The sequence below is a fragment of the Uruburuella suis genome (assembly GCF_004341385.1).
Taxonomy (GTDB): Bacteria; Pseudomonadota; Gammaproteobacteria; order Burkholderiales; family Neisseriaceae; genus Neisseria; species Neisseria suis.
The window spans coordinates 1-57,671 of the sequence record NZ_SLXE01000017.1 but is presented as its reverse complement, the minus strand read 5'-3'; the positions used below and the strand labels follow the sequence as shown (position 1 = coordinate 57,671).

Sequence of the window (57,671 nt, the reverse complement as noted above, 5' to 3'; positions counted from 1 at the left end):
ATGTTGCATCAATCGCTCCTTTCTTTGTTGTTCATTACTTATTGGAATATGCAGTATGGCGCTTTATGACGGATATTACAAGGGCTTGCTTAGAATAATTGTTTATTTTTATATGTTTATTTACATATATAGCCGTTTGTCGGGGATTTTGCCCGATTAAGCAGCGGGGGTGTTTTATGCGTTTCAGACGGCCTGAGTGCGGCTTGCGGTGAGGATTACGTAATATTTACCGGCTTGGCCGATAGTCAACGCAGTCAATACAATATAGTTTGCCATGGTGGTGGCCGCTGCGGAGAGCAATTTTTGATGCGGAGAAATGGTGGGGCTTGGGTTGCTTTTTTGTCTGAGCTGCATAATGTTTGATGATATTCAAACACCGTTGATTCAAACGCATCTTTATGATAAGGGCAGACAACAGGCCGTCTGAAAGCTTTGCGGCTTTTCAAACGGCCTATTGTGACCGCTTTATGACACCGCCCAAACCCGCTACAATACGCTACATTTTCTTTTCCGTTTGCCCCCTATGATGAAAAAACCCGCCTTCCGCTCTTTGCTTGTCGGCCTGCTGCTGATTGCGCTGGCCGGCAGCTTTTGGTACAGCCCTGCCTGGTTGCAGCTGTGTTATGGTTTGGCGTTGTTTTTGTTTGGCATGCAATGCATCGAAGAGGGGCTGCACAATGCCGCCGGCGGCACATTGGAGCGCTTGATGGCCAGCAGCACGGCCACACCTGCGCGCGGGCTGATGTTCGGTATGGGCGCAACGTTTGTTTTGCAGTCGAGCACTTTGGTGTCGCTTTTAACCATTGCTTTTTTAAGCACCGGCTTAATCGGGCTGGCGGGCGGCATTGCGGTGATTTTGGGCACCAATCTGGGCGCCACCGGCGGCATTTGGCTGCTGGCGCTGGCCGGCCAAAGCGTGAGCCTGAGCCCGGCAGCGGTGCCGATGCTGGTGTTCGGCATTTTGGCGGGCTTTTTAAAAGGACGGTTTGCCGCGTTTGGGCGCGTGTTGGTGGGCATTGCGCTGATTTTTATCGGCATTGATGCAATTAAAGACGGCTTTCAAAGCGTGGGCGGCAATCTGGATTTTGCCAGCATCCGCTCGGGCGGGGCGATGGAAGTGGCGATTTTCAGCGGCATCGGCCTTTTGCTCACGGTGGTGCTGCAATCCACCCATGCCACGCTGATTCTCACGTTGGCGGCTTTGGCCGGCGGCCAAATCAGCGTGACTCAGGGCTTTGCCATTGCGCTGGGCTCCAATGTGGGCTCGAGCATTTCCACCGCGTTTGTGGGTTTTTTAGGCAGCGAGCGCAGCGGTCAGCGGCTGGCGCTGGCGCATTTGCTGTTTAACGTGGTGACGGCGGTGTTGTGTTTGCTGCTGTGGCTGCCGCTCACTTGGCTCGTGGCGCAGGCGGCCGGCTGGCTCGGCTTCAATTCGCTGCTGCAACTGGCTTTATTTCACACCTTGTTTAACTTGGTGGGGCTGGCCGTTTTTTGGAAGCTGCAAGCGCGGCTGGCCGAAAGTTTGCAGCGCTGGCTGCCCGATAAAGCCGCAGATGAAGTGCTGATTCCGGAAGAAATGCCGGAAAAAACCATGCGCCGCAAACAGGCGCGCTATCTTTCCGACAATATGCTGCGCGCCGGCGACACCGCTTTGCGCGCCGTGTTTCAAGAGGTGCGCCATTTGGGTGCGCTGAGCTTGGAGGTGATTTGCCACGTGTTGTTTATTCCGGCGGAAATGCTTTATCAGGAAGAAGAGCCTTTGCTGGAGCCGCCTGAGCCGCCTTTGCAGCTCGATGCGCAAGCGCTTTATGAAAACTACATCAAAGCCCCTTACAGCGAGTTGCTTGAGTTCACCAGCAAAATGGACATCGACGACGAAGCGCAGCAACAGCAATTATTGCAGGCGCACATCGCCGCCATGCAGCTGGTGGAAATTGTGAAAGACAGCAAACATTTGCAGAAAAATATGCAGCACTATCTGCAAAAGCCCGACAGCCGCGCCTATCCGCATTATTTGCGCCTGCGTGCACATCTGTTTAAAACCATGTGCCTGTTTCGCCGGGCGGCCGCCGCTCCGGCAGGCAGCGAGGCCTGGAAAGAGGGCAGCGAAGCGCTCGACCGCCATGTGGCCACCTTGGAGAGCTCGTTTCGCAGCCGCGTGTTCGACAAGCTGCGCCAAGACGAATTGGGCAGCTGGCACACCAGCTCATTGATGAACGACACCAATTACGCCAAACGCATCGGCAGCGGTTTTCAGGAAATTCTGCGGGTGGCGGGTGCTGTCGGCGGTGTGGAAATTTTGCCGGCCGAAGAAGAGGAAATGCCGGCGCAGGAAGAGGCGTAAATCGGCTGCCATTCGGGTTGTTTGAGGCTATGTGGAAAACATCAAAAAGGCCGTCTGAACGTTCAGACGGCCTTTTTGATGCCTTGTTGCAAACACTTAATTGCTCAATATATCCACGCCTTTGGGTGGTGTAAATTGAAACACACTGCGCGCTAGGGTCTGTTCACAATTCATCCGTGCGTAAGATTTTGAGCGCAAAAGCGCGCTTGCAAGGCGAAAAGCACAGCAAGGTTGGACACCTTGCGAGCATTTTCAACGCGGCAGGCGCGTTTTTGAGCCAAAAGATTGCCACGAGATGAATTGTGAACAGACCCTAAATCGGGCTTGGTGTTTAAATTGCTGAAGCTGATGCCGGTTTCGTTGCCGAAGCTGTTTTTGAGCTGCATGGCGGCCGGTGCATCGCCTTTGACGTCGATTCGGATATATTGATAGCGCGTAAGTCGGATTCGAGAATCCGACTTACAGGCTGCCTGTTTGTATATTATTTTTTTTGAATGGGTGTCATATCAAACCTGAAAATAACCTAACAGCGCCGCCTTGCTGTGCTGTTTGCGGTTTGCCGCCTTGCTATCTTACCTTTTTAGGTTTGGTTTCAGACGGCATCAGCCACGCTGATGCGTGGGCGCAGACCGGCCTGAGGTTTGTCGTACGCAACCGCAATGTTAATCGGTGCCGCGGGCGCGCTGCTCGTGAAATTGCGCGCGCCAGTTTTCAAATTGCCCCTGCTCAATGGCTTCGCGCATTTCCGCCATGATCACTTGATAATAATGCAGATTGTGTATGGTGTTGAGCTGTGCGCCCAAAATCTCGCCGGCGCGGTGCAGATGGTGCAGATAGGCGCGGCTGAAGTTTTGGCAGGCATAGCAGCTGCAGCTTTCATCAATCGGGCGGGTGTCGAGCTTGTGTTTGGCGTTTTTGATTTTCAAATCGCCAAAACGGGTGAAAAGCCAGCCGTTGCGGGCATTGCGGGTGGGCATCACGCAATCGAACATATCCACGCCGTGCGCCACGCCGTAAACCAAATCTTCGGGCGTGCCCACGCCCATCAGGTAATGCGGTTTGTGCTCGGGCAGCATCGGGCCGACGGTGCGGAGCATGCGGTACATTTCCGGCTTGGGCTCGCCCACGGATAAGCCGCCGATGGCGAGGCCGGGAAAGTCGAATTGCTCCAAGCCTTTAAGCGATTCTTCGCGCAAATCTTCATACATCGCGCCTTGCACAATGCCGAAGAGGGCATTGGGGTTGTTCAGGCGCTCGAATTCGGCTTTGGAGCGCTCGGCCCAGCGCAGGCTCATTTGCAACGATTTGCGCGCCTGCTCGTGTGCCGCTTCGCCGGGCGTGCATTCATCCAGCTGCATGGCGATATCGGAATTGAGCACGGTTTGAATCTGCATGGAAATTTCGGGCGATAAAAACAATTTGTCGCCGTTTATCGGGCTTTTGAAGGTGCAGCCCTCTTCGGTGAGCTTGCGCATGTCGGAGAGTGAAAACACTTGAAAGCCGCCTGAGTCGGTGAGAATCGGTTTGTCCCAGCCGATAAAATCGTGCAGGCCGCCGAATTGGCTGATCACTTCCAGCCCGGGGCGCAGCCACAGATGATAAGTGTTGCCCAAAATGATTTGCGCGTTGATGTCGTGCAGGTTTTGCGGCGTCATCGCTTTTACCGAGCCGTAGGTGCCCACCGGCATAAACACCGGTGTTTCGATTTTACCGTGGTTGAGCTCGAGGGTGCCGCGGCGGGCGTGGCCGTCTTTTTTGTGAAGGGTGAATTTCAGCATGGTTGAAGATGGGTTTGTAATAGAATGGGCGGATTATAGCGGATTTATGGTTTTTATGCTGTTCAGACGGCCTGCACACGCACGGCGGATAGGCTTGCCAAACGAAACGGAAATCAGCTAAAATAGCGCCTTTGCCGCAGCTTTATGTTGGCCGCGTGCAGGCGCGTAGCTCAGTTGGTTAGAGCACCACCTTGACATGGTGGGGGTCGTTGGTTCGAATCCGATCGCGCCTACCAATCTGTCACCACAAAAGCCGCTTGGGTTTTTGTCGGTTTTTTTGTGTTTATCAAACAGGCCGTCTGAAAAAGGCGGCGTGTTTGCACTATAATTTTTGGAGTATTGCATGTTGAACATCACTTTGCCCGACGGCTCGCGCCGCCAATTTGAAGCCCCCGTATCGGTTTACGATGTGGCCGCTTCAATCGGCACGGGGCTGGCCAAGGCCGCTCTGGCGGGCAAGGTCGACGGCAAATTGGTGGATACTTCATTTGTGATTGAGCACGATGCCGATTTGGCCATCGTCACCGGAAAGGATGCCGAGGGCATCGACATCATCCGCCATTCCACCGCTCATTTAATGGCTTATGCGGTGAAAGAATTGTTCCCTGAAGCGCAAGTGACCATCGGCCCCACCATCGAAGAGGGCTTTTATTACGACTTTGCCTACAAGCGCCCGTTTACGCCGGAAGATTTGACCGCTATCGAAGCCAAAATGGCCGAATTGGTGAAGCAAGATATCCCGGTCGAGCGCTATGAATTGCCGCGCGATGAAGCCGTGGCTTATTTTAAAGGCATCGGCGAGGCTTATAAGGCCGAAATCATCGAAAGCATTCCGCAAGGCGAGGTGTTGTCGCTTTACCGCGAGGGCAGCTTCACCGATTTGTGCCGCGGCCCGCATGTGCCCAGCACCGGCAAGCTCAAGGTATTTAAGTTGATGAAAGTGGCCGGCGCTTATTGGCGCGGCGACAGCAACAACGAAATGCTGCAACGCATTTACGGCACCGCTTGGGCCACGAAAGACGAATTGAAAGATTACCTTTTCCGTTTGGAAGAGGCCGAAAAACGCGATCACCGCAGGCTTGGCAAACAGCTGGATTTGTTCCACCTGCAAGACGAAGCACCGGGCATGGTGTTTTGGCACCCCAAAGGCTGGGCGCTGTGGCAAACCATCGAGCAGCATATGCGCAAAGAGCTCGATGCGGCCGGCTATCAGGAAATCAAAACCCCGCTGATTATGGATAAAGGCTTGTGGGAAAAATCCGGCCACTGGGAAAACTATCAGGAAAATATGTTTATCACCCAGTCGGAAAAGCGCGATTATGCCGTGAAGCCGATGAATTGCCCGGGCCATGTGCAGGTGTTCAACCAAGGCTTGCGCTCTTACCGCGATCTGCCGATGCGCTTGGCCGAATTCGGTTCCTGCCACCGCAACGAGCCCTCAGGTGCTTTGCACGGGCTGATGCGCGTGCGCGGCTTTGTGCAGGATGATGCGCATATTTTCTGTACCGAAGAGCAAATCGTGGCTGAATCCAAAGCCTTCAACGAATTGGTGATGAAGGTATACAAACAATTCGACTTCCATGATGTGGCGATTAAATTGTCGCTGCGCCCGGAAAAGCGTGCAGGCTCCGACGAAACCTGGGATAAAGCCGAGCAAGGTCTGCGCGATGCACTCACCGCCTGCGGCTTGCAATGGGAAGAGTTGCTGGGCGAGGGCGCTTTTTACGGCCCCAAAATCGAATACCACATCAAAGACGCCATCGGGCGCTCATGGCAGTGCGGCACTTTGCAGCTCGATTTTGTGCTGCCCGAGCGCCTGGATGCGGAATATGTTACCGAAGACAACGGCCGCGCCCGCCCGGTGATGCTGCACCGCGCCATTTTGGGCTCGCTCGAGCGCTTTATCGGCATTTTGATTGAAAACCACGCCGGTTCTTTCCCCTTGTGGCTGGCACCGGTGCAAATGGTGGTGATGAACATCACCGAGCATCAAGCCGATTATTGCCGCGAAGTGGCCGAGCGTCTGCGCGCTGAAGGCTTCCGTGTGGCACTGGATTTGCGTAATGAGAAAATCGGCTATAAAATCCGCGACAACAGCCAGCAGCGCTTTCCCTATCAAATCGTGGTGGGCAACAGCGAAAAAGAAAACAGGCAAGTGGCCGTACGCCGCAAAGCAGAAGACTTGGGCTCGCTCAAACTGGATGATTTCATCGCCCGTTTGAAGCAGGAAATCGCCCTCTCTCTGGTACATTAAACTTTTATAAGGAGCATCATCATCGCACAAGAACGCGAAGCACGAATCAACGGCGAAATCACCGTTAAAGAAGTGCGCTTAATCAGTATTACGGGCGAGCAGCTCGGCGTGGTAACCGTACGCGAAGCTTTGGCCATGGCCGAAGAGCAAGATGTGGATTTGGTGGAGATTTCCCCCACTGCCAAGCCGCCGGTTTGCAAGCTGATGGATTTTGGCAAATACAAATATGAGCAGGCCAAAAAGCGCGACGAAGCCAAGAAAAAGCAAAAGCAGGTGCAAATCAAGGAAATCAAATTCCGTCCGGGCACCGATGAGGGCGATTACAACATTAAGATGCGAAACATCACCCGTTTTCTGGAAGATGGCGACAAGGTGAAAGTTACCCTGCGTTTCCGCGGCCGCGAAATGGCGCATCAGCAATTGGGTGCGCAACTGCTGGAGCGCGTGAAAGAAGAATTGGCCGAAATCGGCACCGTTGAGCAGTTTCCGAAAATGGAAGGCCGCCAAATGGTGATGATGATTGCGCCGAAGAAAAAATAAGTTTATAATGCTTGGCTTGCTCCGATTTGCCGCGCGGAGCAGCTTTTTTTGAGCGGCAAAAAATCGTGGTGTTCGGGCTTCAAGTGCTTTAAAGCTTTGTTTTAAAGCCCCCTTGCACCTAATCTAATAAATGATATGGAGTATCCCATGCCGAAAATGAAAACCAAGTCGGGCGCGAAAAAGCGCTTCAAAGTACTGGGTAACGGTGGTGTGAAACGCGCTCATGCGTTCAAGCGTCATATTTTGACCAAAAAAACCACTAAAAACAAACGTCAATTGCGCGGCACCTCGATGGTGAACGAGCGCGATATGGCTTCGATTTCTAAAATGTTACCCTACGCTTAAGGAGCTAAACTATGCCACGCGTAAAACGCGGTGTTACCGCCCGTGCCCGTCATAAAAAAGTATTAGCGTTAGCCAAAGGCTATCGCGGTCGTCGCAAAAACGTCTATCGTGTTGCCAAGCAGGCGGTGATGAAAGCCGGTCAATATGCTTACCGCGACCGCCGCCAACGCAAACGCCAATTCCGCCAGCTGTGGATTGTGCGTATCAACGCCGGCGCCCGTGAAAACGGTTTGTCTTACAGCAAGTTCATGAACGGCCTGAAAAAAGCTGCCATCGAAATCGACCGCAAAGTATTGGCTGATTTGGCTGTGTTTGAAAAAGCCGCTTTCGCCCAATTGGTTGAAAAAGCCAAAGCCGCTTTGGCTTGATGCTGAGCTGAGCTATATTTGAAAAGGAAACTTCGGTTTCCTTTTTTTATTTCAGGCCGTCTGAAAGCGCTGCCTATTTTTTCTTTAAATTGCTGTTTTTTTGAATGTAATTGCGCTAAAATAATGCACTTTCAAACACAGCAAGAGCCATCAAAGGCTGTCTGAATGCGTTTCAGACGGCCTCCTTATTTTAATGATGGCGCGCTTGCGGCAACCCGAATCCGGTTGCCAAACCCACCCACAGGCAAGAAACAAATCACCATGGAAAATGCAAACCGTATTGTTGCCGAAGGCATCGCCGCCATCGAAGCCGCAACAGACTCCAATGCGCTCGAATTGGTCAAAGCCCGTTATCTGGGCAAGGCCGGCGAATTGAACGCCTTGTTGAAAACCCTCGGTCAAATGTCGCCCGAAGAGCGCAAAACCATAGGCGCGCACATCAATGAGTGCAAAAATCAATTTCAGACGGCCTATAACGTCAAACGCGATGCGCTCAATGCAGCCAAGCTGCAAGCGCAGCTGGCTGCCGAGGCGCTGGATGTGACCCTGCCCGGGCGCGGCCAAACTGAGGGCGGCCTGCACCCGGTGACGCTCACCTTGCAGCGCGTGGTGGAGTTGTTTCACGGTATCGGTTTTGAAGTGGCCGACGGCCCCGAAATCGAAGACGATTTCCATAATTTCCAGGCGCTCAATATTCCGCAAAACCACCCCGCGCGCGCCATGCAGGATACGTTTTATGTGGAAAACGGCGATGTTTTGCGCACGCACACTTCGCCGATTCAAATCCGCTATATGCTGGACAAAAAAAATCCGCCCATCCGCATCATCGCGCCCGGTCGGGTTTACCGCGTCGATTCCGACGCCACCCATTCGCCGATGTTTCACCAAGCCGAAGGCCTGTGGGTGGAAGAAGGCGTGAGCATGGCCGATTTGAAAGCGGTGTTTACCGATTTTATCCGCCGCTTTTTCGAGCGCGATGACTTGCAGGTGCGTTTCCGCCCCTCGTTTTTCCCGTTTACCGAGCCTTCCGCCGAAATCGACATCATGGGCGACAACGGCAAATGGCTGGAAGTGGGCGGCTGCGGCATGGTGCACCCCAATGTGCTGCAAAATGTGAATATCGACCCTGAAAAATACACCGGCTTCGCTTTCGGCATCGGGCTGGACCGCTTTGCCATGCTGCGCTACGGCGTAAACGATTTGCGCCTGTTTTTTGATAATGATTTGAATTTTTTGAAACAATTCAAATAAATTAAGTTGGATTTTTGCTGAAAATCGGGTCTTTTAAAAGAATGAAGGATTTTGATGATGCAAGTTTTGAATCTGCAACCTTTAATCAATGCGACTACACGTTTGCAGGAAGGTTGGCTGCGTTACCTGCAAGACATCAGCGACACGCAAATCCGTGACGGTTTGATTCAGCGTTTTGAATTCACTTATGAAATCAGCCATAAAATGCTGAAGCGCTATCTGGAACAGGTTTCGGCCAATCCTGCTGAATTTGACCAAATGAGTTTTCAGGATTTAATCCGCACCGCCAACGAACAAGGCTTGCTGCAAGGCGATTGGACAGATTGGAAACAATACCGCGATATGCGCAGCCGCACCAGCCACACCTATGACGAAGCGGTTGCATTGGCTGTGGTGCAGGGCATTGAAAAATTTTTAGCCGAAGCTGTATTTTTGTAAAATAAATTGCAGCAAAAATGCAGGCTGCCTGTGCATCAAAATAATGAAAGCAAACCGCCGTTTCAGACGGCCTCAATAAACAAAACAAGAGAATATCATGCAATTTTCTTATGATTGGCTCAAAACCCAAGCCAACCCCAATCTTTCCGCCGATGAAATGGCGCATCTGCTCACCATGTCGGGCTTGGAAGTGGAAGAAGTGGAAACTGCCGCGCCGGCCTTTAGCGGCGTGGTGGTGGCCGAAGTGAAATCGGTGGAAAAACACCCCGATGCCGACCGCTTGAGCATTACCCAAGTGGATGCGGGCACAGGTGAATTAATTCAAATTGTGTGCGGTGCGCCGAATGTGGCCGCCGGCATCAAAGTGCCGTGTGCTTTGCCGGGCGCGGTGTTGCCGGGCAACTTCAAAATCAAGCCCACCAAAATGCGCGGGCAAACCTCTAACGGCATGTTGTGTTCCACCAACGAATTGGACTTGCCTGATGACGGTGTGGACGGTCTGCACATTCTGCCGGCCGATGCGCCGGTGGGGCAGGATATCCGCGATTATCTGGCGCTCGATGATGTGTTGATGACGCTCAAAATCACGCCCAACCGCGCCGATTGCCTGAGCATCAAAGGCCTGGCGCGTGAAGTGGCGGCGCTCACGCAATGTGAAAACCGGCCGCTGGCGCTTCAGACGGCCTCTGTGCAAAGTGGCAAAACCCAAGCGGTGCGTATTGATGCGCCGCAAGATTGCGGCCGCTTTATCAGCCGCGTGATTGAAAATGTGAACGCGCAAGCAGCTACGCCCGATTGGCTGAAGCAGCGTTTGGCGCGCAGCGGCATCCGCTCGATTTCGGCGTTGGTCGACATCGGCAACTATGTGATGCTGGAGCTGGGCCAGCCCATGCATGTGTTTGATGCCGACAAACTGCACGGCAGCATCATTGTGCGCCGCGCTGAAAACGGCGAAACCTTGGCCTGCCTGAATGAAAAAACCGTGACCCTGGCCGACAACACCTTGGTGATTGCCGATGAGCAGGGCGCGTTGAGCATGGCCGGCCTGATGGGCGGCGAAGCGAGCGCGGTTTCAGACGGCACCCGCAATATCGTGCTGGAAGCGGCCTGGTTTGCGCCGGCTATTATCGCCGGCAAATCGCGCCAATACGGTTTCGGTTCCGATTCGGCTTTCCGTTTCGAGCGCGGCGTGGATTGGGCTTTGCAGGCCGATGCAATCGAGCGTGCCACAGAATTGGTGTTGCAAATCTGCGGCGGCGAAGCGGGGGCGTTAACCGAAGCGCTCGGCCAATTGCCGGCCGCCAATCGCGTTGAAGTGCGCTTGAGCCGTGTGGAAACCTTATTGGGTGTGCATATCGAAGCGGCGCAAGTGGAAGCAATTTTGCGCCACTTGGGCTTAAACCCGAAAGCCACTGCAGAAGGATTCAGCGTGAGCGCGCCGAGCTTTCGCTTCGATATCGAAATCGAAGCCGATGTGATTGAAGAAATCGGCCGCGTGTATGGCTACGACAATATTCCCGACGAGCGCACTTCAGGCCGTCTGAAAATGCTGCCGCTGCCGGAAACCAAGCAATCGCGTTTTGATGTTTACCGCCAAATGGCCGCGCGCGGCTATCAAGAAGTGGTGAGCTACGCTTTTGTGAATGAAGAGTGGGAGCAGGATTTTGCAGCCAATGCCGATCCGGTTCGTCTGCAAAACCCGCTGGCGGCGCAATATGCGGTGATGCGTTCCACTTTAATCGGCGGTTTGGTGGAGATTTTGCAAAACAACCTCAACCGCAAACAAAGCCGCGTGCGTGTGTTTGAAATTGCACGCGTGTTCAGCAAAGCTTCAGACGGCCGTTTTGTGCAAAACGAGCGTGTCGGCGGCTTGCTGTATGGCTCTGCGCTGCCCGAGCAATGGGGCGAGAAAAGCCGCAGTGTGGATTTTTACGATGCCAAAGCCGATGTAGAAGCCTTGCTGGCCGGCAAAACGGTGCAGTTTGTCAAAGCGGCTCATCCGGCGCTGCATCCGGGGCGCACCGCCGAAATTGTACTCGATGGCCAAACCATCGGCTTTATCGGCGAATTGCACCCGCAATGGCTGCAAAAATACGATTTGCCGCAAGCGGCGCTGGTGTTTGAAGTGGATATGGCAGCCGTGGCCGCGAAAGAGAAAGCGGCTTACCGGCCGGTGTCGAAATTCCAGCCCGTCCGCCGCGATCTGGCTTTTGTGATGCCCGAAGAGATAAGCCACGACAGCCTGCTCTCTGCTTTGCACAGCGCGGCAGGCAAGCTGGTGCAGGAAATCAGCGTGTTTGACGTGTATCGCGGCGCCGGCCTGCCCGAGGGCATGAAAAGCCTGGCGGTAAAAATCATGTTGCAAGACACGGAGGCCACGCTCACCGATGAAACGGTAGAGCCTTTAATCGGCCGTCTGATTCAGGCCGCAGCCGATGTAGGCGCGCAACTGCGTGGATAAAAAAGTGAAATAAAACCGGATATTCACTTGAATTCTAAACGAAAATTAGTGATAATCCGCCCTTGTCGAAAAATGAAAGTAATAAAATGACTTTAACTAAAGCTGAATTGGCCGATATTTTGGTGGAAAAAGTAAGCAACGTCACCAAAAACGAAGCCAAAGAAATCGTTGAGCTGTTTTTTGAAGAAATCCGCACCACCTTGGAGCGCGGCGAAGAAATCAAAATTTCAGGCTTCGGCAATTTTCAATTGCGCGACAAACCGCAACGCCCGGGCCGCAACCCGAAAACCGGCGAGGAAGTGCCCATTTCCGCCCGCCGTGTGGTAACATTCCACGCAAGCCAAAAATTAAAAGGCATGGTGGAGCATTATTATGACAAGCAACGCGCCTGATTTACCGCATATCCCCGCCCAACGCTATTTCAGCCTCAATGAATTGTGCGCACTGGTGGAAATCAGCCCTGAGCAATTTGCCCAGTGGCAGCATGCCCACGGCGTGGTGGTGGGTTATGGCGGCGATCACTATACCCGGCAGGATGTGATGAAATTACGCCGTCTGAAAGACACGTTTGCGCCTTTTGTGGACGAATTTACCCGCAATGCGCTCGATGGCGAGGGCAATCCGGCCATCCGTGCAGATGAAATGCGGACGGAGCTGCAAAAAATATTGGCGGATATCGAAAAAGCACTTGCCAACTGATTTTAGCGCCGCTATAATCTTTTTTTTCTTTGAGTCGGAGTGTGGCGCAGTCTGGTAGCGCACTTGCATGGGGTGCAAGGGGTCGAAGGTTCGAATCCTTTCACTCCGACCAAAAAAATACCACGAAAACAGCTGCTTATGGCAGCTGTTTTTTTATTGTCTGGGTGTTTGTGGCTCAGGCTTTGTCGCTTTTGCCGGGTTGTTTTCGGCGGCGGGCTTTTTGTGCGGGCTTATGCCAAGCCTAAAAAATAACTTGGCGGTGTTGGCTCGCCTTGCTATCTTGTTTCTTTAGGCTTGGTATTGTTTTTGCGATTTATAATGAATGTTTGGTAAATCATGTAAAGCGCGTTAAAATATCAAAAATAATGATGCTGCTTGTATGGGTTTGCTCGGGCAGACAATATTTACTTGTTAAATAAAAGTGTATTCATGCAGAGGCGTCTTTCTGCACTGGTTGCGTTATCGTTAACAAGGCATTTTCCGTTTCAATCATCGGCCGATCAAATGTGATGCATAATTTAAGCTTTTCTTTCAATATCGCGGCATGGCATGCGGTGAGCAGCCGCATGGCTGCGCCCGCGCAATGGCAGGCTTGGGCGGCGGATGCGGATGCGGCCGTTGAAATGCCGGATTATAAGCCGGCATTGGCTTTTTTGCCGGCTATGCAGCGCCGCCGTTTGGGTGATTCGGCGCGGCGGGTGTTGGATGCGGCTTGGGATTTGGCGTCGGATTATCCGGATGCGCCTTTGGTTTATGTATCGCACGATGGTGAAATCAACCGCAGCTTTGAATTGTGGTTGGGCTTGCTGCGCGATAATGAAGTGTCGCCGACTTCGTTCGGCTTGTCGGTGCACAATGCGCTGGCGGGGCAGTGGTCGATGTTGCGCGGCGATATGGGCGAAAACACGGCGCTGGCGGTGCGGGGCGATAGTTTGGAGAGCGGCTTGGCCGAGGCTTATGCGCTGCTTCATGATGGGGCAGAGCAGGTGCTGCTGGTGCTGGCGGATGAGCCCTTGAGCGCGGCTTATGATGTGGCTGCGCACCGTGCGCCGTGGCCTTATGCCTTGGCGATGGTGTTGACACACGGCACAGATTACCGCTTGTCGTTGATGCCGTCTGAAAACGCGGCAGATAATCAAGGTGATTATTGGGGTGCGTTGGCATGGATACGTTTTATGCTTTCAGACGGCCTAGAACATATGCAATATAACGGCGCCCGCCGCTGGCTGTGGCAGAAAAGCGCATGAAGCGGCTGGATTATTTGCGCCGCCTGCTGGCCACGGCTTTCGGATTTGTGCTCTTCGGCGTGGCAGGCGTGTTGTTTAAGCTGGCGCTGCTGCCCTACACCTTAAACAGCACGCGCGGCGATGTGGCGCGGCAGTTGAAAGCCAGAAAATTGGTGGGCGGCGTTTGGCTTTTTTTTGTGCGCTATTTGCAATGGGCCGGTGTGTTGAGCGTGCGCTTTAACGGGCTGGAAAAGCTCGGCCGGCCGGGGCAGTTGGTGCTGGCAAACCATCCTTCGCTTTTGGATGTGGTGTTGTTGCTCAGCCATGCCCCCATGCTCAACTGCATTGTGAAAAAAGATTTGCTCGGCAATCCGGCCATGAAAAGCCCGATTTTGGCCACTGGTTTTATCCCCAACGATGAATCGGTGGAGATGATGGAGGAAGTGGATGCCGTGCTCAAAGGCGGCCAAAGCCTGCTGATTTTCCCCGAGGGCACACGCACGGGCTGGGACGGACAGGTGAAGCTGCATCGCGGCGCGGTGTCGATCGGCTTGCGCAGCGCGGCGGTGATTACGCCGGTGGTGATTAAAATGACGCCGCCTAATTTTAAAAAAGGCCAGCCGTGGTATCGCATTCCGCCGCAGAAAATCCATTATGAAATCACGGTGGGCGAAGATATCGATCCGCAAAGCTGGCTTGCCGAAAAACCGTTGCCGATTGCGGCGCGGCGTTTGAACGAATATCTGCAAAACTATTTTATCAAACATTCTTTGTAGGTTTGAAACCCCGCCTGTGAGGGCGGATAATTGATGAAAGGCGCTGTGCCTTTTTTATTCAGGCTGAAGCACAAGCTGCACCGATGCGGCGCGCTGTGCTGAAACACACGGGAAAAAACATGAATTTAGAAAGCCAAATCAAACAATTAATCATCGACAGCTTGGGGCTGGAAGACATCACCGAAGCCGATATCGACACCGACGCGCCGCTGTTTGGCGATGAGGGCTTGGGGCTGGATTCGGTCGATGCGCTCGAATTGGGGCTGGCGGTGCAAAAAGCTTTCGGCTTCCAGATGGACGGCGAAAAAGAAAACCTGCGCGAGCATTTTGCCAGCGTGCAGACTTTGGCCGATTTTATCCGCAGCAAGCAGGCATAAGGAGCGCATGATGACTGAAAGCGAAATCCGCCAGATTCTCACCGATGCGCTGGTGAACCTGTTTGAAATCGAGCCTGAGCGCATTGCACCGGACACGAATCTTTATGAAGATTTGGAAATCGACAGCATCGATGCCATCGATTTGATCGACTACATCAAGCGCCAAACCGGCCGCAAGCTTTTGGCCGATGATTTCCGCAGCGTGCGCACGGTGGAAGATGTGGTGCAGGCGGTGTTGCGCAAAGACGCAGCGCAATAATGTGAACGCTGCTGCCAAAATCGCCTTGGGCGCAGTGAGCGCGGCCTATCCGTTGTTGTGGTATTTCGGCCGCAACAACGGCGCTTTTTTTTGGCTGGCCGCTTTAATGTGCGGCCTGTGGCTGCTGCGTGCGCTCACACAGCGCGAGCGCGGCCAGCGTGTGGTGGCGCTGATATTGGCGGCTTTTTTTGCCGCTGTGTTGCTGCTGCGGCTGCCGCAGAGCATGTATTGGTATCCCGTGTGGGTGAGCCTGCTGATGCTGGCGCTGTTTGGCGGCAGCCTGTTTGCCAAGCAAAGCCTGATTGAGCGGCTCGCCCGCCTGCAAACGCCCGATTTGCCGCCTGAAGGCGTGCGCTACACCCGCCGCATCACCCAAATCTGGTGTGTGTTTTTTGTGCTCAACGGCAGCATGGCGGCGGCTTTGGTGCTGATGCGACAATACGATTGGTGGGCTTTATATACCGGGATTGTGTCGTATGTGTTGATGGGGCTGCTGTTGGGCGGGGAATGGGTTTACCGCAAAGCGGTGTTGAAGTTGTGAGGCCGTCTGAAGGTTTATCTTCCGTGCCGTCTGTTTTGGGTGCTATGTGTTGTGTTTAAGGCATCTGATTGTTTTATAAAATATTTGTTTGGAAATCCCAGCGCTGAGCCATGCAGAAACTGAGCCGAATTTTATCTCCCGATTTTAATCCGCGCGACTTAATCGCCGTTGCGCCCGAGTGGCGGCGCGCCGATTTCAACCGCGCGGTGTTTTATCTTTCAGGCCGTCTGAAAGCGCAGGGCGTGCAAGCTGCTGCGCTGTGGTTTGACGATGCGGCGCTGTTTGCCTGCGCGATATTGGCGGCGTGGCATGCGGGCGCGCGGGTGGTGTTGCCGCCGAATCTGGCGGCGGAAAATATCGGCTGGGCGGATGATGAGGCGGATATTTGGCTCACCGATGTGCCGCAGCATGCGGCTTTTTCAGGCGGCCTGAATGTGCTGGATGTGGCGGCTTGCTTGGAAAACATGCCGTCTGAATACGAGCCGAACACGCAGGATTGGCAGCTGGACGAAAAAGCACAAGCGCGGCTGAAAACTTCCGGCTCCAGCGGCGCGGCGCAGGTGGTGGTGAAAACGCTGGCGCAAATGCAGGCTGAGGCGCAAGCCTTGACGGCGCTGCTGCCTTTTGCCCAAAGCGGTGCGGTGGCGCTGGGCAGCGTGAGCCCGCAGCATCTATACGGCTTCACTTTCCGCTTTGCCGTGCCGCTTTCGGCCGGCTGGCCGCTGGCGCGCGCGCAATATGTGTATCCTGAAACGCTGCTGGCGGCCACGGCGGCGCATGAGAGCGTGGTGTGGATCACCAGCCCGGCGCTTTTGGGGCGCATGGGTGAAGCGCGCAACTGGGCGGCGGTGCGGCCGAAGCTGCGGGGCATTCTGTCTGCCGGCGGCGCATTGCCGGCGGCCACGTCGGATTTGTTGGCGCTGCATGCCGTGATGCCGTTTGAAATCTATGGCAGCACCGAAACCGGCGTGATGGCTTCGCGGCAGGGCAGCGGTGTTTGGCAGCCTTTGCCGAATGTGCAAATCGGGCAGAACGAAGCCGGCGCATTGTGGGCAGAATCGCCCTGGAGCGGCGGCCGCCAGCAAACTGCCGATATTGTCGAGCCGCAAGCGCGCGGCTTTGCGCTGCTCGGGCGCAGCGACCGCATTATCAAATTTGAAGACAAACGCGTGTCGCTGGTGCAAATCGAGCATGATTTGCTCGCGCACGAATGGGTGGCCGATGCTTATTGCGGCCTGCACCCGCAACACAAACGGCTGGCGGCATGGATTGCGCTCAATGCAGACGGCATCCGTGCCTTGCGCGAACAAGGCCGCGCCGCTGTGATGGCGGTGTTGAAAAAACACACTGCCGCCACGCAAGACACCATCGCTTTGCCGCGCTATTGGCGTTTTGCCGCCGAATTGCCGCGCAATGCGCAAGCCAAAATCGCCGCCGTAGATTTTCAGACGGCCTTCAGCGAAGCGCAAACTGCGCCCGAATGGCCGCTTGAAATGGAAAATCCCGCTGAAAACGAATGGCAGATCAGCAGCCGCGTGCCGCTGGATTTGGTTTATTTCGGCGGCCATTTTGCCCAATTTCCGCTCGTGCCCGGCGTGGTGGAGCTGCAATGGGTGCGCGATTTGACGGCGCGTTTCGATTGGGGGCGGCAAAGCATCGTGCGGGTGGAAAACCTGAAATACCAGCAATTTCTGCGCCCCAACGATGAAGCCCGCGTGCATTTGAAATACGATGCCGATAAAAACAAACTCACCTTTAGGCTGGAAAACACTGATGCCGTGTGCGCTTCGGGGCGGCTGGTGTTTGGCGGGTTTCAATAGGCCGTCTGAAAGTTGGAAGGGAAAATAAAATGAACAAGGTTCAAAAACAAGGCGTGTGGCTGCTTTTGTGGTCGGGCGCAGCCTTGCAACGCATCTTGAGCAGCAATAGGCAATCCGCAGTTTGAAAGTGGTGGAACAATGAACATTTTGGCGCTGATTCCGCACTACAAACACCCCGCCACCGTCGGCCAAGTGGCCGAAGCCATGCGCGGTTTCGGTTTGGATGTGCTGATTGTGGATGACGGCTCGGGCGATGATTGCCGGCAGGTTTTAGACAAACTGGCGCTTTCAGACGGCATCGAAGTGCTCTATCGCTTTGAAAACGGCGGCAAAGGCGCGGCGGTGAAAAGCGGTTTGAACTATGCCGAAGCGCGCGGCTATACGCATGTTTTGCAGGTGGATGCCGATGCGCAACACCATCTGCCCGACACCGCCAAACTTATCGAAGCCGCCGCTGCGCAGCCCGAAGCGGTGGTGTGCGGCTGGCCGCAATACGGCAGCGATGCGCCCAAAGCGCGCCTTTACGGGCGAAAAATCACCGATTTTTGGAATATGGTCAACACCGGCTCCACCGACATCAAAGACGGCATGTGCGGCTTCCGTCTTTACCCCTTGGCCGCCGCGCTTGCGGTGGTGCGCGAAGAAAACGTGGGCGAGCGCATGGATTTCGACACCGAAATCCTCGTGCGCCTGCATTGGCGCGCCTTGCCGCTGGTGTGGATTAAAACGCCGGTGCGCTATGCTTCAGACGGCATTTCGCATTTTGATGCTTGGGGCGATAATGTGCGCATCAGCAAAATGCATGCGCGGTTGTTTTTTGAAATGTTGGCGCGGCGGTTGAGCGGGCGCTTGGGCAAGCGCTGATTGGGTAGGTTTTGGCAGGCCGTCTGAATGCTGCCAACGATTAGCTGTTAAATGATACCAAAAGGAGAGCCGCGATGAAAAAAGCCATTTGTTTGACTTTGTGGAAAAGCATGATGTTGCTGTGTGTGGCCGCTTATCTGCCCACGGCAGCGGCGGCCAAGCTTCGTCCGGAGGTGGTTTTTTCGGCCGATCAGTTGCTGGAAGCGCTGCGGGGTCGGCAAATCAACTATCTCCACATCTTTAGTTCGGGCAACGAGGCGGTTGCTTTTGCCAACGGCTATATCAATGCCGTGGCCACTGTCGAGGCACGAGCGGGCAGGTGGTGCGGCATGATGACCATCAAGCCGCATGAAGTGGTGTCGCGGGTGGGGGATTTTATTGTGGCTTCGGGCGCCGATGCCAAAAATCAGGCCGCAGATGTTGCTGTGGCTCAGGCTTTGCAGCAGTTGCGTCCTTGCACACAGCCGGCCAAAAAAAGGAAAAGGCAATAAATGGGCGGTTTACTCAAAGGCAAGCCGGTGAGGCCGTCTGAAACACAAGCTTGTTTGCAAGCCCGGCGGGTGGTTGTGAATAAATTTATGCTTGCTGCGTTTCTTTTACCGTTTACCCTTAGCGCCTGTGGAAAAATCCGTGCCGACACCAATGATGCCGCGAAAGTCCACGCCCGTCAGGCCGCTATGCTGTTTTTCAACGCTTGCGTTGCCACCGGAGCGGATGAGGCCAAGTTGGCTGCGTTGGCGGCAAAAGAAAAAATGCTTGAATTAAACAGCGAACAAAAGCAGCCGTTTCATTTCGAGCCTGAAGCCAAGCGGGTTTGGGGTGTGCACAGCGAGGCGGGCGGGCGCTTTTTTCTGGTGTCGGGCAAATCGTATTGCTCGGTGAAAGCCAAACAAGCAGATGCCGAAGAGATTGAAGCAGAGATGGCGGAAATGGCCGCGAAGGTGGCGGAAAATTTGAATTTGGCGCACCGCATCATGAGTGAAGAGCAGCTTGCGCCCACCATCAGGCAAGTGGTGCATACGATAGCGGAGCAAGACGGGCAAAAAGGCATTCTCTTTTCGGTTTACACCCATACCGATGCAAAAGCAGGCGCGCAAGCCGCCTTGAATTTTCACTATTTCAATGAAGCAGGCACACAAGGCCGTCTGAAACCATGACCGCAAAATCCAATCACTGGGCGGCGCAGCAAGAGCGCGGCAACCGTTTGCTGCTCGGCCTCACCACGCTGATGGTGCGCCATTTGCCGGCTTTTTTGATGAATCCGTGCATTTGGTTTGTAGTGTTTTATTTTTACCTCACCGCGCCGGCACCGCGCCGGCACATTGCCCGCTATCAGGCGCGGCTGGCGGCAGCCTATCCTGATGCACCGCTGCCGCGCCGCTGGCCGGTGCTCAAGCAGTTTACGGCTTTCGGGCGGGCGGTGTGCGATCGCTTTGCCGTGTGGCAGCGCAAAATCCGCTATGAAAATCTGGTGCTGCACGACCCGGATAATGTGTATGCCGATATGGACAGCCCCGACGGGCGCGGGCAGATTTTTGTGTGCTCGCATGTGGGCAATGTGGAAATCTGCCGCGCGCTGGTGTCGCACCATCAAGGCTTCAAGCTGAACGTGCTGGTGCACAGCCGCCATGCCCAAGCTTTTAACGAAGCGCTGATCAAGGCCGGTGCCGACCGCATCCAGCTGATTCAAGTTAGCGATTTGGATGCCGCGCTGATGATGGAATTAAACGCGCGCATCGAAGCGGGCGAATGGCTGGCCATCGCCGCCGACCGCGTGCCCGTGCGCGGCGAGAAAACGGTGGAAGTGGATTTTTTAGGCGCCAAAGCGCAGCTGCCGCAAGGCGCATGGCTTTTGGCCGGCCTGCTGAAAACGCAAGTGCACACGCTTTTTTGTGTTCAGCACCAAGGCCGCTATCATTTGAAATTGCGCCGCTTTTTAAACAGCACCGATTGGAAGCGCGGCGAGCGTCAAGCCGCCGTGGCCGCCGCCGCTCAGGCTTATGCCGACCGCCTGACCGAAGAATGCGCCGCCGCCCCGCTGCAATGGTTTAATTTTTACGATTTTTGGAACGATTATGGCTAAACATGTTTACTGCCGCCACCGCACCGAAATAGAAGTGCCGTTTTTTGATGTGGACGCCATGCACATTGTGTGGCACGGCCATTATGTGAAATACCTTGAAGTGGCGCGCTGCGCATTTTTGACCGAAATCGGCTACGATTACAACGAGATGGGCAGGCAGGGCTTTAGCTGGCCGGTGGTGCAGCTCAATTTGAAATATGTGAAGCCCGCCCGCTTCGGCCAAAAAATCTATGTGGACCTGGCGCTGGTGGAAATCGAAAGCTGCCTGCGCATCGACTACACCATTTCAGATGCCCAAAGCGGCGCCAAGCTCACCAAAGCGAGCACCACCCAAGTGGCCGTGGCGCTGGAGAGCGGCGAGATGCAGTTTCAAACGCCGGCAAGCTGGCTGGCAGCGGTGGCCAAACATAAAAGCTTTCAGACGGCCTGATGGGAGTTGATGTGGGCGGATAAATACAAACCTGTGGTTTGCGGCCCTCGCCCCGTATCCAGCACGGGGCAGACGCTTGCACGGTTATAAATTCCGTCGACAAATGCCGATAGGCCGGTATATCGCCGATTTTGTGTGCGAAGAGCGCCGTTTGATTGTAGAGGCCGATGGCGGGCAACATGCTGAGCAATGCGCATACGATGCCGGTCGCAGCCGCGATCTGCAACAAAGCGGTTATACGGTATTGCGTTTTTGGAATCATGAAATTTTGCAGGAAACAGAAGCCGTGCTTGCCCGAATTCTGCTTACGCCGGACAGCCTGCCTGTGGTGAGAGGGCGTTGAATCGGGTTGCACTTAGCCACATGAGGTAAGATCCGAAAAGCCGCAAGGCTTGCTGTGCACCATATAAACCGCACCTGATAGATACCATCCAACATGGAAACAAATACATGAAAAAATATTTAATCGGCATGGCGCTGATTCTATTCAGCCCCTTTATCCAAGCATTCGACACCGCCGAATTGGCACAAATGCTGCAACAGCCGCAAAATGTGCAGGGCGCGTTTGCGCAGCAGCGCTATCTCAAATCATTAAACCAGCCGATGAACACCGGCGGGCGCTTTGTGTTGCTGCCGAAAAAAGGCTTGCTGTGGCAGATGCAAAAGCCGTTTGACAATCGCCTGCGCGTGCGTGCCGACGGCATTATGCAGTGGAACGGCAAGGCGTGGGTGAGTGCCGGCGGTGGCAGCCGCAGCGGGCAGGCGCAGCAAATCAAGCTTTTTCTGGATTTGCTCGGCGGCAACACGGCGGGGCTGGAGAAGCAGTTTGATTTGCAGCTGAGCGGCAATGCGAAAAAATGGACGCTGCGACTCAACCCGAAAACCGCTTTGATGAAGCAGATTTTCACCCGCATCGACATCAGCGGCGATGCCGTGGTGCGCAAAATCGAATTGAACGAAACCCAAGGTGAGCGCACGGTGATGACATTTAGCGGCGTGGCGGTGAATCAGCCGCTGGATGCGTTTGCGCGATTGGCTTTGCAGTAGCCGCAACCTTTGCAAAACGCCCCTGCCGTCGCTCCTGCGCATGCCGAGCAGGTAGCCGCCAGCAACACGAAAAAAATCAAACATTTGATTTTATAGGTAATTTATTATTTTCAGAAATCTGAACAAACCTAGGCACCCGCCTGCGCGAGTGCGACAGATATAGTGGAATGCAAGAAAAAGTGATACAAAACCACGCACTATCACGGGGTAGGTTGGGTTGATAAACCCAAGGTTTCAGACGGCCTGTGGGCTTGTTGGGTTTTCTACCCAACCTACCCGTTGTGTCACTTTTTTATGCATTCCACTATATTTGGTTTTGCAAAGGCCTCAGGCCGTCTGAAAAAAAAGCACTGTGCCGGATATTGCGCTTTGTCGATGCAGCAGAAACCCATGAAACCGATAGGCCGTCTGAAAACATTTGAAACCATCATGAGCCACAAACTCCGCTTTTTTTACACGCTTTTTATCGCCATTACCGCCGTGTTTTTGATCTACACGCTGGCTGCGCGCGCGTGGCTGCAAACCGATCTTACCGCGCTTTTGCCTGCCGAGCAGTCGGCCGATGCGGTGTGGCAGGCGGCGGATAAGGCGGCCGAAGCGCAGCTCAATGGCCAAGTGGTGTTGCTGGCGGGCAGCGATGATGCACAGCAAGCTTTTCAGACGGCCGCCGAGGTTGCCAAGCTGTGGCGCAGTAGTGGCGTGTTTGCAGAAGTGGACAGCGAAATCGCGCCCGATTTGGCGCAGCTGCGGCCAGCGGTGCAGCGCTTGGGCTTGGCGGTGTTGCCGCAGCGGCAGCGCGAATGGCTGCAAAGCGATCCGCAAGCCTATTTCCGGCAGCGGGCGGAAGATGCGCTCAACCCCTTTGCCGCGCCTTCGCCTTTGCCGCTAGACCAAGATTGGTTGGGCTTCGGCCGCTTCACGCTGGCGCAGGCGCAGCCCTTGAGCAAGCTGCAATGGCATGCCGAGAGCGGCATGTTGTTCACCGAAGATGAAAGCGGCAAAACCTGGGTGTGGTTGCGCGCGCGTTTGCCTGAGCAAAGCGGCGTGGCCAACGGCAGTGAGGATTTATTGCCACTGCTGGCGCAAAGTCGCTCGCTGGCGGAGCAGCAGGGCGTGCAAACTTTAAGCGCCGGCGGGGCGCTCTTTGCCGCGGCGGCCAAGGCCGATGCCGAGCGCGAAAGCCGCTTGATGAGCGCGGCGGGGCTGTTGCTCACGTTTTCGCTGCTGCTGTGGGTGTTTCGCAGCGGCCGTGTGTTTTGGCTGGCGCTGCCGCTGGCGGCGGGCTTGCTCACGGGGCTGGCGGCTTCGCTGCTGCTGTTTGGGCAAGTGCATGTGCTCACCTTGGTGATCAGCACGAGCCTGCTGGGCATGTTGGTGGATTTTCCATTGCATTGGCTGGCGCCATCGGTGTTTCCGAGGCCGTCTGAAAGCCGCGCGGCTGCCCATCCGGCATCACGGCTTTCAGACGGCTTGAGCTGGCAGGCCGGCGCGGCCATGCGCCATGCGCGGCCGGTGTTTCTCACCAGCTTGGCGATTACGGTGCTCGGCTATGCGCTGTTGTGGTTTACGCCGCTGCCGGTGTTGCGCCAAACGGCGGTGTTTTCCGGCTTTGCGCTTTTGGGCGCATTCGGGGCAACGGTGTGGTGGCTGCCGCCTTTGTTTGCACGTTATCAGCCCAAGGCCGTGCCGTTTGCCGCTTGGGTGCAGCGGCTTTATCCGCTCACCGGCCGTCTGAAACAGCGCTTGCGCCGCAAAGGCTGGCTGGCTTTGGCCGCTTTGCTGCTGTTGGCGGGCTTGTGGCGCAGCAGCTGGCACGACGATATCCGCCAATGGGTGTCGATGCCGCCCGAATTGCTGGCACAGGCGCAGCAGATAGGTGCACTCAGCGGCCAGGATTTCAGCGGTCAATATCTGCTGATTGAGGCACCGGATGAAGATATGTTGTTGCAACGCAGCGCCGATGTGCGCCGCGCCTTGCAGCCTTTGCTTGATGCGCAGCAATTGGGCGCGGTGCAGTCGCTCGACCAATGGATTATGCCGGTGGCCGGGCAGCAGGCCTTGCAGCGCCGTTTGAGCGAATTGGCGGCGCTGCCGCAAACGTGGGCGGCAATGCGCGAAATCGGCGTGCCGCGCCAAACCATGCGCCAGGCTTTGCGCGAAGCCGCCGCCGCACCGCCGCTCACGCTCTCGCAAAGCCTGCAAACGCCCTTGGCCGAAGCTTGGCGGCCGCTTTATTTGGGCGAAGCGGCACCGGGGCGCTTTGCAGCGGTGGCGCGTTTGCAGGCAATGGAAAATGCAGCAGCAGTGCAGGCGGCGGTGCGCCATCTTGAGGGCGTGCGCTGGGTGGACAAGCGCGCGCACCTAAACGAATTGTTTCACCACACCCGCAACCAAGCCGCTTGGCTGAAGCTGGCTTCTTATGCTCTGGCGTGGCTGTTGCTGTGGAAAATATTCGGCGCGCGCCGCGGCGCGTTGATTTTGGCGGTGCCGCTGGCTTCCGCGCTCGGCGTGGTGGCGCTTTTGGGCTGGCTGGGCGTGCCGGTGAGCCTGTTTGCCATGTTTGGCTTACTGCTGGTGTCGGCCATCGGCGTGGACTATGCCGTGTATGCCTATGCCGCGCATGAAAGCGCACCCGCGCGGCTGGGCGGCATGTTGCTGGCCGCGCTCACCACCGGCATTTCATTCGGCCTGCTTGCGTTGAGCAGCACACCGGCGGTGGCCGCTTTCGGCACCACCGTGGCGCTGGGCGTGGTGTTGAACCTGCTGTTTGCGGCTTGGCTGCTGCGGGAATAAACAGCCTCTAATTTTAAAATCAGAAAGCGATAAATAAGATGAACACAAATTGTGATGTGGCCATTATCGGCGGCGGCCCTGCCGGGGCGGTGGCGGCGGCTTTGTTGAATAAACAGGGTTTGCGCGTGGTGGTGTTGGAAAAGCAGCATTTTCCGCGTTTTGTGATTGGCGAGAGCCTGTTGCCGCATTGTATGGAATTTATCGAGGCGGCGGGCTTCGGCGATGCGGTGCGCGCCGAGCCGAGCTTTCAATTGAAAAACGGCGCGGCCTTTACTTGGGGCAGCCGCTACACTTATTTCGATTTCACCGATAAATTTTCAAGCGGGCCCGGCACCACGTTTCAAGTGCGCCGTGCGCTGTTTGACAAAATTCTGATTGACGAAGCCGCCGCCCAAGGGGTGGATGTGCGCTTCGGCCACGGCGTGGCGGCGTTTGACAACAGCGGCGCTGAGGCCCGCTTGCGCATCGAAGCCGATGACGGTGCTTATGAATTGAGCGCGGGCTTTGTGCTCGATGCCAGCGGCTACGGCCGCGTGCTGCCGCGCCTGCTCGATTTGGAAACACCCTCCGAATTGCCGCCGCGCCTGGCGCATTTCACCCATATTGTCGACAACATCAGCAGCCCCAAATTCGATCGCGACAAAATTCTGATCACCACCCACCCGCAGCACCGCGATGTGTGGCTGTGGACGATTCCGTTTGGCGACAATCATTGCTCCATCGGCGTGGTGGGCACGCCCGACAAATTGGCGGGCGATTCGGAAACGGTGTTGAAAAAATTTGCACTCGAATGCCCGATGCTGGCCGAAGTGCTTGCCGATGCGGTGTGGGAAAACGAATTTCCCTTCCGCAGCATCCAGGGTTATTCGGCCAATGTGAAAAGCCTGCACGGCCGCCATTTTGCCTTGCTCGGCAATGCGGCCGAGTTTCTCGACCCCGTGTTTTCATCGGGCGTGACCATTGCCATGCATTCGGCCAAGCTGGCCGCCGATTTGCTGGTGAAACAGTTTAACGGCGAAGCGGCCGATTGGCAGCGTGAATTTGCCGAGCCGCTGATGGTGGGCGTGAACACTTTCCGCACTTATGTAAACGGCTGGTATGACGGACGCTTTCAAGATGTGATTTATGCCGACAACCGCAATGCCGACATCAGCCGCATGCTCAGCTCGATTTTGGCAGGCTACGCGTGGGACACGGAAAATCCTTATGTGGAAAAATCCGAGCGCCGCTTGAATGCGCTGGCCGAATTGGTGGGCGAAGCCCGATTGTGATGCGATGCCGTCTGAAAGCCATACCATGAATTTTATAAAGCTTTTTTTTGCCGCTTTATGCGCCGCTTGGCTACTTGCCGCCTGCGCTGTTTCAGACGGCCTGCCCAAGCCGCAAACCCTGCCGGCTTTGGCCGCCGGCGACACACGCTGGTTTAAGCTTGAAGCGCAGGATGAAGCCGGCAATATTGAGCAGGCCAGCCTGCTGGCGGTGCAGCGCGACGGCGAGAACCTGCGCTTTGTGCAAACCGATGCGCTGGGTGCGCCGCTGTCGCGCCAAACCGTGGGCGGCAAGGGCTGGGCAAACGATGGTTTTGTCGCGCCCAATGCCGGTTCGCGCCGCCTGTTTGCCGCACTGTTGCCCTTGCTGGACGAGGGCGCGGCGGTTTATCCGCAGCAGCGGCAGGAAAAGCAGGGCGCGGCCACGGTGTATTTTGAAAATACGCGCGAATTGTGGCGCAGCGAAGTTTCAGACGGCCTTTATATCATTGTTTTTCCCGATGGCCGGCGCTGGTTGCTAACACCCCTGAACAACGAATAAACAAAGCCCATTATGATGAATACACCTGTTTACCTCACCGCCCCCGCCATCACCAGCGCGCTGGGCAGCGGCCTGCAAACCCATGTCGATGCGCTGCTCAATCCGCCTGCCGCCTCGCCGCTGAGCGAATCCGGCCAATGGGTGCGCGGCAAAACTTATGCTTTCGGCGCGGTGAATGAAAGCTTGCGGCCTTTCCCCGCCACGCTTTCAGACGGCCACAAAAGCCGCAACAATCAATTGCTGTGGCACGCGCTCGCGCAAATCGAGGGCGATATCGAAGCGGCCAAACAGCGCTTCGGCGCGGGCAGAATCGCCGTGGTGATGGGCACGTCCACCAGCGGCGTGGATGAAAATATTCCCTTATTTCAGCAGGTGGCCGATGGCGGCGCGTGGCGCGATGTGCCGTTTAACCAGCAGCAGCAAATTTTGTCTGCGCCTGCCGATTTTGTGGCGGCGGTGTATGGTTTGCAAAACCTGTGCTACGGCGTGTCCACCGCCTGTACATCGGGTGCAAAAGCCTTAATCAGCGCGGCAAGATTATTGAGGGCGGGGCTGTGTGATGCCGTGGTGTGCGGCGGCGTGGACACCTTATCACCGCTCACCATCAACGGCTTTAATTCGCTGGGCGTGCTTTCAGACGGCATGGCCAACCCCTTTTCCGCCCAACGCAACGGCATCAACATCGGCGAAGCCGCCGCCGCCTTTGTGATGACGCGCGAAGCCGGTTTCGGCGAGAGCCTGCCGCTGCTGGGCTATGGCGCCGGCAGCGACGCCTATCATATGTCTTCCCCGCGCCCCGACGGCCAAGGCGCCGCGCAAGCCTTTCAAGCCGCCTTAATCCACGCCGCGCTGCCGCCCGAAGCCGTCGGCTGGATCAACCTGCACGGCACCGGCACGCAACACAACGACAGCATGGAAAGCCTGGCCGTGGCTGCAATATTCGGCTGCCAAACGCCGTGCACCTCCACCAAACCGCTCACCGGCCACACGCTCGGCGCAGCCGGCGCGATTGAAGCCGCGTTTTTATGGGGCATGGTCAGCCGCCGCTGCAACCCGCAAGGCAGGCTGCCTGCGCAAATCTGGAATGGTGAACGCGATGCCGCCTTGCCGGAAATCGCGCTTACTGATGCGGGCAGCGTATGGCAAAGTGGGCAAAGAATCGGCGCCAGCGCATCGTTTGCGTTTGGCGGCAACAATGCGGTGGTGGTGATAGGCGAGGCCGTCTGAAAGCTGAGTGGCTTGATAGTTGATGTTGATTACCTATTAAAATGAAAACGGCTGAAACAGGTCGTCTGAAAACCAAACTTAAAGAATAACCATGCCCGAAAAGCTGATTTGCCCCATCACCCATATAGCCCCCTTGCTGCCGCACAGCGGCCATATGGTGTTGCTCGACTGCATCACCGAATATGGCGATGATTATCTGCACGCCACGGCACATGTGGGTGAAAAACACATTTTGCTGCAAGCGGGCAGCCTGCCGGCGCTGGCGGGCATGGAAATTATGGCGCAAGGCATTGCCGCGCTGGCCGGCTGCCATGCGCACAATCGCGGCGAGCCGGTGCGGCTGGGCTTTTTGCTGGGCACGCGCAAGTTGAATCTTTTTGCCGACACCATTGCCGTGGGCACGCAATTGTCGATTCAGGTGCATGCTTCCACGCAAGACAGCACGGGCTTCGGCGTGTTTGACTGCGCGCTGCGTTGGACGGATGCGCCGGCTTCGGCGAGGGCACAGCTGCCTTCAGACGGCCTGTTGGTGCAGGCGGCCTTGAATGTGTTCAGCCCGAAAGAGGGGATGGCAGTTTGAAACGGCGGTTTAATGTGGCTTGAAGCCGTCTGAAGCCCAATCTGAACACAAGTTTACCAAACAAGCGCAGTTGCGATGCTATCGTGAAATGCATAAAAAAGTGATACGGCGGGTAGCTTGGGTTGCAAACCCAAGCAATCCACAAGCCGTCTGAAACGTTGGGTTTATCAACCCAACCTACGTGCTTGCTGCTTTCAGACGGCCTGTTGCAGGCGGCCTTGAATGTGTTTAGCGGGTAGGTTGGGTTGCAAACTCAACAAATCCACAAGCCGTCTGAAACTGAATGTGTTCAGCCCGAAAGAAGGAATGGCGGTTTGAAACGGCGGTTTAATGTGTTTTTAAACTGCGGCTTGGTTTGATGCAGTTTGAGGCCGTCTGAAATCTTTCAGACGGCCTTGATAAATTTTGTTAAAATTTCACTTTAAGCTTTACAAAGGCCATGCAGCGGCGCGGCATAACCATGCTAGGGTCTGTTCACATTTCATCCGTGCGTAAGATTTTGAGCGCAAAAGCGCGTTTGCAAGGCGAAAAGCGCAGTAAGGTTGGATACCTTGCGAGCATTTTCAACGCGGCAGGCGCGTTTTTGTGCCAAAAGATTGCCACGAGATGAGTGGTGAACAGACCCTAAAAATACTTTCAGGAAAACGATGAACAAAACCATTTTAATCACCGGTGCAAACCGCGGCATCGGTAAGGCGGTGGCGCTGGGTTTGGCGGCAGACGGCTATGATATTGCGGTGCATTGCCGCAGCCGGCGCGATGAAGCCGAAGCGGTGGCCGCAGAAATCTGCGCACAGGGCAGGCAGGCGCGGGTGTTGCAGTTTGATGTGGGCGACAGGGCGGCCTGCCGCGAAATATTAAGCGCCGATGTGGAAGCGCACGGCGCTTATTACGGCGTGGTGCTCAATGCCGGGCTCACGCGCGACAATGCTTTTCCCGCGCTGGAAGATGAAGATTGGGATAATGTGTTGCGCACCAATCTTGATGGTTTCTACAACGTGCTGCATCCGGTAATCATGCCGATGATACGCCGCCGACAGCCCGGGCGCATTGTGTGCATGGCTTCGGTGTCGGGCTTGATCGGCAACCGCGGCCAGGTAAACTACAGCGCTTCCAAAGCCGGCCTGATCGGCGCGGCCAAAGCCTTGGCACTGGAATTGGCCAAGCGCAAAATCACGGTAAACTGTGTGGCGCCGGGCTTGATCGACACCGCCATTTTGGATGAGCACACGCCCGTGGCCGAAATTTTAAAAATGATACCGGCGCAGCGCATGGGCAGCCCCGAAGAAGTGGCGCATGCGGTGCGCTTTTTGATGGATGAAAAAGCCGCCTACATCACGCGGCAGGTGATTGCGGTGAACGGGGGATTATGTTGAACAGAGTTGTGGTCAGCGGCATCGGCGGCATTTCTGCTTTCGGCCGCGATTGGGCAAGCATTCAAGCGGCTTTCAAACAAGGCCGCAATGCCGTGCAAAATATGGGCTGGCAGGGGCAATATCCCGATTTGGAAGCGCAATTGGGCGCGCCCATCGAAGGCTATGCGCCGCCCGCACATTGGACGCGCAAACAGCTGCGCAGCATGGGGCGCGTGTCTTATTTGTGTGTGGATGCGGCCGAGCAGGCGCTGGCCGATGCCGGCTTGCTCGGCGATGAGCGCATCAAAGACGGGCGCATGGGCGTGGCCTGCGGCTCTTCCACCGGCAGCACGCAAGACATCCGCGATGTGGGTGAATTGCTGATTACCGGTAAATCGCAAAATTTCAGCGCCAACACCTATGTGCGCATGATGCCGCACACCACCGCCGCCAATATCGGCATTTTCTTCGGCCTCACCGGCCGCATCATCCCCACCTCCAGCGCCTGCTCATCGGGCAGCCAAGGCATAGGCTATGCTTATGAAGCCATCAAATACGGCATGATAGAAACAATGCTGGCCGGTGGCGGCGAAGAATTCTGCCCTTCTGAAGTGTATGTGTTCGACTCGCTCTATGCCGCCAGCCGCCGCAACAACGAGCCGGCGCAAACCCCGCGTCCTTACGATGCGGGGCGCGATGGCTTGGTGATTGGCGAGGGCGCGGGCATATTGGTGCTCGAATCGCTGGCGCATGCGCAGGCGCGCGGCGCGAAAATTTATGCCGAAATCGTGGGCTACGGTGCCAACAGCGACGGCAGCCACGTTACCCGGCCGCAAAAAGCCACCATGCAGCGCTGCATGGCGCTGGCTTTGGAAGACGCAGGGCTTGAGCCCGCGCAAATCGGCTATGTCAACGGCCACGGCACCGCCACCGAGCAGGGCGATATCGCTGAAACGCAAGCCACCGAAGCCTTGTTTGGCAGCCGCATGCCTATCAGCTCGCAAAAAAGCTACCTCGGCCACACCTTAGGCGCATGCGGCGCGCTCGAATCGTGGTTTTCGATTGAAATGATGAACAGCGGCTGGTTTGCGCCCACCCTCAATCTGGATCATATCGACCCGCGCTGCGGTCGGCTCGATTATATCCGCGGCCAAGGGCGAGAAATCGACACCGATTATGTGATGAACAATAATTTCGCCTTCGGCGGCGTGAACACTTCGCTGGTGTTTAAGCGCTGGCGCGGCGAATGAGTGAAAGTGCAAAACAAAGCCAAGGCCGTCTGAAAAGTTTTCATACCAATTCAAAAAAGTAAGCTAACAAGGCGGCGAGCCGAAGACAGTACACCTAGTACGGCTAGGCGAGCTAACGAAGTTAGGTTATTTTTTTGGATTGGTATCAGACGGCCTTGGCTTTGATGCGGTTGTGGGTCGGATACCTGTATCCGACATCACACCGGCCTTGATGCTTGTTCTGCGAACAAGTGTCGGATTCGAGAATCCGACCTACGCACTATAGAGGAATGTATAAAAAAGTGATACGGCGGGTAGGTTGGGTTGCAAACCCAACAAATAGACAAGCTGTCTGAAACGCTGGGTTTATCAACCCAACCTACGCGATTTCAGAATGCAGTTTCATGTAATACCAATCCAAAAAAATAACCTAACTTCGTTATCTCGCCTAGCCGTACTATCTGTACTGTCTGCGGCTCGTCGTCTTGTTAGCTTACTTTTTTGAATTGGTATAACTTTTTCTTGCATTTCACTATAATTGCGGGCGTTTGAGCTTCAGACGGCCACAACAACGGTCAAAGAAAAACGGGAATCTTCAGATTCCCGTTTTTGATAATGACGCGGTGTTTACCAATAGCCCAGCACTTTCCACCAAGCTGCGCCGATGGTGGAGAAAATCACCAATTCGATCACACTCATGATAAAGCCGGCTTTCCACCATTCGTTCATGCTCACATAGCCCGAGCCGTAAATCACCGGCGAAGAGCCCGAAGCATAGTGGGTGAGGCTCATCATAATGCTGGTGGCGGCGGCCATCATCAGCGCATAAAGCAGCGGCGGTGCGCCCAAGGCGAGGCCGGCGGCGTAGAAAGCGCCAAACATTGCGGTAACGTGGGCGGTGCCGCTGGCAAACATATAGTGCGAATAAAGATAAGCCAACAGCAATAAGGCGCAACCAAACACCCAGCTCAAACCCAAGCCGGAAATGCTGCTTTCGAGCACGCCGGAAAACCAGGCAATCAGGCCGAGCTTGTTGAGGAAAGTGGCCATCATCACCAGCGCGGCAAACCAAGTGATGGTATCCCACGCGCTTTTCTCTTTCAACACGTCATCCCAAGTGAGCACGCCGGTGAGCAGGAGCAGCGAGAGGCCGATAAAGGCGGTGGTGGTCGCGTCAACAGCGGCGGCGGGGCCGAATATCATCGCCGGAATGCCGGCCCACAGCAGCAGCAGCAAGCCGAAAATCGCCAGCATAATCCATTCGCCGCGGCTCATCGGGCCCATTTCTTTCAGGCGCTCTTTGGCAAAACCGGTGGCATTGGGGGTGTGTTTGATTTCAGGCGGATACAGGTAATAAAGAATAATCGGCATCAGCACCAGCGCCACCAGCGCCGGCAGCAGCATGGCCGTGGCCCACATGCCCCATGAAATGGAGATTTGTGCGCCGGTGGCTTTGCTGATCAAGTCCACCACCAAGGGGTTGGGCGCGGTGGCGGTGATAAACATCGAGCAGCAGATGATGTTGGCGTGGTAGTTGACCAGCGCCAAATATTTGCCGATTTTGCCCTCGGTGCCTTTTTCCGGGTCAGAATCAAAGCTGCCGGCAATCGCACGCATCACCGGGTGCACGATGGCGCCGCCGCGGGCGGTGTTGCTCGGGGTAACGGGGGCGAGCAGCAAGTCGGAAATCGCCAGGCTGTAGCCGATGCCCAATGTGCGTTTGCCCCACACGGCGATAAACATATAGCCAAAGCGCACGCCCAAGCCGGTTTTGAGCAGGCCGCGCGAAATCATAATCGCCACGCCGATCATCCAAATCAGCGGGCTGTTGAAGCTGCTCAAAGCATCTTTGGCCGCTTGCGCGGGGCTGTCGCTGGTCACGCCGGTAACGGCCACCAACGTAATGGCCAACATGGCCACCGCGCCGATGGGCATGGCTTTGCCGATAATGGCAGCCACCACGCCGACAAATAAGGCCAAAAGGTGCCAGGCATCACTGGTCACACCTTCCGGCACGGGAATGGCGTACCAAATCAGCAGCGCCAATATCACCGCCACTGCGGTAGGAATCGGTTTGAAACCCATAAAATTTCTCCGGGGTAAGAATAATCAAATGAATCAGTTAAACCTGCTGCCGAGGGCAGCAGGCGTGTGTGCCGTTCAGACTCCGGTTTGCGGCGGCAGGCCGTATTCTTCGGGGAAAGTGCGCAAAGAGCTTTTCAGCACCGTTACCGCGCCGTCGATTAAGCCGCAGCGGCCGCTGCCGGGCAGGATTTGGCAGAGGTTTTCCAGCGCACGCAAATCATCGCCGGTGGCAATGCCGGTGTCTACCCGATCAATCAGACGCGCCAGTTGGAAAGTGCCGCTTTTGCAGGGCGGACATTGGCCGCAGGAATTGGCGGCAAAAAATTCCACATATTCCGACACTTTGCGCACCACGCTGGTGCCTTCCGAAATCACAATCATGGCACCGGTGCCGAGGCTGGAATGGCGCTCGCGCACAGAATTGAAATCCAGCGCCACATCCAAATCGGCTGCGGTAAGCAAGGTGTTGGAAGGGCCGCCGGTAAACACTGCTTTAAAGGCGCGGCCTTCAAGCAGGCCGCCGCCATAATCGAAAATCAGCGATTGCAGCGAAGTGCCCATCGGCAGCTCATAGAGGCCGGGGTTTAACACATCGCCCGAGAGCGAATAAAGCTTGGTGCCCACCGCTTCGCCTATGCCCAAATCTTGATACCATTGAGCGCCGTTGCGTAGAATATGCGGCACATTGGCAAAGGTTTCGGTGTTGTTGATCAGAGTCGGCTCATCGGCCACGCCGCTTTCGGCCGGATAGGGCGGCTTGCGGTGCGGAAACGGGAAACCGCCGTTGAGCCACGACACCACCGCCGTTTCTTCGCCGCCGATATAGCGCCCTGAAGTGGGCACCAGTTTCAGGTGCAAAGGCCTGCCCAGATGTGTTTCGAGCTGCTCGAATAATTCGTGCGCATGCCATTGGGCGATGGCTTCGCTCACGGCGGCAATCGATTCGGTTTGGTGCGGGTTGATGTATAAAATCACATGGTTGGCGCGGGTGGCCACGGCGGCAATCAGCGCGCCTTCGATCACTTGGTGCGGGGTGTGCTCGAGCAGATAGCGGTCTTTAAACGTGCCCGGCTCGTCTTCATTGGCGTTGCACACCACATAGCGGTCGCCGTTTTTGCTTTGAGCATTCACCGCCGCTTCCCATTTGCGCCAAGTGGGAAAGCCGGCGCCGCCCATGCCGCCCAAACGGGCTTCTTGCAAAGTGGGCACAATGCTTTGCGGATTTTCCATAGCAACCAGCAGGCCTTCGCCGCCGCCGGCGCCCAGCCAGGCAATCAAATCTGCGCCCACTTGGCGGCTGGGATGCAGCAATAATTGGTTAAGCTTTTGCATGAGTGTTCTCCTGAATGCCGGCGTGTTCGCGCAGATCGAAGGTTCCATAATCGGGATAGAGTATCGGCGCCTTAATATCGCTCTTGATGCCGGCACGAGTCAGCTCGCGCTGGAGCTTGTAGATGTGGGCGATGCCGCCGCGCGCTCTTTTCAACGGCAGGCCGGATTGGGCGGCGGCTGCGCCGGCGCGGCGGCCGAAGCTGATGATGTCGAGCAGGGCGTTGCCCATCAGGCGGTTGCGGCCGTGAATGCCGCCGGTGACTTCGCCTGCGCCGTAAAGGCCGGCGATATTGGTTTGGCCGTTGCCGTCGATAAGCATGCCGCCGTTTTGATAGTGCAGGGTGGGGTGGATCAGCAGCGGCTCTTCGGCAGGGTTAACACCGCATTTGTGCGCCACATGCGCCAGCGACACCAAGCGTTGCAACACATCCGGGTCTTTGGCAATCAGGCGCGGGGTGTCGAGAAACACGCCCACGGTGCCATCGCGCAACACGCCGCGGCCTTCTTGGCATTCGCGCAAAATAGCGGCTGCCACCACATCGCGCGGCAGCAATTCATCCACAAAGCGCTCGCCCAAGCCGTTGACCAAATGGGTGCCGGCAGAGCGCACGGCTTCGGAAATCAGCGCGCCGGCCAGATGCGGCGGATGCGCCACGCCGGTGGGGTGGTATTGGAAAGAATCCACATCGCGCAGCTTGGCGCCCATGCGGTAAGCCATCACCAAACCATCGGCGGTGGCACCATAGTGGTTGGAAGTGGCAAAGCCTTGCAGATGCAGACGGCCGCTGCCGCCACTGGCCAGTACCACCGATTTGGCGTGCACGATCAGCAATTTGCGCCGCTCCAAATCATAGAGCACCGCGCCCACGCAGCGGCCGTGCTCATCGGAGAGCAATTCGATGGCGGGGCAGCGGTTGAGCTGGGTGATGCCGCGCTCGAGCTCGACGGCTTCGCGCAGCACGCGCATCATTTCCAGGCCGGTGAAATCGCGATAGCACAACACGCGCGGGATGCTGGTGCCGCCGGCGCGTTTGCGTTGCAGGCGTCCGTTGTTGTCGGAGCCGGCGGCTAAATCAAATGTCATGCCCAAGCCGATCAGCCAGCGGATGGCGGCGGGGCCGTCGGTGACCATTTGCGCCACCAAATCTTGCTCGGCTGCGTTGTGGCCGCCTTTGAGGGTGTCTTCAAAATGCTGTTGCAGGCTGTCTTCTTCGCCCACAGCGGCTTGAATGCCGCCCTCGGCCATCACGGTGTTGCTGTCGCCGATGCGCAGCTTGTTGGCCATAATCACGCCTGCGCCGGCTTGGGTGGCGGTGAGCGCCGCTGCGGCACCGGCACCGCCGCCGCCAATCACCAACACATCGGTATACATCGGCACGGCACCGGCCAAGTCGAAATCATCAATCAGGGGGCGGCTCAGCAACAACTCGGCCAAATCAGGATGGCAGAATTCGCCGGCATTGGCACCCACGGGCAGGGTGGTGCGGGCGCCTTGGCCGTAATCCGGATGGTATTGGCTCAAGAGCGCTTCTTTTTCGGGCAAATCGGTGCGCATGGGCAGCGCAGAGCTGCGCAGCGATTGCAGGGCTTGGGCGTAATCCACGCCTTTATTGGGGGTGCTCATCAGTGGGCCTCCTTTGTGGCGGCATCAATTTCCACACGCATGCTGCCGTTGTCGATTTGTTGCAGGCGGCGCATCAAGTCGATCGGGCGCAGCGTGCGCGCGGCTTTCATGCGGCGGGCAAACAAGCCCAAATGGTTGGGGCGGATGTTTTCAGGGCAGGCGAGCGTGCACAAATTGCACATCACGCATTGATCGAAAGTGGCGGCTGCGGCCACAAAATCGCCGGCCACCACTTGCGCTACGCCCTCTTGCACTTGCAGGCCTTTGGGGCAGGAGCGGTCGCAGCCGCTGCAATGGCGGCAATGGGAGGATTCAGGGAAAATGCGTGCGGTGTCGTCGAGCCAGTTCCAGCCGTCGCCCACTTCGTCTACATTGTAATAATGCACGTGTTCGGGCATAAAATAATCGATAAAGCTCACCTGCATGCCCGGCTCTACCCGGGTTTCGCAAGCCAGCGCGGTGGTGACTTCGCGCTCGCCTTCGCGGCGGATCAGGCAGCGGCAGGAGCCGCACACGCCTTGACCCATGCAGCCTACGTTGGCGGTGATGGCTGCGCCGGCGCGGGCGTAGGCCTGAATAATGGAGGCGTCCGGCGAGGCTTCGACTTCGTTGCCGTCGATAACCAGACGGTATAATTCATCGCTCATATGCTTGTCCTAACTATCAATGCGCCGGCACATTTTCGATGCGGCTGGCGCAGGTTGGCGGGTGGTTGTGTTTGCTTGTGTTTTCCATTTGCCATCAAAGCTGCCGCTTGCTGCGGAAATCAATAAAACGATGTAAATGGCTATGCAAATCAAAGTGTAATATTTTTATAGACTTAAATTTTAACAGAATTGCTTTTCAAACTACATGGAATAAACAAAGGAAAAACCGAGATGGAATTGATTCTTTTTATTTAAAACAGAGCAATAGATTTTTATAAATAATTGTTTTTAAAGTAAAACTAAAAGCCTGTTGGAGGTGAAAAGTTATGAAGATATTAATTGGATTTGGTGAGCAAGCCTCTTTTATTGTATAGGCATATGATTAATCTAGTAAAATTACAAAGCGATACAGGTTGGGCATACTTTATTTTATTTTGCTGATATTGTTTGATAAGTTTGATGCATATCAAAGTTTGAAACCGCAAGTAAAATGAAAGAGCGGCTTGATTTGTAGTTTTACAACAATCAAGTGCTGCCGTTTGTTTGCCTGTGTGCAGATAAAGCAGAGCTTGAGCCGGCGGTGAAGGCCGTCTGAAACGTTAATTTCGGTTAGGATTTTAAACCTGTTCAGACGGCCTTTTGTAAATCCGACCATGTTATACCCATTCGAAAAATAAGATAACAAGGCGGCGAGCCGAAGACAGTACATCTAGTACGGCAAGGCGAGACAACGCAGTTAGGTTATTTTTTCGAATGGGTATTAAACCGCTTTCACCCAGGCCAAACGCATTTGCTTTTCCACCTCAATCAGCGCAAAAAACACCACGCCCACGGCGATAATCAAGAGGCCGTCTGAAAGCGGGATAGACTCGGTGCCGAACAGCGGCTGCAAAAAAGGCAGATAAGTGATGGCCAGCTGTGCGAGCGTGACGATGCCCACACACAGCCACACCACGGGCGTGCCGCGCACGGCCTGCCAATTGAGCGAGGTGCTGTAGATATTGCGCACATAGAAAAGATAGAAAATTTCCAGCACCGCCAGCATATTCATGGACATGGTTTGTGCCAGCGCCAGCGAATGGCCGCTGCCCTTGGCATAGGCAAACACGCCGAACACGGCGGCAAACATCAAAAGCGCCACCAACACAATATTCCACACCAACATTCTGGAGAGCAGCGGGGCATCGCGCCGGCGCGGCGCGCGCTGCATATTGCCTGCTTCAGCCGGCTCGAAAGCCAGCGCAATGCCCAGCGTGACGGTGGTAATCAGGTTAATCCACAAAATCTGCACCGGCGTGATGGGCAGCGCGGTGCCGATAAGCAGCGCCACAATAATGGTGAGCGCTTCGCCGGCGTTGGTGGGCAGCGTCCAGCTGATTACTTTTTGGATATTGTCATACACGGTGCGCCCTTCGCGCACGGCGGCCACGATGGAGGCGAAATTGTCATCGGCGAGCACCAGATCGGCGGCTTCTTTGGCCGCTTCGCTGCCGGTTTGGCCCATGGCAATGCCGGCATCGGCGCGCTTGAGCGCAGGCGCATCATTAACGCCATCGCCCGTCATTGCTACGGTGAGGCCGTGCGATTGCAGCGCTTTCACCAGCCGCAGCTTGTGGGCGGGCGAGGTGCGGGCAAACACATCGGTTTCCAGAATGCGGCCGGCCAGCCCGGCATCGTCTATAAAATCCAAATCGTTGCCGGTGAGCACGTTATCGGTGTGGGAGAGGCCGATTTCGCGGGCAATGGCGCACGCGGTGGCGGCGTGATCGCCGGTGATCATTTTCACCTGTATGCCGGCTTCATGGCATTGCTGCACCGCCGCCACGGCTTCTGAGCGCGGCGGATCAATCAGGCCGACGAGGCCGATAAATTGAAGCGATTGCGCGATATCGGCGTTGCTCAGGGTGGTTTGGCCGATGGTGGCGGCCTGCTCGGCCACAGCCAGCACACGCCGGCCTTTTTCGGCCAGCTTTTCCACTTGTTGCAGCCAGTAATCGGTGTCCAGCGGTGCATTGCCCTCAGGCGTGCGCTGTTGTGCACACATGGCCAATAAGGCTTCGGGTGCGCCTTTCACATAAATATGCGGCAGGCCGTCTGAATCGCGGCTCAGCACGGCCATATAGCGGTGTGCCGCATCAAAAGGCACGGCATCGAGCCGCGTGTAGCCGGAAAAAGCCTGCCCGCCTTGGCCGCTGATTTTGCCTGCCAACGCCAAAAGCGCGCCTTCCATCGGGTCGCCTTCGGTGCGCCATTGGCCTTCTTGTTCGTGCAAACGGGCATCGTTGCAGCAATAGGCGGCGCGGGCAAAGGCGGTGAGCAGCGGATCTGCGCCTGCCGCCAAAGTTTGCCCGTTGCGCAAAATGCCGCCGGCCGGCGCATAGCCTTCGCCTGCTATCTGATAAACCTGATCGGCAATCACCACATCGGCGGCCATCATTTCGTTGCGGGTGAGCGTGCCGGTTTTGTCGGAGCAAATCACCGACACCGCGCCCAGCGTTTCAATGGCCGGCAGCCGCCGCACAATGGCGTTGCGCTGCGCCATTGTGCGCACGCCGATGGCCAGCGTGATGGTGAGCACGGCGGGCAGCCCTTCGGGAATGGCCGCCACCGACAAGCCCACCACCGACATAAACACGCCGGCAAAATCCAGATGCTCAACAAAATAACCGTAAGTGAGCACGGCGGCGGCCACAATCAGGATAAACACCGTCAGCCAGCGGGCAAAAATATCCATTTGCCGCAGCAGCGGCGTGGTGAGCGTTTCCACATCGGCGAGCATGCCGCTGATGCGGCCGATTTCGGTGCGGCTGCCGGTGGCGGTGACCACGCCCAAGCCGGTGCCGCCGGCCACCAACGTGCCGCTGAAGAGCATTGAGGTGCGGTCGCCCAAGGGCGCATCGGCGCTTACGGGCTCGGTGTTTTTGTCTGCCGGCACCGATTCGCCGGTGAGCACCGCCTCTTCGCATTTAAGCCCGCGCGCGTTGATGAGGCGCAAATCGGCCGGCACGCGGTCGCCCGCTTCCAGCAGCACAATATCGCCGGGCACCAAATCGACGGCATCCAAGCGCTGGCGGCGGCCGTCGCGCAGCACCGCCGAATGCGGCGCAAGCATGCTTTTGATGGCGGCCATGGCTTCTTCGGCTTTGCCCTCTTGGATAAATCCGATTAAAGCGTTGGCCACCACCACGGCCAGAATCACGCCGGTGTCTATCCAATGCCCCAGCGCGGCAGTAACCGCCGCCGCGGCCAACAACACATAAATCAGCACATTGTGAAAGTGGGCGAGAAAGCGCAGCAGCGGGTGTTTGCGCGGCGCTTGGGGCAGGCGGTTGGCACCGTGTTGCGCCAGCCTTTGCGCCGCTTCTTCGGCGCTCAAGCCTTCTGCGCGGGTGTGCAGCGCATCCAGCACGGCGGCGGCTTCCTCGGCATGGGCGGCCAAATGGTCGGGGGTGTGGGGTGTGGGGTGGGATGTCATCGGCGTTTCTCCATGAAGGGCGGCGGCATGGCGGCGCACAGACATGGCTGGCGCGTTCAGACGGCCTCAAGATAAAAACGGGTGATTGTCCGCAGCCTTTGGGGCGGTGAGCAGGCAAGGGTAATGGTTGTGGTGTTATGCCTGATGGTGTGTGATGCGCTGCACAGTCGAGTGCGTGCAGGCGCAGAAAAACTGCACCATGATAGCACAGGGTTTGTTGCTTTTGAAACGACTCAGCGCTCAAGCGGGCAAGAGAAAAAATCGGGTATCGACTATGGGCGCGGAAAGAAATCAATGAATTGTCGGCAGAGGTGTATTCGGAAGAGGCCGTCTGAAATATCAGTCGTGTAGCCGCGTAGGTACGATTAGCTTTGTCAAAACAAAGCGTAATCGTACGCATGACACACAAAGGCCGTCTGAAACCTCTTTCAGACGGCCTTTGTGTGTCATGCCGCTGCGTGCTTTCATCCGTATGATTACGCCGCAAAAGTGCGGCGTGCGCACCTGCGCCGCTGTGTTATTTTTTTTGCATTCCACATATATATATTATTGATTCGGCAATTAAATATTGAATATTTTCAGATGCCGGCAAACAAGCCTTTGGCTTGTTGCCCTCTCCCTAGCCCTCTCCCACGGGAGAGGGAACAGGTTTCTGCTGCGGGTAAGAGGATGTGAATATTCAATAATTAATTGCCGCATCTATAAGATATGTCGCAGGCCGTCTGAAAGCTTTCAGACGGCCTGCGGGATATATTGAATTGCAGGTTATTTATTTGCCCGGCATTAAAGCGCAGCGAGCACGGCATCGCCCATTTCGGCGCAGCCCACAAGCTTGGTGCCTGCTTCGAAAATGTCGCCGGTGCGCCAGCCTTGTTCGAGCACTTTTTGCACCGCCGCTTCGATTTGCTGCGCGCGTGCTTCATCGCCGAAGCTGTAGCGCAACAACATGGCGAGCGACAAGATGGTGGCCAAGGGGTTGGCTTTGTTTTGGCCGGCGATGTCGGGTGCGGAGCCGTGGGAGGGCTCATACAGGCCTTTGCCGGTTTCGTTCAGCGAAGCGGAGGGCAGCATGCCGATGGAGCCGGTGAGCATGGAAGCTTGGTCGCTCAGAATATCGCCGAAAATATTGCCGGTGGCGATTACGTCAAACTGTTTGGGCGCGCGCACAAGCTGCATAGCGGCATTGTCGACATACATATGGCTCAATTCAACATCAGGGTATTCGGGGGCGATTTCATCGAAAATTTCGCGCCACAATTCGGTGGTTTCCAGCACATTGGCTTTGCCCACGGAGCACACTTTTTTGTTGCGCTTTTGTGCGGCCTGAAAAGCCACGTGGGCGATGCGGCGGATTTCGCTCTCGCTGTAGCGCATGGTGTTGAAGCCTTCGCGCTCGCCGTTTTCGAGCGTGCGAATGCCGCGCGGTTCGCCGAAATAAATGTCGCCGGTGAGCTCGCGCACAATCAGAATATCCAAGCCGGCCACCACTTCGGGCTTGAGCGTGGAGGCGTTGGCCAATTCTTTATAGAGAATGGCCGGGCGCAGGTTGGCAAACAGATTCAAATCTTTGCGGATGGCCAACAAACCGCGCTCGGGGCGCAGGGGGCGATCGAGATTGTCGTATTGCGGGCCGCCCACGGCGCCGAGCAGCACGGCATCGGCCTGATGGCAGAGCTTTTGGGTGAATTCGGGATAGGGCGCGCCGTATTCATCGTAGCCGGCGCCGCCGATGGGCGCATATTGATAGGCGGCATCGAGGCCTTCTGCAATCAGCCGGTCGAGCACGCGCACGGCTTGAGCGATGATTTCGGGGCCGATGCCGTCACCGGGCAGAATGGCGATGTGTTGGGTCATGAGTGTTCCTTGCAGTCGGTTGATGATGGGTTTACGGCGATTTTGAAGACCAGTTTTTTGATTTCGGCTTCGTTGCCGATTAAAGGCGCATGGGCATCTTCGGGAAACAGAATCAGAAATTCGCCCGGGCGCACGTGGATATGGGCGCTGGCCGGGTCGTGAAAAAATTCGACATCGCGCTCGGCCTGATAGCCCGCCACGCTTTGGGTGAGCTCTTGTGTCGGCCGCCAGCCGTAGCCTTCGCTGCCGCCCAGCGGAATCTGAATATCGATGTAGTGGCGGTGGGCTTCGAGCTTGGCCGCTTCGGCGCTGCGCATCGGCTCGCTGCCGATAAAGGCACGCAATTGTTTGTTGGGGCGGATTTCATAAGCGGCTTGGTCGATGGCGGCCAAATCGAGCGTGTGCAGAAATTCAAAGGCCGTCTGAAAAAGCGGATGCAGCGCGTAATAGCGCTCGGCACGGGCGATTTGGTCGAAAACCATGACATAAGCCTTGATGAAAACAGGGTGGGGCGATTTTACCCTATTTTACGAAGGGCAGTGGGAAAAACTGTTTCAGACGGCCTGAAGTAAAAATGTAAACAAAATGTAAACAAGGCCGTCTGAAAGAGCGTGCAGGCATTATCGGCCGCGGTGAATTTCAATCGGCGTTTGCACCGCTTCGCTGCCGGCCCATTCATAAAGGGCAACCGTGGCGGGGTCGCACTTGCAGCAGCTTTTGCTGCCGCAGCTGCTGCCCTCGGGCAGCTTGCGGATGCGCCCTTTGCGCTCGAGCATGTCGAGCATGGGTGCGAGCGCTTCGGCGGATGTGCCCAGCCCCATCGCCATATCGGCCACGCTGGCGCGGCGGTGCCGGCGCAGATATTGGCTCAAATCGGTGATAATCATGATGCGTTTCCTTTGCTTGCGGCGGCTTGGGTGCGCGATACTTTGTCAACGCGTTTGCCGGCTAAACGCAGGCCGAAAAAGGCGGCAACCATCACCGCGCCCACCAGCGCCATCCATACGGCTGATTGGGTGGGGTGGCGGGCAAAAGTGGCGGCTTGATAATAAAAAGTGGCGGCGCAATAAGCCAGGCCGGTGGTCCACAGCACCACAAATGCGCTCCAGCGCGCGCCCGCTTCTTGATACACCACGGCCACGGTGGCGGTGCAGGGGAAATAAAGCAGAATAAACAGCAAATAGGCAAACGCGCCGATGGTGCCGTCGAAGCGGCTCTGCATGGCACCGAATGTGCCTGTGCCCAAATGGTTTTCTTCGGCAACGGCCGCTTCGCCGCTGTTTGCCGCGCCCAAGCCTAAGGGATCGGCCCAGGCACCGAGCGCTTCGCCCAAGTTGGCCGGTATGGTGGCAAAGGCATCGGCCACGGCGCTGCCGAAGTGGAATTCTTCATCGGCGGCCGCCGCACCGCTGTCGCTGGCGGCCAAGGCGCTGTAAGCGGCGTTGAGTGTGCCGATCACGGCTTCTTTGGCCAAAACGCCGGTGAAAATGCCCACTGAAGCCGGCCAGTTGTCGGGCTGCAAACCCATTGGCGATAAAGCCGGCGTGATGCTGCGGCCCACCGCGGCGAGCATGGATTTATCGCTGTTTTCATTGCCGTAGCTGCCGTCGGTGCCGATGGCGTTGAGCACACTGAGCACCAGCACCATCGGCACAATCACGCGCCCGGCGCGCACGATAAAGCCTTTCAGGCGGTTCCAGGTGTGAATCAGAATGCCTTTGGGCGTAGGCAGGTGATAGGGCGGCAGCTCCATGATAAAAGGCGTGGCCTCGCCTTTGAGCAAGCTGTTTTTCAGCACCAGGCCGGTGAACACGGCGGCGATGATGCCGATAAGGTAAAGGCTGAACACGATGTTTTGCCCGTTGTGCGGGAAAAAAGCCGCCGCAAACAACACATACACCGGCAGGCGCGCCCCGCACGACATAAAAGGTGCCATGGCAATCGTCATCAAGCGGTCGCGCCGGTGCTCCAGCGTGCGGGTGGCCATCACGGCCGGCACGTTGCAGCCGAAGCCTACAATCAGCGGCACAAAGCTTTTGCCCGGCAGGCCGATCCAGCGCATAAAGCGATCCATCACAAAAGCCGCGCGCGCCATATAGCCGGAATCTTCAAGCACGGAAAGAAAAAGATACAGAAAGCCGATAATCGGAATAAACGTGGCCACGGTTTGAATGCCGCCGCCGATGCCGTCGGCCAAGAGCAGATTGAGCCATTCGGGCGAACCTGCGCTTTGCAGCAGCGCTTTGAAGCCGTCTACAAACACCGCGCCGAAAAATTGATCGAAAAAATCGATAAATGCGCCGCCGATGTTGATGGTAAACATAAACATCAAATACATCATCAGCAAAAAAATGGGAATGCCCAACACGCGGTTGAGCACAATGCGGTCGATGCGCTCGGTGAGGTCGCGGCCGATGCGCCCGCTGTGGTGCACGGCGGCTGCGGCCAATTGGTTGGCCAGGCCGTAGCGCGCATCGGCTACCATAATGTCGATGTCGTCGCCCAGCGCGGCGGCTTCGGCTTTTGCTGCGGCCAATGCGGCGGGCGGGGCGCTTTTTTGCGCCAGCGCATCGCCTTCGAGCAGGCGCACCGCCAGCCAGCGCGGTGAGGGGGCATCGGCCAGCAGCGGCAGCAGGCGCTCGACAGCCTGCTCAAGCGCAGGCTCATAATGCGGCACCAGCGCGGTAGTTTGCGGTGCGACAGCGGCTTGGGCGATGGCCTGCTTCAATTCGGCCACACCTTTGCCCGAAGCGGCGGCTAGCGATACCACGGGGCAGCCCAATTTTTGCGCCAGCAGCGCGGTGTCTACCTTCATGCCTTTGTCGGCGGCCACGTCGGTCATGTTTACAGCCAGCAGCAGCGGCACCTGCATTTCGGCAAGCTGGGTGGTGAGATAAAGATTGCGCTCGAGGTTGGAAGCGTCCACCACGTTCACCACCAAATGAGTGGTTTGCTCTTGGGCATAGCTGCGTGCCACTTGCTCATCCAGCGACACTTCTTGGTCGGTCACATCCAGCGAATAAGTGCCGGGCAAATCCACCACTTCAAAAGTGTTGCCGCCCAGTGAAAATTCTCCGCTCACGCGCTCCACGGTTACGCCCGGCCAGTTGCCCACGCGCTGACGCGAGCCGGTGAGGGCGTTGAACACGGTGGTTTTGCCGCAATTGGGGTTGCCGATCAGGCCTAAGGTGAAGCGTTGGCTCATGATAATTTCTCCACCAGCAAGGCATCGGCTTCGGCTTTGCGCAGCGATAAAGAAAAACCACGCACGCTGATTTCCACCGGGTCGCCCATCGGTGCGATGCGTTTCACGGTGAGCTCGGCGCCGGGTGTGAGCCCCATGCTCAGCAGCTTTTTGCGGTAGGCGCGGCCGGTTTCGGCAAAGCCGCTGATGCGGGCGCGATCGTTGGGGCGTAAATCTTGCAGGGTGGCCATGTGTGGTTTCCAATTTATTCAGACGGCCTTGTTGTTCAAGAGTATTGAGGCCGTCTGAAAAGGTGTGTGAAATAGGGTTGAAAAACGATTAAACTAAACGGCGCACACCAAAATGCGGTGCGCCATGCCGCCGCCCAAGGCCAAGCGCGTGCCGCTGCGGCTTACCAAAAGGCCGCTGCCGCTGCGCTGGCACACGCTGATTTCCGCGCCGGGGTTGAGGCCCATTTCGGCGATGCGCTTGGCAAAATCGGGTGTGCCTTTGATCGACACCACCCGCACCGGCGTGTGCTCAGCGGCCATGCTGAGGGGAAAGGTTGGCGGAAGATTCATGCTTTTTTCCTTGATGATGATTTGCGTGTGGTTTTCAGACGGCCTTGTTAAATATAAAGGCAACAAGAATCATTACTGATTCAATAGCTGAAAATTGCTGTTTTGGAAATTCTACGCCGCTTTGACAGCCAAAAATTGATATTGCTCAAAAAATAATGAATAGGAATTGAAATCGTTAATTTTTGAGCAATGGTGTTGTGCAGGAAAGAGAGGTTTTTGCAGCAGCCTGCGAAGAATCAAGCCGATTTGAAATTGGCTTGATATTGCGGCTTTCAATCCAAGCAACAACAATTTATAGTGGATTAGCAGAAAACTGAAACAAAGACAATAAATCTCAAATCGTGTGTAGGGAATGTAGCGCAACCACGCATGCAGTTTAAGGTTTAAATGGCTTCTGTTTGCGTGGTGTGTCACACGTCCTGCGCCGGCGTGTATCAGTTTTCATTCGTTATATATCTCATGATAAAAGGCCGACTGAACCTGAAACGTTCAGTCGGCCTTTTGCTGATGTTGTGGCGTAAACTTAATCAGCCCAATGCCTTGCGTGCGCCGGCAAATAAGCGGTACCAGCCGCTCAATTCGCCCCAGCCTTCGGGCGCCCAGCTCATTTGTGCGCTGCGGTACACACGCTCGGGGTGCGGCATCATGATGGTCACGCGTCCGTCGGCGCTGCTCACGCCGGCAATGCCTTGCGGCGAGCCGTTGGGATTGAGCGGGTAGGCTTCGGCGATTTGGTTTTGCCCGTCGACATATTGCAGGGCGATATTGAGGCCGCCTGAAACCTGTCCGCCCACATGCGCGAAATCGGCACGGCCTTCGCCGTGGCTCACCACCACCGGCAGGCTGGAGCCGGCCATGTCGGCCAAAATCAGCGAGGCGGATTGGGGCACGTTCACCATGCTCAAGCGCGCTTCGAATTGCTCGCTTTGATTGCGTTTGAATTTCGGCCAGCCTTGCGTGCCGGGAATGATTTCGGCCAGATTGCTCACCATTTGGCAGCCGTTGCACACGCCCAGCGTGAGGGTGTCTCGGCGGTTGAAAAAGGCGGCAAATTGGTCGCGCAATTGCGGGTGGAACAACACCGATTTGGCCCAGCCTTCGCCCGCGCCGAGCACATCGCCGTAGCTGAAGCCGCCGCAAGCGGCCAGCATTTGGAAATCGGCCAGTTGCACGCGCCCGGCCATCAAATCGCTCATGTGCACATCGTAAGCATCGAAGCCGGCGCGAGTGAAGGCGGCGGCCATTTCGATTTGGCCGTTTACACCTTGCTCGCGCAAAACGGCGATTTTCGGCTGCGCGCCACGGTTGATAAACGGCGCGGCGATGTCTTCATTTACATCGAAGGTTAAATCGGCAAAAAGGGCGCTGCGTTTGTCGTCGGCCAAAAGCGCGTATTCGCTGTCGGCGCATTCGGGGTTGTCGCGCAGGCGCTGCATCTGCCAGCTGGTTTCTGCCCAGGCTTTTTGCAGGTCGAGGCGGTCTTCGTTGAGCAGCACGGTGTTGCGGTTTTGAATCAGCAGGCGCTCGCTGTGGTTGATGGCGCCGATTTGATGCAGCGCAGCGGCCAGGCCGGCTTCTTCAAAGGCCGTCTGAACGGCTTCGATGTGTTCGCCCGCCACTTGTATCACTGCGCCCAATTCTTCGTTAAACAAAGTGCGCGCGGCGGCGTCTTGCAGCTTGTTGCTGCCGCTTTGTTCGCGGGTTTGTTCGATCATGGCCGCCAAATCCAGATTCATGCCCAAATGCGATGCAAAGCTCATTTCGGCCAGCGTGGCCAAAAGGCCGCCGTCGCCGCGGTCGTGATAGGCCAAAAGTCTGCCCCCGGCCACCAAGCTTTGCATTACTTGGTAAAAAGCGGCCAAATGATGGCTGTTGTTTAGATCAGGTGCGCTGCCGCTGATGTTTTTCCACACCTGGCTCAAGGCACTGCCGCCCATACGGCTGCGGCCGAAGCCCAAATCGATGGCGAAAATGGCGCTGTCGGTCGTGTTTTTCAGTTCGGGCGTGAGGGTGCGGCGCACATCCTGCACCGGCGCAAAGGCCGAAATAATCAGCGATAAGGGCGACACCACTGATTTTTGCGCGCCCTCATCCTGCCACACGGTTTTCATGGAAAGCGAATCTTTGCCCACCGGAATGCTCAACCCCAGCGCTTGGCAGGTGTGCGACACGGCTTCCACCGTGCGATAGAGTTTTTCGTCTTCGCCGGCATTGCCGCAGGCGGCCATCCAGTTGGCGGAAAGCTTGATGTTGCCCATTTTGCCGATGTTTACGCCGGCAATATTGGTGATGGCCTCGCCAATGGCCATGCGGCCGGAAGCAGGCGCGTCAAACAGCGCCACGGTGGGCCTTTCGCCCATGCTCATGGCTTCGCCTTGGTGGGTGTTGAAGCCCATCATGGTGACGGCGGCATCGGCCACCGGCGTTTGATATTTGCCCACCATTTGGTCGCGGTGGGTGAGGCCGCCCACGCTGCGGTCGCCAATGGTGATGAGGAAGTTTTTTGAAGCCACGGTGGGCAGGCGCAACACGCGGTAGGCCGATTCGCGCAAATCGTATTGGCCGGCGTCAAACACGCTTTCAGACGGCATTTGTTTGCTGTCGCTGCGGGTGGTTTTCGGCGGCTTGCCCAAGAGCACATTGAGCGGCAGATCCACCGGGTTGTTGTTGTATAAATCGTCGCGCACCTGCAAATGGCCGTCGTCGGTGGCGGTACCCACCACGGCAAAAGGGCAGCGCTCGCGCGCGCAAATGCGGCGGAAGGTTTCCAAATCTTTTTCGAGAATGGCCAACACATAGCGCTCTTGCGCTTCGTTGCACCAAATCTGCATCGGGCTCAACCCGTGCTCTTCCAGCGGCACATCGCGCAATTTAAACACCGCGCCGCGCCCGGCATCGTTCACCAATTCGGGAAAGGCGTTGGAGAGGCCGCCCGCGCCCACGTCGTGAATCGACACAATCGGGTTGGCCGCGCCCAGCTGCCAGCAGCGGTCGATTACTTCTTGCGCACGGCGCTCGATTTCAGGGTTGCCGCGCTGCACCGAGTTGAAATCCAAATCGGATTGGTTGGTGCCGGTGTCCATGCTCGAAGCCGCGCCGCCGCCCAAGCCGATGAGCATGCCGGGGCCGCCGAGTTGGATGAGCAGCGCGCCTTCGGGGATTTCGTCTTTATGCGTTTGCTGCGCCTGAATGCTGCCCAGGCCGCCGGCAAGCATGATGGGCTTATGATAGCCGCGCATCTGGCCTTGATATTGCTCTTCAAAGGTGCGGAAATAGCCCAAAAGGTTGGGGCGGCCGAACTCGTTGTTGAACGCGGCGCCGCCAATCGGCCCCTCGAGCATGATGTCGAGCGCGCTGCTGATGTGGCCGGGTTTGCCGTAGGCGGCTTCTGTGGCTGAATATTGCTCCCACGGCTGCTCTGCGCCGGGAATGTTGAGGTTGGACACGCTAAAGCCGGTGAGGCCGGCTTTGGGGCGCGAGCCTTTGCCGGTGGCGCCTTCATCGCGGATTTCACCGCCCGCGCCGGTGGCCGCGCCGGCAAAGGGCGCGATGGCGGTGGGGTGGTTGTGGGTTTCCACTTTCATGATGATGTGGGTGTCTTCTTCGTGAAAGCGGTAGGCTTGGTTTTCAGCGGCGTTGGGATAAAAGCGTTCGATTTTTGCGCCTTCAATCACGGAAGAATTGTCTTTATAAGCCACCACTGTGCCCTCGGGGTGGGCTTTATGGGTGTCGCGTATCATGCCGAACAATGATTTCGGCTGCACTTGGCCGTCGAGAATAAAATCGGCATTGAAAATTTTGTGGCGGCAATGCTCGGAGTTGGCTTGCGCAAACATCATCAGCTCGACATCGCTGGGGTTGCGCGCCAGAATTTGATAGTTTTCCACCAGATAATCGATTTCATCGGCCGATAGCGCCAAGCCCAATTCGCGGTTGGCCTGCATCAAAGCCTCTTTGCCGGCGCCCAACACGTCTACCGTGTTGAAGGTTTGTGCCTGCGGATGGGCAAACAGCGCCGAGGCCGCTTGAAAATCGGTCAGCACGCTTTCGGTCATGCGGTCGTGCAAGAGCGCCGCCCATTGCTGTTTTTGCGCTTCGGTGAGCGCGCCTTCAATCCACACCGCCATACCGCGCTCGATGCGTTCGATGTTATCCAAGCCGCAATTTCGGGCGATGTCGGTGGCTTTCGAGGCCCACGGCGAAATGGTGCCGATGCGCGGGGCAATCAAAAATAAATGCAGGCCTGCTGATGCTTGCGGTGTTTGCTCAACACTTTCGGCGGCCAGCAAGGCCTGCAATTTTTCAATACTTTCAGCATCCGGCGCATCGGCGCTGCCTGCAAAATACCAATATTCGCTCTTCAGCCCGGCGGGAGGCAGGCCGGCGGCAGCGGCTTTTTGCAATAATTTTTCAACACGGAAATCAGACAAGGCAGTAGCGCCGCGCAAGGGCAAAACAACAGACATAAATTCGGCTCACAGTGCGGTTGGAAAGAAGTGCGATTGTACGCCGAATCCGCCTTTTCTGCTTGGGTATTTTATGCAGAAAGTGTGCTTCAGACGGCCGTTGTGCCTTGCCGCAACAAGGCTGAAAAGCCCGTATGCAAGCCGATTGTGTAAAGCGGATGTTTATGTTAATTTCACCTCATCAGCAACCGATAAGCCCAACACACAAGGAGGCCGTATGAAAAAAATAGAAGCCATCATCAAACCTTTCAAGCTCGATGATGTGCGTGAAGCCTTAACCGAAATCGGCATCACCGGCATGACGGTGAGCGAGGTGAAAGGTTTCGGCCGCCAAAAAGGGCACACCGAAATTTACCGCGGTGCAGAATATGCGGTGGATTTTCTGCCCAAAGTCAAACTCGAGCTGGTGCTCGCCGATGCCGATGTGGAACGTGCGGTGGAAGTGATTGTGGAAGCGGCGCGCTCGGGCAAAATCGGCGACGGCAAAATTTTTGTGTCGCCCATTGAAGAAGCCGTGCGCATCCGCACCGGCGAGCGCTCCGATGCGGCTGTGTGAAAATCGTGATCAACAGGCCGTCTGAAAGATAACCGTAGATAACCGGCTTTTCAGACGGCCTGTTGCAGATAAAAAAAAGGGTGTGACCACGGTCACACCCTAAACACACACACATCAAGAGGAAAGAGATACAGCAGGTAAATCAGTTTTTCGGGGCTTGGTCGGCTTGTTTTTTCACCCAGAAAAATAAAAAAGTGGCAATCACAATCACAAAAGCAATGGTGATAAAAGATAAAATGCCCACAGGCGAGGCGAATAATTCTTTAAGCAGCTCCATAATCGTTCCCTTTAATATTTTGTTATTGCTGTTGTTGATGCGCTTTTTGCAGCGTTGGTGCGATTATAGATAAAAACTGTGTTCCGGCTTTGATACAAGTCAAGGTTGGCACGGTTGGCGGGGAAAAGCTTGAAAATGAAGCAGATAGAGGCAGGTTAAGGCGGTTTAAGCAAAATCGGCTCAGATAAATATCTGAGCCGATTTTGATTTTACTGAGGGATGATTCAGACGGCCGCTTCTGTAAAAGCATCGGAGAAAAAAGCATTTTTGGGCAGGCCGCGTTCTTGCTCGAGCACTTGCTGCGCGCCCATGATCATTTTGCTCGAGCCGCAGGCATACACTTCAAAGGCCGATAAATCGGCATAATCGGTCAACACATGCTGCTGGATGTAGCCGCGCGCACCCGCCCAGCTTTCAGACGGCCTCGATAACACCGGCGTGAAACGTGCATCGGGCAGCTCGGCAATCAAATCGGCGGCTTCTTGCAATTGATACAGATCCGCTTCATGGCGCGCGCCCCAATAAAGGTGCACAGGTCGGCGGCTGCCGATGGCAATCATGTGGCGCAACAGGCTTTTTATCGGCGCAAAGCCGGTGCCGGTGGCGAGCATGATCACCGGCTTCTCGCTCTCTTGCAGGGTGAATGTGCCCAAAGGGCCGCGAATGCGCAAAATGGCTTTTTCTTTCACGCTGGCCGCTTCGCCAAACAACATATTGGAAAACAAACCGCCCTCGTGTTTGCGGATATGCAATTCCAAAATATCGGCATTGGCCGGATGATTGGCCATCGAATAGCTGCGCACATGGTTGTCGCGCAGCAGAATATCAATGTATTGGCCGGGCCAAAACACAAAAGGCGGCGCTTTGGGCAGAGCCAGCTTGAGCAGCGCCACATCATGGAGAAATTCGATGCCGGCCACGCGCGCGGGCAGCGTTTTTACCGGTGGCGCACCGGCACCGTTGTAACCCGCCACTTTCAGCGCCACATCGCTTTGCGCCGTGCTGCAACACATCAATATTTTGCCCTCGGCCATCTCTTCGCTGCTCAGCGCCAATTCGGCATGGCTGCCCTGTTGCACTTGGCCGGAGAGCACTTCGGCCTTGCATTGGCCGCAAATGCCGTTTTGGCAGGAATGGGGCAGATTGAGGTTTTGGCGTTTGGCCGCAGCCAAAATCGGCTCGCCGGTTTCAACGGTGAAAGCGGTGTGGTCGGGGGCGAGGGTAACGGTATAAGGCATAATTCGGAGCAGGCTGGCGGAAAAGAGCCGATTATAGCGAATTTTCGCGTGTTTTGCTGGCTGCGCAGTAGCCCGAACGGGTTTTCTACTTTAGAATAAGCGCTCTTTATATTTAAGATAATACAAGGGAGCAGAGCATGAAAAAAACCTTATTGGCCGCCTCGCTGGCGGTGTTGGGCTTGAGCGCCTGCGGCAGCCTCAACGACAAAACACCGTATGAAATGGCGCAAATTTCGATGGCGCGCAGCTTGAAGCAAGATCACAGCTATAATTTCCAAGGCGAAATGCGCGCTTATTTGAGCAAACCGCAAGAGGGCGTGGCGCCGGAAACCGTTTCGGTAAACCGGCAGGCACAAGCCTTGGCTGATGAAACCGCCGCTGCTGATGAAGCCATTACCGCCGCAAGCGCCGCCGCAGCGGCTGCCGATGCCGCAGCGGCAAGTGATGCTTCGCCGGCTGAAACCGAGCAGGAAGCCGCCGCCATTGCCGCCGCACAAGACGAAGCCGCTGCCATGCAGGCTTTTATTGATGCTTATGCCAGCAACATGGGCGGCAAAATGGCAGATTACCTGCAAGAATATCCGGCGCTGGCGCATTATATTGCCAATGGCCGTCTGAAAGTGGACGGTGCATTGGATTTGCGTGCAGAAAAAATGGAGCTCACGCCTGAATTGGTGCTGCAAGGGCGCAATGAATACACTTCGATTAAAGTGCCGATGCTGTTTAACGGCAAAGACATGAGTGTTACCGTCGACACGCCGGCGCTGGTGCCGGTGGTGCTGGGCTTTTTCACCGACATGCCGATGCGCGAGCGCCTGATTCACGAGCCGATACGCTTCACGCTCAGCGAAAAAGACAAAAAAGGCCTGCCGCTGCGCAATGCCATGAATGCCTTTGTGCAAGCGGCCTACAGCGCTTACTCAGCTTTGCCGCCCGAAGCCTTCCGCTTGAAAGAAATGGACGCTTTCGGCAAGCAAACCGGCAGCCGCTACCGCGTGGAATATTCGATGAACACGGCCAACAGCCGCCTTTATAATGAAGCGCTGTTGCGCGATTTCCTCGCCAAACTCGATGAGTTGGAGCGCACCACACCCGAAGCCGGCGCCACGGCTGAAGGCTATGAAGAAGTGCGTGAATTTGCCCGCCAAAGTTTAGAGGCCAATCAAATGTTTGATGCCGACAAAATGCTCGGTAGCCCGATGTTTACCAGCCTTTATCTCGACCGAAAAGGCCGTCTGCTCGGCCTGCGCCAATATATGCAGCTAAACGGCAGCAAAGCGCAGGTGTTGAACATCGATGCGGGCGTGAAGCTTTTCAACTACGGCAAGCCGGTGTTTGCATTTAAACCGCAAAATGCCAAAGTGATTGAAATTGCCGATTTGATTAAATCCGTCAAAAGCCAAGATGCATACGGCTTGTCCGCTATTGACGGCTATGCGGACACTGCGTATGACAGCGGTGATGTGGAAGACATCGAATTGCCGCAAGCGCCCAATGTGATTGAAGAGCATGTGGTGGGGCGCAAAGCTTCTTAAGCGCATGTTTTCTCGGCCACCGTTGCAAAATGCCGTCTGAAAGTTTCAGACGGCATTTTTATGTTAGGCATATGAATTACGCCGCAAAAAACGCGGCGTGCGCACCCAAAGTCAAATATGGTGAATGCAAGAAAAAGTGGCACGGAACGCCATTTTACAACGGCGTAGGTTGGGTTGATAAACCCAACGTTTCAGACGGCCTGTGGATTTGTTGGGTTGAAAACCAACCTACCCGCCGTATCACTTTTTTATGCATTTCACTATTGGCGTTTCAGACGGCCTGCAAGATTCAATTAACTTACATCCAATGCCGTGCACGATACATGCATATGATTACACCGCAAAAAAGCGCGGCGTGCGCACCAACGGCGCTGCTTTGTACTGGGCAGCCGTCTTTGCAGTTGCGACAGATATTCGGTATTACAAAGCTTTCAATCTGACAAAACAATGCCGTCTGAAAAAAGTTTCAGACAACATCGTTTTGTGTCATGCGTATGATTACGCTTTGTTTTAACAAAGCTAATCGTGTCTACGCTTGCTGCAAGGTTGTGATGATGATAAAAGGCCGTCTGAAACCTTTCAGACGGCCTTTCAAGCTTGCAAATCCGATTTGTTATTTGGCTTTGGGCGCGCCCACTTTAACCAGCTTCACATCAAACACCAGCGTGCTGTTGGGGCCGATTTTGTCGCCCATGGCGCGGTCGCCGTAGGCCAGTTTGGCCGGCACGAAGAAGGTGTATTCGCTGCCTTCTTTCATCAGCTGCAAGCCTTCGGTCCAGCCCGGAATCACTTGGTTGAGCGGGAAAGTGACCGGCTCGTTGCCGTGCTGTTTGCTGCTGTCGAACACGCTGCCGTCGATCAGGCGGCCTTCGTATTCCACGGTAACGATTTCATCGGCTTTGGGCTGCGGGCCGCTGCCCTCGGTTTTCACTTGATATTGCAGGCCGGAGGCGGTGGTTTTCACACCTTCTTTGGCGGCGTTTTCTTTCAGGAAGGCTTCGCCTTTTTCAAGATTGGTTTTGGCATCTTCCGCCATTTTGGCTTGTGCTTTTTGCTGTTGCTCGGCCAAGAATGCCATCATCACTTCTTGCGCCTGTTGCTCATTCATTTTCGGCTCTTTGCCATCCAACATGGTTTGCACGGCTTCGTTGAAGAGCTTGATGTCAATCTCGGTGCCTTGGTCTTTCATTTGCTTGAGCGAGCGGCCGATATCTACACCCATGGCGTAGCTGGCTTGTTGCGCGGGTGTGCCCAGCTCGGAGGCGGCGGCAGAAGCGGTTTGCGTGCCGGAAGCGGCATCGGCGCTTTTCACTTCTTGTTTGCAGGCGGCCAGAGCAAGGGCGGAAGCCAGCGCAACGGCACCGAGTTTGAAAGTTTTGTTCATGATGATTCCTGAATGAAAAACGTAAAAAAGCATTATAACCAAGTTTTGGTTAAGATAATGGGCGGAATGTAATATTGAGGCCGTCTGAACATAAAATAGTTTCAGGCGGCCTCAATATATAACAGGCAAAGGTCTCGAGCTTTATTGTTTCACCACATAAGCCAGCGCGTATTTGCGTCCGGCTTCGTCGCGCTCCCAATACACGCCCTGGATTTCCGGCTCGAAGCCGGGCAATTCGTTGACGCCTTCTTCGAGCGCGCGGAAATATTGCAAAGCCGCGCCGCCCCACACTTCGCCGGGCACGATGCAGAGCACGCCGGGCGGATAGGGCAGCGCGCCCTCGGCGGCGATGCGGCCTTCGATTCGGCTCAAAGGCACAAGCTCGATGCGGTTGCGGATATAGGCATCGTGGGTTTCAGACGGCATTTGCGCCAGCTTCGGCCATTTTTCGCGCTGAAACATGTCTTGCAGCAATTGGTTGAGTTTGTGTTCGCGGTAGAAGTTGTGCATTTTGCGGCACAAATCCTGAATGCGCATGTTTTGATACACGGGGTGCGCCGCCACGAGGCCGGGCAGCATTTCGCGCACCCACACATCGGCTTCGTATAGCTCTTCAAAGCGGGCGATGGTGGCCACCAAATGCTGGAATTTGGCCATGTTTTCCGCCGGTGTGAGCAAAAACAAAATCGAATTGAGGTCGGCTTTTTCGGGAATCAGCGAGCGCTCGCGCAGATAATGCGCCAGCACGGAAGCGGGAATACCGGTGGCTTCGTATTCGCCGGTGTCGCGGTTGATGCCGGGCGTGGTGAGCAAAAGCTTGCAGGGGTCGATGAAATATTGGTTTTCGGCGTAGCCGTCGAAATCGTGCCAGGCCGCATCTTTGGCAAAACGGAAATAGCGGATGTCGTCCACCATTTGCTCGGTGTCGTGTGCCTGCCACGGCGTGCCGTCAACCTTGGGCGGCACGAAAGGCTTGATGAGTTTGCAGGTTTGCAGCAGCATTTTGCGCGCTTCGATGCCGCCGATCACGCACTCGCGCCACATGCGCAGGCCGGCTTTGCCTTTGTGCATTTTGGCATTGACATCCAGCGAGGCAAACAGCGGGTAAAACGGGCTGGTAGAGGCATGCATCATAAAAGCGTTGTTGAAGCGCTTGTGGTTGCAATAGCGTGGCTGGGTGCTGATGTGGTTGTCTTTTTTATGAATTTGCGAAGTTTGCGAAAAGCCGGCTTGTTGTTTGTGCACCGATTGGGTCACCAAAATGCCGGGGTCGTTTTCATTCAAATCGAGCAAGAGCGGCGAGCAATCGCGCATCATCGGAATAAACTGCTCGTAGCCCACCCAGGCGGAATCAAACAAAATATAGTCGCACAAATGGCCGATGCGCTCGAGCACCTGGCGGGCGTTGTAAATCGTGCCGTCGTAAGTGCCCAGCTGAATCACCGCCAAGCGAAACGGGCGCGCTTCATCGGCGCGCTCGGGCGCCACTTCGCGTATGCGCGCGCGTATGGTTTGCTCGTCGAAATCGGCTGCGGGAATGCCGCCGATTAAGCCATAGGCATTGCGCGCGGTTTGCATATACACGGGAATGCCGCCGCTCATGGTGAGCGCGCCTTGATGCACCGATTTGTGGTTGTTGCGGTCAAAGAGCACCAAATCGCCGTGTGCCACCAGCGCGTTGATGCACACTTTGTTGGCGGCGGAGGTGCCGTTGAGCACGAAATAAGTTTTGTCGGCGTTATACACTTTGGCCGCATGCGCCTGTGCGGCATAGGCGGGGCCTTCGTGTATCAGCAAATCGCCCAAGCGCACATCGGCGTTGCAAGAATCGGCGCGAAATAAGGTTTCGCCGAAATAAAGGAAAAAGCGGCGGCCGGAAGGGTGCTTGCGGAAAAATTGGCCGCCTTGGTGGCCGGGGCAGTCGAAAGCGGCGTTGCCGTAATCGGTGTAGTTTTTTAAGGCCTGGAAAAAGGGCGGGTCGAGCGAATCGATATAATCGGCCGCGGCGGCATTGATGAGCTGGCCGTTGTAATATTTTTGGTCGAGCGACAATTCAATCACGCCATACACTTCGGGCAGCCATTCGGCCGGCACGCTCTGGCCGTATTCCACCGCTGCGAAAATCGGCACGGCAAAGCCGATGCGTTCCAATTCTTCCCACACCATAGTCAAATCGGCCACCGTGGCCACCACGGCACACACGTTGGTGAAATCGGTCATGTCGATGTCCATGGTTTTGTAGTTGCACTCAAATGCAAATTCGGTGCCTTTGCTGGCGGCGATTTTCATGGGCTTGTCCTTTTGTGTGCGGGTGGTTTTCAGGGCAAAAGAATAGGGCAAATAGAGCAGGGTGTCTATAGCAAATGCAGGGTGGAATGGGGCGGAAAGGGGCTATACAGAAAGGCCGTCTGAAAAGTTTCAGACGGCCTGTTTGATGCTGGCTTATGCTTAGGGTCTGTTCACATTTCATCACGCGGCAATATTTTGGCTCAAAAACGCGCCTGCTGCGTTGAAAATGCTCGCAAGGTGTTCAACCTTG

51 protein-coding genes, 2 tRNA genes and 2 pseudogenes (1 of these 55 running past the window's edge) are annotated in these 57,671 nt (G+C 56.0%); 36 read left to right on the top strand and 19 right to left on the bottom strand.

Annotated features, from left to right (window positions below; translation table 11 throughout):
• Positions 1-69: the final stretch of a hypothetical protein gene (locus EV680_RS07420; RefSeq protein ID WP_132954107.1), read on the top strand. The gene continues 162 nt to the left of window position 1, outside the view; 69 of the gene's 231 nt are visible here — the last part of the coding sequence; the start codon falls outside the window, past its left edge; it ends in the stop codon at positions 67-69.
• Positions 70-183: 114 nt separating this feature from the next.
• On the opposite strand, the gene EV680_RS11940 is transcribed toward EV680_RS07420, so the two are convergent.
• Complete coding sequence (locus EV680_RS11940; protein WP_165870920.1) at positions 184-354, bottom strand: hypothetical protein; 171 nt, start codon at positions 352-354, stop codon at positions 184-186.
• Between the two features lie 169 nt (positions 355-523).
• Between EV680_RS11940 and EV680_RS07415 the strand changes: the two genes are divergently transcribed.
• The gene (locus tag EV680_RS07415) at positions 524-2,344 is read left to right on the top strand and encodes a Na/Pi cotransporter family protein (protein WP_341539395.1); all 1,821 of its coding nucleotides are present in this window, start codon (positions 524-526) and stop codon (positions 2,342-2,344) included.
• A gap of 314 nt (positions 2,345-2,658) precedes the next feature.
• On the opposite strand, the pseudogene EV680_RS07405 reads toward EV680_RS07415, so the two are convergent.
• A pseudogene (locus tag EV680_RS07405) lies at positions 2,659-2,775 on the bottom strand (outer membrane lipoprotein chaperone LolA); the annotation flags it as partial.
• Between the two features lie 231 nt (positions 2,776-3,006).
• Positions 3,007-4,122, bottom strand: a complete 1,116-nt coding sequence (gene tgt, locus EV680_RS07400; protein WP_132954106.1) for a tRNA guanosine(34) transglycosylase Tgt — start codon at positions 4,120-4,122, stop codon at positions 3,007-3,009.
• A gap of 159 nt (positions 4,123-4,281) precedes the next feature.
• On the opposite strand from tgt, the gene EV680_RS07395 reads away from it, so the two are divergent.
• The 31 genes and pseudogenes from EV680_RS07395 (at position 4,282) to EV680_RS07250 (ending at position 30,915) form a co-directional block, all read left to right on the top strand.
• A tRNA-Val gene (locus tag EV680_RS07395) sits at positions 4,282-4,358 on the top strand.
• Positions 4,359-4,465: 107 nt separating this feature from the next.
• Entirely contained in the window at positions 4,466-6,376 is a 1,911-nt protein-coding gene (gene thrS / locus EV680_RS07390; protein WP_165870919.1) for a threonine--tRNA ligase, read from the top strand.
• Positions 6,377-6,394: 18 nt separating this feature from the next.
• On the top strand, positions 6,395-6,916 hold the full coding sequence (infC, locus tag EV680_RS11935; RefSeq protein WP_207894315.1) for a translation initiation factor IF-3: 522 nt from the start codon (positions 6,395-6,397) through the stop codon (positions 6,914-6,916).
• Between the two features lie 147 nt (positions 6,917-7,063).
• A complete protein-coding gene (gene rpmI / locus EV680_RS07385; RefSeq protein ID WP_132954105.1) occupies positions 7,064-7,261 on the top strand; it encodes a 50S ribosomal protein L35 in 198 nt (65 codons plus the stop codon).
• Positions 7,262-7,272: 11 nt separating this feature from the next.
• Positions 7,273-7,629 carry a 50S ribosomal protein L20 gene (gene rplT, locus EV680_RS07380; RefSeq protein ID WP_132954104.1) on the top strand — a complete coding sequence of 119 codons (357 nt, stop codon included), beginning with the start codon at positions 7,273-7,275 and terminating at the stop codon, positions 7,627-7,629.
• Positions 7,630-7,890: 261 nt separating this feature from the next.
• A complete protein-coding gene (gene pheS, locus EV680_RS07375; RefSeq protein WP_132954103.1) occupies positions 7,891-8,880 on the top strand; it encodes a phenylalanine--tRNA ligase subunit alpha in 990 nt (329 codons plus the stop codon).
• A gap of 54 nt (positions 8,881-8,934) precedes the next feature.
• Positions 8,935-9,318: a nucleotidyltransferase substrate binding protein gene (locus EV680_RS07370; protein WP_132954102.1), complete on the top strand. Its 384-nt coding sequence runs from the start codon at positions 8,935-8,937 to the stop codon at positions 9,316-9,318.
• 97 nt (positions 9,319-9,415) lie between these two features.
• Positions 9,416-11,779, top strand: a complete 2,364-nt coding sequence (gene pheT, locus EV680_RS07365) for a phenylalanine--tRNA ligase subunit beta (protein WP_132954101.1) — start codon at positions 9,416-9,418, stop codon at positions 11,777-11,779.
• An 86-nt stretch (positions 11,780-11,865) separates the two neighbouring features.
• The gene (locus EV680_RS07360; protein WP_132954100.1) at positions 11,866-12,171 is read left to right on the top strand and encodes an integration host factor subunit alpha; all 306 of its coding nucleotides are present in this window, start codon (positions 11,866-11,868) and stop codon (positions 12,169-12,171) included.
• Positions 12,152-12,478 (top strand): hypothetical protein, encoded by a 327-nt coding sequence (locus EV680_RS07355; RefSeq protein WP_132954099.1) that lies wholly within the window; start codon positions 12,152-12,154, stop codon positions 12,476-12,478. The genes EV680_RS07360 and EV680_RS07355 overlap by 20 nt, the downstream gene beginning before the upstream one ends.
• A gap of 35 nt (positions 12,479-12,513) precedes the next feature.
• A tRNA-Pro gene (locus EV680_RS07350) sits at positions 12,514-12,590 on the top strand.
• Between the two features lie 397 nt (positions 12,591-12,987).
• Positions 12,988-13,725, top strand: a complete 738-nt coding sequence (locus tag EV680_RS07345) for a beta-ketoacyl synthase chain length factor (RefSeq protein WP_424580116.1) — start codon at positions 12,988-12,990, stop codon at positions 13,723-13,725.
• On the top strand, positions 13,722-14,480 hold the full coding sequence (locus tag EV680_RS07340; RefSeq protein ID WP_132954097.1) for a lysophospholipid acyltransferase family protein: 759 nt from the start codon (positions 13,722-13,724) through the stop codon (positions 14,478-14,480). Before EV680_RS07345 ends, EV680_RS07340 begins: the two co-directional genes overlap by 4 nt.
• 119 nt (positions 14,481-14,599) lie before the next feature.
• Positions 14,600-14,857 carry a phosphopantetheine-binding protein gene (locus EV680_RS07335; protein WP_132954096.1) on the top strand — a complete coding sequence of 86 codons (258 nt, stop codon included), beginning with the start codon at positions 14,600-14,602 and terminating at the stop codon, positions 14,855-14,857.
• A 10-nt stretch (positions 14,858-14,867) separates the two neighbouring features.
• Positions 14,868-15,116 (top strand): acyl carrier protein, encoded by a 249-nt coding sequence (locus EV680_RS07330; RefSeq protein WP_132954113.1) that lies wholly within the window; start codon positions 14,868-14,870, stop codon positions 15,114-15,116.
• A gap of 1 nt (position 15,117) precedes the next feature.
• Entirely contained in the window at positions 15,118-15,657 is a 540-nt protein-coding gene (locus EV680_RS07325; RefSeq protein ID WP_132954095.1) for a COG4648 family protein, read from the top strand.
• 110 nt (positions 15,658-15,767) lie between these two features.
• On the top strand, positions 15,768-17,477 hold the full coding sequence (locus EV680_RS07320; RefSeq protein ID WP_132954094.1) for an ApeI family dehydratase: 1,710 nt from the start codon (positions 15,768-15,770) through the stop codon (positions 17,475-17,477).
• A gap of 138 nt (positions 17,478-17,615) precedes the next feature.
• On the top strand, positions 17,616-18,341 hold the full coding sequence (locus tag EV680_RS07315; protein ID WP_132954093.1) for a glycosyltransferase family 2 protein: 726 nt from the start codon (positions 17,616-17,618) through the stop codon (positions 18,339-18,341).
• Positions 18,342-18,415: 74 nt separating this feature from the next.
• Positions 18,416-18,832, top strand: a complete 417-nt coding sequence (locus EV680_RS07310) for a Rap1a/Tai family immunity protein (RefSeq protein ID WP_132954092.1) — start codon at positions 18,416-18,418, stop codon at positions 18,830-18,832.
• The gene (locus tag EV680_RS07305) at positions 18,833-19,498 is read left to right on the top strand and encodes an NMCC_0638 family (lipo)protein (RefSeq protein ID WP_132954091.1); all 666 of its coding nucleotides are present in this window, start codon (positions 18,833-18,835) and stop codon (positions 19,496-19,498) included.
• Positions 19,495-20,424: an LpxL/LpxP family acyltransferase gene (locus tag EV680_RS07300; protein ID WP_132954090.1), complete on the top strand. Its 930-nt coding sequence runs from the start codon at positions 19,495-19,497 to the stop codon at positions 20,422-20,424. The genes EV680_RS07305 and EV680_RS07300 overlap by 4 nt, the downstream gene beginning before the upstream one ends.
• Positions 20,417-20,854, top strand: coding sequence for an acyl-CoA thioesterase (locus EV680_RS07295; protein ID WP_132954089.1), 438 nt, complete (start codon positions 20,417-20,419; stop codon positions 20,852-20,854). Before EV680_RS07300 ends, EV680_RS07295 begins: the two co-directional genes overlap by 8 nt.
• Positions 20,855-20,918: 64 nt before the next feature.
• Positions 20,919-21,197, top strand: a pseudogene (locus EV680_RS07290) (DUF559 domain-containing protein); the annotation flags it as partial.
• Positions 21,198-21,304: 107 nt separating this feature from the next.
• A complete protein-coding gene (locus tag EV680_RS07285) occupies positions 21,305-21,901 on the top strand; it encodes a LolA family protein (RefSeq protein WP_132954088.1) in 597 nt (198 codons plus the stop codon).
• A gap of 429 nt (positions 21,902-22,330) precedes the next feature.
• On the top strand, positions 22,331-24,694 hold the full coding sequence (locus EV680_RS07280; RefSeq protein ID WP_132954111.1) for an MMPL family transporter: 2,364 nt from the start codon (positions 22,331-22,333) through the stop codon (positions 24,692-24,694).
• A gap of 38 nt (positions 24,695-24,732) precedes the next feature.
• A complete protein-coding gene (locus EV680_RS07275) occupies positions 24,733-25,965 on the top strand; it encodes an NAD(P)/FAD-dependent oxidoreductase (protein ID WP_132954087.1) in 1,233 nt (410 codons plus the stop codon).
• Positions 25,966-25,990: 25 nt separating this feature from the next.
• On the top strand, positions 25,991-26,503 hold the full coding sequence (locus tag EV680_RS07270) for a hypothetical protein (protein WP_132954086.1): 513 nt from the start codon (positions 25,991-25,993) through the stop codon (positions 26,501-26,503).
• Between the two features lie 15 nt (positions 26,504-26,518).
• A complete protein-coding gene (locus tag EV680_RS07265; protein WP_132954110.1) occupies positions 26,519-27,730 on the top strand; it encodes a beta-ketoacyl-ACP synthase in 1,212 nt (403 codons plus the stop codon).
• 91 nt (positions 27,731-27,821) lie between these two features.
• Complete coding sequence (locus tag EV680_RS07260) at positions 27,822-28,310, top strand: hotdog family protein (protein WP_207894312.1); 489 nt, start codon at positions 27,822-27,824, stop codon at positions 28,308-28,310.
• Between the two features lie 647 nt (positions 28,311-28,957).
• Complete coding sequence (gene fabG / locus EV680_RS07255; RefSeq protein WP_132954085.1) at positions 28,958-29,686, top strand: 3-oxoacyl-ACP reductase FabG; 729 nt, start codon at positions 28,958-28,960, stop codon at positions 29,684-29,686.
• Positions 29,680-30,915, top strand: coding sequence for a beta-ketoacyl-ACP synthase (locus tag EV680_RS07250; protein WP_132954084.1), 1,236 nt, complete (start codon positions 29,680-29,682; stop codon positions 30,913-30,915). The genes fabG and EV680_RS07250 overlap by 7 nt, the downstream gene beginning before the upstream one ends.
• Positions 30,916-31,521: 606 nt before the next feature.
• Here the strand turns inward: EV680_RS07250 and EV680_RS07245 are convergent.
• The 12 genes from EV680_RS07245 to purL all read right to left on the bottom strand — a co-directional run bounded on the left by EV680_RS07245 (position 31,522) and on the right by purL (position 50,142).
• On the bottom strand, positions 31,522-32,979 hold the full coding sequence (locus tag EV680_RS07245; RefSeq protein WP_132954083.1) for a DASS family sodium-coupled anion symporter: 1,458 nt from the start codon (positions 32,977-32,979) through the stop codon (positions 31,522-31,524).
• 75 nt (positions 32,980-33,054) lie between these two features.
• Positions 33,055-34,311 (bottom strand): complex I 51 kDa subunit family protein, encoded by a 1,257-nt coding sequence (locus tag EV680_RS07240; RefSeq protein WP_132954082.1) that lies wholly within the window; start codon positions 34,309-34,311, stop codon positions 33,055-33,057.
• A complete protein-coding gene (locus tag EV680_RS07235; protein WP_132954081.1) occupies positions 34,298-35,935 on the bottom strand; it encodes an FAD-binding protein in 1,638 nt (545 codons plus the stop codon). Before EV680_RS07235 ends, EV680_RS07240 begins: the two co-directional genes overlap by 14 nt.
• Positions 35,935-36,582 (bottom strand): 4Fe-4S dicluster domain-containing protein, encoded by a 648-nt coding sequence (locus EV680_RS07230; protein ID WP_132954080.1) that lies wholly within the window; start codon positions 36,580-36,582, stop codon positions 35,935-35,937. The genes EV680_RS07235 and EV680_RS07230 overlap by 1 nt, the downstream gene beginning before the upstream one ends.
• Positions 36,583-37,342: 760 nt before the next feature.
• Positions 37,343-40,102, bottom strand: coding sequence for a cation-transporting P-type ATPase (locus EV680_RS07225; protein WP_132954079.1), 2,760 nt, complete (start codon positions 40,100-40,102; stop codon positions 37,343-37,345).
• 738 nt (positions 40,103-40,840) lie between these two features.
• Positions 40,841-41,911, bottom strand: a complete 1,071-nt coding sequence (leuB, locus tag EV680_RS07220) for a 3-isopropylmalate dehydrogenase (RefSeq protein WP_132954078.1) — start codon at positions 41,909-41,911, stop codon at positions 40,841-40,843.
• On the bottom strand, positions 41,908-42,393 hold the full coding sequence (locus EV680_RS07215; protein WP_132954077.1) for a NanQ anomerase/TabA/YiaL family protein: 486 nt from the start codon (positions 42,391-42,393) through the stop codon (positions 41,908-41,910). Before EV680_RS07215 ends, leuB begins: the two co-directional genes overlap by 4 nt.
• Positions 42,394-42,531: 138 nt before the next feature.
• Positions 42,532-42,798, bottom strand: coding sequence for a FeoC-like transcriptional regulator (locus tag EV680_RS07210; protein ID WP_132954076.1), 267 nt, complete (start codon positions 42,796-42,798; stop codon positions 42,532-42,534).
• Positions 42,795-45,116 (bottom strand): Fe(2+) transporter permease subunit FeoB, encoded by a 2,322-nt coding sequence (gene feoB / locus EV680_RS07205; RefSeq protein ID WP_132954075.1) that lies wholly within the window; start codon positions 45,114-45,116, stop codon positions 42,795-42,797. Before feoB ends, EV680_RS07210 begins: the two co-directional genes overlap by 4 nt.
• Complete coding sequence (locus tag EV680_RS07200; protein WP_132954074.1) at positions 45,113-45,346, bottom strand: FeoA family protein; 234 nt, start codon at positions 45,344-45,346, stop codon at positions 45,113-45,115. Before EV680_RS07200 ends, feoB begins: the two co-directional genes overlap by 4 nt.
• Before the next feature lie 93 nt (positions 45,347-45,439).
• The gene (locus tag EV680_RS07195) at positions 45,440-45,676 is read right to left on the bottom strand and encodes a FeoA family protein (protein ID WP_132954073.1); all 237 of its coding nucleotides are present in this window, start codon (positions 45,674-45,676) and stop codon (positions 45,440-45,442) included.
• Positions 45,677-46,203: 527 nt separating this feature from the next.
• Positions 46,204-50,142: a phosphoribosylformylglycinamidine synthase gene (purL, locus tag EV680_RS07190; protein WP_132954072.1), complete on the bottom strand. Its 3,939-nt coding sequence runs from the start codon at positions 50,140-50,142 to the stop codon at positions 46,204-46,206.
• A gap of 217 nt (positions 50,143-50,359) precedes the next feature.
• Here purL and EV680_RS07185 point away from each other — a divergent pair, with 217 nt between their 5' ends.
• Positions 50,360-50,698, top strand: a complete 339-nt coding sequence (locus EV680_RS07185; protein ID WP_132954071.1) for a P-II family nitrogen regulator — start codon at positions 50,360-50,362, stop codon at positions 50,696-50,698.
• Positions 50,699-50,840: 142 nt separating this feature from the next.
• Here EV680_RS07185 and EV680_RS07180 read toward each other — a convergent pair whose 3' ends face one another.
• Positions 50,841-50,975: a DUF3149 domain-containing protein gene (locus EV680_RS07180; protein ID WP_132954070.1), complete on the bottom strand. Its 135-nt coding sequence runs from the start codon at positions 50,973-50,975 to the stop codon at positions 50,841-50,843.
• A gap of 224 nt (positions 50,976-51,199) precedes the next feature.
• The gene (locus EV680_RS07175) at positions 51,200-52,213 is read right to left on the bottom strand and encodes a 2Fe-2S iron-sulfur cluster-binding protein (protein ID WP_132954069.1); all 1,014 of its coding nucleotides are present in this window, start codon (positions 52,211-52,213) and stop codon (positions 51,200-51,202) included.
• A 137-nt stretch (positions 52,214-52,350) separates the two neighbouring features.
• On the opposite strand from EV680_RS07175, the gene EV680_RS07170 reads away from it, so the two are divergent.
• Positions 52,351-53,748 carry a hypothetical protein gene (locus EV680_RS07170; RefSeq protein WP_132954068.1) on the top strand — a complete coding sequence of 466 codons (1,398 nt, stop codon included), beginning with the start codon at positions 52,351-52,353 and terminating at the stop codon, positions 53,746-53,748.
• Between the two features lie 250 nt (positions 53,749-53,998).
• Positions 53,999-54,262: a hypothetical protein gene (locus tag EV680_RS07165; RefSeq protein WP_132954067.1), complete on the top strand. Its 264-nt coding sequence runs from the start codon at positions 53,999-54,001 to the stop codon at positions 54,260-54,262.
• 99 nt (positions 54,263-54,361) lie between these two features.
• Here EV680_RS07165 and bamJ read toward each other — a convergent pair whose 3' ends face one another.
• Positions 54,362-55,132 carry a BamJ family beta-barrel-assembly machinery protein gene (bamJ, locus tag EV680_RS07160; protein WP_132954066.1) on the bottom strand — a complete coding sequence of 257 codons (771 nt, stop codon included), beginning with the start codon at positions 55,130-55,132 and terminating at the stop codon, positions 54,362-54,364.
• A 141-nt stretch (positions 55,133-55,273) separates the two neighbouring features.
• The gene (gene speC / locus EV680_RS07155) at positions 55,274-57,421 is read right to left on the bottom strand and encodes an ornithine decarboxylase (RefSeq protein WP_132954065.1); all 2,148 of its coding nucleotides are present in this window, start codon (positions 57,419-57,421) and stop codon (positions 55,274-55,276) included.
• Positions 57,422-57,671: the final 250 nt, after the last annotated feature.

Coding starts and splice junctions, on each gene's coding strand:
- EV680_RS11940 (WP_165870920.1), bottom strand. CDS start 354: ATGCAGCTCAGACAAAAAAGCAACCCAAGCCCCACCATTTCTCCGCAT.
- EV680_RS07415 (WP_341539395.1), top strand. CDS start 524: ATGATGAAAAAACCCGCCTTCCGCTCTTTGCTTGTCGGCCTGCTGCTG.
- tgt (WP_132954106.1), bottom strand. CDS start 4,122: ATGCTGAAATTCACCCTTCACAAAAAAGACGGCCACGCCCGCCGCGGC.
- thrS (WP_165870919.1), top strand. CDS start 4,466: ATGTTGAACATCACTTTGCCCGACGGCTCGCGCCGCCAATTTGAAGCC.
- rpmI (WP_132954105.1), top strand. CDS start 7,064: ATGCCGAAAATGAAAACCAAGTCGGGCGCGAAAAAGCGCTTCAAAGTA.
- rplT (WP_132954104.1), top strand. CDS start 7,273: ATGCCACGCGTAAAACGCGGTGTTACCGCCCGTGCCCGTCATAAAAAA.
- pheS (WP_132954103.1), top strand. CDS start 7,891: ATGGAAAATGCAAACCGTATTGTTGCCGAAGGCATCGCCGCCATCGAA.
- EV680_RS07370 (WP_132954102.1), top strand. CDS start 8,935: ATGATGCAAGTTTTGAATCTGCAACCTTTAATCAATGCGACTACACGT.
- pheT (WP_132954101.1), top strand. CDS start 9,416: ATGCAATTTTCTTATGATTGGCTCAAAACCCAAGCCAACCCCAATCTT.
- EV680_RS07360 (WP_132954100.1), top strand. CDS start 11,866: ATGACTTTAACTAAAGCTGAATTGGCCGATATTTTGGTGGAAAAAGTA.
- EV680_RS07355 (WP_132954099.1), top strand. CDS start 12,152: ATGACAAGCAACGCGCCTGATTTACCGCATATCCCCGCCCAACGCTAT.
- EV680_RS07345 (WP_424580116.1), top strand. CDS start 12,988: ATGCATAATTTAAGCTTTTCTTTCAATATCGCGGCATGGCATGCGGTG.
- EV680_RS07340 (WP_132954097.1), top strand. CDS start 13,722: ATGAAGCGGCTGGATTATTTGCGCCGCCTGCTGGCCACGGCTTTCGGA.
- EV680_RS07335 (WP_132954096.1), top strand. CDS start 14,600: ATGAATTTAGAAAGCCAAATCAAACAATTAATCATCGACAGCTTGGGG.
- EV680_RS07330 (WP_132954113.1), top strand. CDS start 14,868: ATGACTGAAAGCGAAATCCGCCAGATTCTCACCGATGCGCTGGTGAAC.
- EV680_RS07320 (WP_132954094.1), top strand. CDS start 15,768: ATGCAGAAACTGAGCCGAATTTTATCTCCCGATTTTAATCCGCGCGAC.
- EV680_RS07315 (WP_132954093.1), top strand. CDS start 17,616: ATGAACATTTTGGCGCTGATTCCGCACTACAAACACCCCGCCACCGTC.
- EV680_RS07310 (WP_132954092.1), top strand. CDS start 18,416: ATGAAAAAAGCCATTTGTTTGACTTTGTGGAAAAGCATGATGTTGCTG.
- EV680_RS07305 (WP_132954091.1), top strand. CDS start 18,833: ATGGGCGGTTTACTCAAAGGCAAGCCGGTGAGGCCGTCTGAAACACAA.
- EV680_RS07300 (WP_132954090.1), top strand. CDS start 19,495: ATGACCGCAAAATCCAATCACTGGGCGGCGCAGCAAGAGCGCGGCAAC.
- EV680_RS07295 (WP_132954089.1), top strand. CDS start 20,417: ATGGCTAAACATGTTTACTGCCGCCACCGCACCGAAATAGAAGTGCCG.
- EV680_RS07285 (WP_132954088.1), top strand. CDS start 21,305: ATGAAAAAATATTTAATCGGCATGGCGCTGATTCTATTCAGCCCCTTT.
- EV680_RS07280 (WP_132954111.1), top strand. CDS start 22,331: ATGAGCCACAAACTCCGCTTTTTTTACACGCTTTTTATCGCCATTACC.
- EV680_RS07275 (WP_132954087.1), top strand. CDS start 24,733: ATGAACACAAATTGTGATGTGGCCATTATCGGCGGCGGCCCTGCCGGG.
- EV680_RS07270 (WP_132954086.1), top strand. CDS start 25,991: ATGAATTTTATAAAGCTTTTTTTTGCCGCTTTATGCGCCGCTTGGCTA.
- EV680_RS07265 (WP_132954110.1), top strand. CDS start 26,519: ATGAATACACCTGTTTACCTCACCGCCCCCGCCATCACCAGCGCGCTG.
- EV680_RS07260 (WP_207894312.1), top strand. CDS start 27,822: ATGCCCGAAAAGCTGATTTGCCCCATCACCCATATAGCCCCCTTGCTG.
- fabG (WP_132954085.1), top strand. CDS start 28,958: ATGAACAAAACCATTTTAATCACCGGTGCAAACCGCGGCATCGGTAAG.
- EV680_RS07250 (WP_132954084.1), top strand. CDS start 29,680: ATGTTGAACAGAGTTGTGGTCAGCGGCATCGGCGGCATTTCTGCTTTC.
- EV680_RS07245 (WP_132954083.1), bottom strand. CDS start 32,979: ATGGGTTTCAAACCGATTCCTACCGCAGTGGCGGTGATATTGGCGCTG.
- EV680_RS07240 (WP_132954082.1), bottom strand. CDS start 34,311: ATGCAAAAGCTTAACCAATTATTGCTGCATCCCAGCCGCCAAGTGGGC.
- EV680_RS07235 (WP_132954081.1), bottom strand. CDS start 35,935: ATGAGCACCCCCAATAAAGGCGTGGATTACGCCCAAGCCCTGCAATCG.
- EV680_RS07230 (WP_132954080.1), bottom strand. CDS start 36,582: ATGAGCGATGAATTATACCGTCTGGTTATCGACGGCAACGAAGTCGAA.
- EV680_RS07225 (WP_132954079.1), bottom strand. CDS start 40,102: ATGTCTGTGCGCCGCCATGCCGCCGCCCTTCATGGAGAAACGCCGATG.
- leuB (WP_132954078.1), bottom strand. CDS start 41,911: ATGACCCAACACATCGCCATTCTGCCCGGTGACGGCATCGGCCCCGAA.
- EV680_RS07215 (WP_132954077.1), bottom strand. CDS start 42,393: ATGGTTTTCGACCAAATCGCCCGTGCCGAGCGCTATTACGCGCTGCAT.
- EV680_RS07210 (WP_132954076.1), bottom strand. CDS start 42,798: ATGATTATCACCGATTTGAGCCAATATCTGCGCCGGCACCGCCGCGCC.
- feoB (WP_132954075.1), bottom strand. CDS start 45,116: ATGAGCCAACGCTTCACCTTAGGCCTGATCGGCAACCCCAATTGCGGC.
- EV680_RS07200 (WP_132954074.1), bottom strand. CDS start 45,346: ATGGCCACCCTGCAAGATTTACGCCCCAACGATCGCGCCCGCATCAGC.
- EV680_RS07195 (WP_132954073.1), bottom strand. CDS start 45,676: ATGAATCTTCCGCCAACCTTTCCCCTCAGCATGGCCGCTGAGCACACG.
- purL (WP_132954072.1), bottom strand. CDS start 50,142: ATGTCTGTTGTTTTGCCCTTGCGCGGCGCTACTGCCTTGTCTGATTTC.
- EV680_RS07185 (WP_132954071.1), top strand. CDS start 50,360: ATGAAAAAAATAGAAGCCATCATCAAACCTTTCAAGCTCGATGATGTG.
- EV680_RS07180 (WP_132954070.1), bottom strand. CDS start 50,975: ATGGAGCTGCTTAAAGAATTATTCGCCTCGCCTGTGGGCATTTTATCT.
- EV680_RS07175 (WP_132954069.1), bottom strand. CDS start 52,213: ATGCCTTATACCGTTACCCTCGCCCCCGACCACACCGCTTTCACCGTT.
- EV680_RS07170 (WP_132954068.1), top strand. CDS start 52,351: ATGAAAAAAACCTTATTGGCCGCCTCGCTGGCGGTGTTGGGCTTGAGC.
- EV680_RS07165 (WP_132954067.1), top strand. CDS start 53,999: ATGCATTTCACTATTGGCGTTTCAGACGGCCTGCAAGATTCAATTAAC.
- bamJ (WP_132954066.1), bottom strand. CDS start 55,132: ATGAACAAAACTTTCAAACTCGGTGCCGTTGCGCTGGCTTCCGCCCTT.
- speC (WP_132954065.1), bottom strand. CDS start 57,421: ATGAAAATCGCCGCCAGCAAAGGCACCGAATTTGCATTTGAGTGCAAC.